Here is a 54,244-nt window from a genome sequence, read left to right as displayed (position 1 = left end):
AGTTTTGCTTGTCTTCTTTTCGCAACACTAAGGTAAGTGAAAATTCTGACATGGCAAAATCCTGGGCAACTTTTTGTTGCTCAGGCACTTATAAATAATGTTAAACTATAGTGTTGCGGAATTAAGGGTAATGAATGCTGGCGAGTACAAGCAGGCTCTTACCTCTTTAGGCTATGATACAAAAGCTTTGGGTACAGCCGACACCGATTGGCAGGACGAGATCTTCCGCACTGCCATCTCTACCAACCACAACATCAGCATACAGGGTGGCTTGAAGGATATGCCTTACCGTGTTGGCTTAGGTTTCGAAGACAACAACGGTATCGTTAAGACCAGCTGGATGAAGCGTTTCAACACTTCTGTCAATTTGGCTCCTTCCTTCCTCGACAAGCACTTGAACTTCAACTTCACAGCGAAGTATATGTTCGAAAAGGACCGCTATGCCAATTTTGGTGATGCCATCGGTAATGCGTTGACCATGGATCCAACACAGCCTGTTCGTGTAAACGATGAGATGTACAATTGTGTAGGCGGATATTTCCAGTATCTGGACAACAAAGGCGACAAGATTACAGATCCTAACTGGACAAAGATAGCCAAGAGTCAAGTTCCTCAGAACCCTGTGGCTCTCCTCAACAACCAAAAAATGATAGCCAATACTCATGACATAACTTCAAACTTAGAGGTAGATTATAAGATTCATGGCTTCGAAGACTTGCATTTGCATGCTGCCATCGGTGCACAGTACACTGATGCCAAGCAGCATGATGATATTAACAAGTATTCGTCATCCAATAACTATTTTGGTTGGTATGGTATTGACCATCAATACAAATACAGCATCGAAGGAAAAGCTTTTGCTGAATATGCCCACAAGTTTGGTGTGCACGACATCGACATCATGGCAGGTGCTGAGCAAAGCCACTATCACAGAACAACCTATAACATAGGAAGCGGTATCGATGAGTATTTGAGAGATAACGATCCACAGTTGGTAAATGGAGAATGGAACTACGTGAATAACCCACAATACATGGCAAACACCATATGGAAGGGGCACAACTCTTTGGTATCTTACTTCGGACGTTTCAACTATAACTTGCTGGACCGCTATTTGCTTACAGCAACCTTCCGTGCCGATGGTTCTTCTCGCTTCAGAAAGGGCAAGAAATGGGGTTACTTCCCAGCAGCAGCCTTTGCCTGGAAGATTAACAACGAGTCTTTCTTGAAGAATGTAAAATGGATTGATGAGTTGAAGCTCCGCTTGGGCTGGGGTATGACTGGTCAGCAGAATGGTATTGACGACTTCTACTATACTCCTAAATATACCATCAGCGACACTTATGCACAGTATCCATTGGGTGACAAGTATTATCAGACCATGCGCCCAACAAAATACAACACTGAGCTGACATGGGAAAAGACCACAACCTACAATGGCGGTATTGACTTCACCGCTCTCAATGGCCGCTTCGGCTTCAATATTGATGGTTACTATCGTAAGACTACTGACTTGTTGTCAGAAATTGAGATCGCTGGTGGTACTAACTTTGGCGATAAACTCTTGAAGAACATCGGTTCTCTTGAAAACTATGGTGTGGAATTGGCATTCAATGTGAAGCCTATCGTCACCAAGGACTTCGTTTGGGATGTAACCTACAACGTGGGATGGAACCACAATGAAATTACAGAGTTAGAGGCTGGCTTGAAAGACTGGGTTTGGACAGGTAGCAAGGTGTCTCGTGGTAACAACACATTGGTACAGGTAAACAAGGTTGGCAAACCTCTCAATTCTTTCTATGTTTTCCAACAGGTTTACGACGAGAACGGCAAGCCTATTGAGGGTGTATATGTTGACCGTGACGGTAACGGCAAGATTGACAATGACGACCGTTATTGCTACAAGAGCCCTGCTCCTGATGTCATCATGGGTCTCACCACCAAGTTCATCTATAAGAACTGGGACTTCAGTGCTGCCTTCCATGCATCTATCGGCAACTATGTGTACTACGATTTCCTGAACTCAAAAGCTGAGTTGGCGAAAATCAACGATACCGATCTCTTCAGAAACACAACTGCAGAGGCCGTCAATCTTGGCTTTAAGGGTACAACAGATCTCACCACCAATACCAGTGACTACTTTGTACGCAATGCTTCTTACCTGAAGTGTAGCAATATGACTTTGGGCTATAGCTTCCCTGCATTGTTCAAGGCAGGTGCTGAGAAGATTTGCAGCGGACGCATCTTCTTCACCGTACAGAACCCATTCATCATTACCAAGTACAAGGGTATCGACCCAGAAGTAAGCAGTGGTATCGACAGCAATCCTTACCCACGTCCAATAAGCTTCCAGCTTGGTTTGAATCTTAACTTCTAAAAATAAAAAAGGAGACAATTATGAAAAAAATATTTATAACGACTGCAATGGCGAGTGTTTTGTGCATGGGCTTTGTCTCTTGCGCAGACGAACTGAATATCAAGTCCATTGACCCACAGTCCACCCCAACATATACAGTAGAGGGTCTCTTGGCAAAGCAGTATGCTACTCTTGGTCTTACTGGACAGAAAGGTCCTGCTGGTTCAGCAGACTTGAGTGGCGACGAGGGTGAGAGTGGATTCATCCGTACCATTTTCAACCTACAAGAGTTGATGACTGACGAGACTGCATGGGCATATCAGGCCGATAATGCCATCGCTCCTATCACCAATTTCAGTTGGAATAGCGGTAATGACCGTGTAAACTGGGCATACCAGCGTCTCATTTTCAACATTACTCTGTACAACCAGTTTATTGCCGAGCAATCAGGCAGCCTGAGCGAAGACCAAATCGCAGAAGTTCGCTTCCTCCGTGCACTGAACTACTATTATTTCCTTGACCTGTATCGCAAGGCTCCATTCAAGCTCACTTTCGACGATAGTCTCCCTACCGAGAAAAAGGGAAAGGATCTCTACGACTGGTTGGATAATGAGTTGACCACCATAGAGCCTCTGATGGCTGAGGTGGGTGCTTATAATAACAAAGAGAATTTCGGACGTGCCGACCGTGGCGCAGCATACGCACTTCATGCCCGCTTGGCTCTTAACTCTGAAGTTTATACCGAGGGTAAGGTGAAGGACTACCAGAAGGCTATTGATTATTGCGACAAGATTCTCAACAACGTAGGTGAAGGCGCAGGTAAATACGATCTTTGTCGTGTAGAAAAGAATGGTTATAGCGGTTATCAGCAGTTGTTTATGGGCGACAATGACTGCAACCCAGATGCTATGAAGGAAATCATCTTCCCTATCCGTCAGGATGGTTTGAAGGCCCGTGCGTATGCAGGTACCACTTACCTCGTATCGGCAGCCACTATCGGCGGTATGCCTTATGCAAGCACAGGTGACCCATGGAAATGTTTTTTTGCGCGCGAAAACATGGTTGAGAAGTTCTTCCCTAACAAGAATGACATCCCTAAGGCTACAGTTGATGATGTCTTGAAGAATCCTTCTAAAGAACAGGTGATTGCAAAAGATAGCGAGAAGAAAATTGGCACTGCCGACGTGATCGCAAAGGCTAAAGATGATCGTGCCCTGTTGTATATGGGTGTAGGTGGCTGCGAAGAAGGCAAAGTTCGTACAATCAATCCTGGTAAGGCTATCACAGGTCCTCTGAATGGTGCGTCTTTTGTAAAGTGGAGCAATCTCCACGCAGATGGTTCCACACAGCACGACCAGAACTATTCTGATACCGACTTTCCTGTGTTCCGTCTGGCAGAAATCTATCTGACCCGCGCAGAGGCTAAGTATCGCCTCAATGGCAGTCAGGATGGTTTGGCTGACATCCAGTTAGTTCAGGACCGTGCCAACCGTGCCTCGAAAGCTACATCAGTAAACGAACAGACCCTTATTGATGAATGGTGTCGTGAGTTCTTTATGGAAGGCCGCCGTCGTTCAGACTTGGTTCGCTTTGGCTTGTACACAGGTTCTAAGTATCTCTGGAGTTTCAAGGGTGGTGCGGAAAAAGGTGCTGGTGTTCCATCATACTACAACATCTATCCTATTCCAGACAATGAAATCAAGAACAATCCTAACATGACCCAAAATCCTAAATACTAATTGTTAGGCAACCAGATTTAATTAAAAGAAATCAATTATGAAAAAGATATTCAAATTCATGTTGCTGCCAGCATTGGTACTCCCTTTGCTCTTTACATCCTGTGATGAAGACAGAGACAGCAACCCTACATTGGACCTGAGTCATCTTGCAGAGGGATTTGTATTGAACACTCCTGCTCTTGCAGAAAACAATACCTACGACCCCTACTATGCAAAAAACTTGGTATTGACATGCTCTCAGCCAAATTATGGTGGAGTACCTTACCCTGTGAAGTATTATGCGCAGGTATCTATCAACCCTGCATTCGTCAGCGATCCTACAGTCACTCATAAAGAGTTGGCGACATATGCAGAGAATCCAAGCAGTTTGGATTTTGATGCATACGAAGTAAACAAAGCTATTGTATCTCTCTTCCGGGCAGCCAATCCTGATGCAAATCTTCCTGACGAGATGCCAGTTTATATCCGCCTTCGTGCAGTCATTGGCGGTACTTTGAATCAAACCTTGGGCGAGACCTATTCAAATGTCATCACCTTGCCTTCTGTGAAGGCTACTATTCCTGACGCTAAGTTCACTGAAAACCTCTTCTTGATTGGAAGTTCTATCCAGACTCCATGGGAGAGTTGGAAACCTATTCCTCAGGTATTTGACAAGAAAGGCGAATACTATGGTATCATCTACGTGCCTGCTGGTGGCGAATTCAATTGGGGTACTGAGATCAATGACAAACTTGGCATCAACCAAATCAAGGAAATCAACGATGTAGCTGGTGCAGGTATCACTGCAGGTGACGACCAAAACCTCAAGGTAGCCAACGCAGGTTGGTACACTCTCCACTTCATGGGTGAGATTTCCAAAGACAAGAAGAACATCAACTGGACACTGACTGTTTACAAGACTCAGGTTTGCCTGATTGGTGCTTGTATTGGTCAAACTAATTGGAAATTTGCTGACGAAAATGCTCTGACAGCTCCAGACGATCCAAGTGGTGATTGGGTTTCTCCTGCATTCACTGCCGGCAGCGAACTTCGTGTTGCTGTCAAGGTCGGTGACAACGACTGGTGGCGCACAGAGTTCACTATTCTCAAGGGCGACGTGTTCTGGCGTAAACAAAGTGTTGATAAAGGCTGGAAGGTGGACGTGGGTTCAGATTACTCTGTATCTACCAACCCTGGCCAGAAGTTGTATGTCAACTTTGATACAAATAAAGCTGAAGTTAAATAATTTAAGATGAAAGCAAAATGAAAAAGATATTTTTATATAGCTTAGCAGTCTTGGCAAGTGTTATACTTGCCAGCTGCAACGGCGACTACGATGATTGGGCTCAACCACAGCACAATCCACAGGAAGAAGCCATCACGATTCCTGGCTTTACTGCAACACCAGTAGTTCAGTCCATCGACTGTTCCAGTGTGACAACAGATAGTGTCAGTATCTTCACATTAAGCGAAGCAGCTCTTCCTGAAGGTTTTACACTTGATAATGCTCGCTTAGAGATTATTCCTCAAGGAGAAGATAATGCAATCAAGAAAAACGTTAATGCAAGCATTGAGGGTAAGTCCGCTGTTGCAGATCTTTCAGAAGTAATAGTATCTTATTATGGCAAGCGTCCTATAGCTCACTCTTTTGTTGCCCATGTTTATTTAAATGCGGTCAAAAATGGTGATGCTGTTCTTATTGATGCTGGTAAATTTAACCTTGAGATGACTCCAAAGTCTCCATTCATTGATTCTGGCTACTACCTCGTAGGCGATATGTTTAAAGCCGAAGACGATAACGGATGGTCGATTAAAGCAGCAAAGGCATTCATGCACAGCGACAAAGATGTATATGACGATCCTGTTTTCACTATCACTTTCGAAACAAAAGAGGCTGACCAGTATTGGAAGATTATTCCTAAGAAGAACATTGACGCCGGTGACCTCTGGGCTGATGGCGTAGTAGGACCTAAGGAAAACGGAAGCATCAGCGAGAAAGGTGATTTGACAAACGTTGGCCCTGGTGCTGGTATGATTAAAGAGCCTGGCAAGTACAAGCTCACTCTCAACATGATGGACTATTCTTATACCATTGAGCCAGCCCCAGAGCTATACATGAAGGGCGATGCTAACGGCTGGGATGGATATGACTATCTCGCAGGTGATGGTGTACACTTCACAGGTTTCATGTACCTCAATCAGAACGGATTTAAGTTCACTACAGCGCCAGACTGGAGTGGTACAGGCTATGGCGCAAACTTCGATACAGCTCCAGATGCAAAGAACATCGTAATAACAGAACCTGCAGGTTACTATCAGGTAGATGTTGACTTATCTAAGAAGACTTACACTCTGACTCCTATTACATCTATTGGAATCATTGGTAGTGCATCACCTAAAGGTTGGGATTCAGACGTAGATATGACTTACGTTCCTTACAATAAGGATACCAAGGAAGTTAATGGCTACTGGGAAGTTAAGAACATCACATTGAGTGCTGGTGAAATCAAGTTCCGTGCCAACGACGATTGGGCCATCAGTTGGGGTGGAGAGTTAGATAACCTCACAACAAAGAATGGTGGAAACATCACTGTAGAAGCAGGTACTTACGACATCAAGCTTTATGCTTGGGCTGAAGGCTATGCAAAGTGTGTGATGACAAAGAAGTAAGCATTTGCTTCATCAAATAAACTTAAAATTAATAGGCGACTCTCAATTCCGAAAGTCGCCTTTTTTTCTTTATCCCCATCCCTACATTTTTCCCTAAAACTTTGGAAGTTACAAGGAAAAGTCGTATCTTTGCCCATAAATAGCTCTAAAAAAGAAATTATGGGACATCAAGAAGATATTGTAAAAACTGAAAGTAAAATCATTGTCATCAGGGATACGCAAGTTATCCTTGACAGAGATGTTGCGGAATTGTATGGAGTAGAAACCAGAGAAATCAACCAAGCACTAAGAAACAACCCTAAAAAGTTTCCTCCAGGTTATGTTATTGAGTTGAATAACAACGAGAAAGAAGAACTCATCAAAAATTTTGATCGGTTCAAAAAACTCAAACATTCCACTGTTGCACCTCACGCATTTACTGAACAAGGACTTTATATGCTTGCCACTATTCTGAAAGGTGATTTAGCCATCAGCACTACCATTGCCATCATTGATACTTTCACTCAACTTCGCAAGTTGGCAAGAAGCATAGACAAGGTGAATGAAGATGCAAAGGAGCATGGTATTTTACCAGACAAAGCAACAGAAGGAAAAATACAAGCTGCAATGAACGAAGTCTTTGCAGATAAGCTGCCACTAAAAATGCGCAAATTGACTTTTGGGGTTAATTTAGGAGTTCTGAAATTTTCTATAGAAGCCACAAGAGAATCAAAAGAATAAAAGAATATAAAAAGGAGAGAAGAATATGTTTGAGCAGATGCCATTCAGCGAGAAGTATCCAGTCTTCCGCAAATTGGCTGAAATAGGCGACCTCCGCAAGCTTACCCGTGAAGAACTTGAGCTTTATGACGAGGACATCAAAAATATGCGTGATATATATGCCACCAGAAAGTTTGACGAAAAGAAAGGAATGGAAAAAGGAATGGCGAAAGGAATGGAAAAAGAAAAGCTATCCTCAGCTCGCCGTCTCCTGTCAATGGGGCTTTCTGATGAACAAGTATCAACGGCCACAGAACTTCCACTGGAGGAAATTCAGAAAATGAGGGAATGAGCAAAATTTGGTTAAGCCGCCTGGTATTTATAGTTTTTTGATTTCTTCGATACTTAATCCTGTAGCCTGTACAATGATTTCTGGAGCTACATTCTGAGCCAACAGGCTGAGAGCAATGGCTTTTTTCTCTTCTGCTCTTCCTTCTGCTCTTCCTTCTTGCTTAGCATTGGTCAAGACATCGTTTTGTATCATGATGGCATTGAGATGCTCATCGTATGCATGACGTTCGGCGTCAGACATCTCGTAATATTTCAGCTTTTTGCGAGCCTCTTGCAGTCCTGGAGCCTTGGTGTCGGCAGCGATAACGCCGTTCTTTAGGTAGTTGACCCACTCCTCCAACGGCGATTTAGCTACACTATTGAATTCGTTGACACGAACAAGGATGTAGGTTGGGAAAATCTCTGAAGGTGATTTCCTTACGATATTGTCCTTCTCCTTTGTGCTAATTATCAACTGGTCTTTCGTGTGCAAACCCACAAAGTTATTTTGTCCTACATAGATATAGTCAGAACCTTTTCCCAGGTCGAAGTAGAGAATGCTGATGGAATACACCTTCTTCACCTCCTTGTAGCTGTTGCCCAGGTTGATGTGTTCCGTGATAGCCTTGGCTACACCGTATAAAACACGCTCCAGATAGTATAGTTCACTGGTGTTTTGTATTTCTACGATGATAATTTCTCCTTTGCTATTCTTTGCTTTGATATCAACACGGTTAAATTTGTCATCGGCAGCACTCTGATTGCCTTCACTTTCCAGAATGTCGATAATCTTTACCTCTTCGTTCAGGAAGACAGTGAGGAACCCCTCTAGTACGCCAAAATTGGTTTTTTGGCGGAGCAATCTTTCGATAGCCCAGTCGAAACGAATGTATCTGTCTTTAAGTTCTGCCATAATATCTTATTTAAAAATGTCACATTTCATCTGCAAATATACGACTTTATTCTGATACTCGCAAGGATTTAGGGTGGAAAAGTTTTTTTTGAGAAGAAAATAGGCGGCTCCCGATATGTTCGAGAACCGCCTAATAATTTATTCTTATTCCTTCATTTTCTGAATTTCCTCCAGTGGAAGCTCTGTGGCCGTTGATACTTTTTCCAAAGCCGTATCTATAGAGTTCTTGACATCACGATAAGCTTTCAAACTATCCATATTCTTTTCCTCCCTTACGAAAGTTCAATATATTATTGTCAAAACAAATCGCTATGGGTTCCATTGTTGAGGAACAGCAACGTTAGTTTTTCGTCGTTTTGTTCCCATAGCATCAACCAATCAGGGGTTATATGGCATTCCCATATACCTTCAAAGTTTCCATGAAGTTTATGTGATTTATATGATGGTGGTAGTTTACCCTCATTGGCTAGTTTTTCTACTGCTTTTTCAATGAGAACTGGATTTAGACCACGTTTTACTCCTTTTCGAAGAGACTTTTTAAATTTGTTTGTAAAGTCAATAGAGTATTTCATTGTAAGCACTGTTTGATCAAGTCGTGAGCATCTTTTGCATGATATACTCTGCCAGCTTTAACATCTTCTATGGCTTCTTCAATTCCACTTTTCTTTTCGGTTTGAATAACCCAGCCAAACTTCTTTGCCAGTTCCTTTAATAAGTTGAAGTCAACTTGCGGAACAGTTATTGTTGTTGTTATTTTATTTATAGCTACATCCATATTGCTTTACTTTATTGTTATTTCTAATTTGCCGCAAAGATACGATTTTTCCTCGTAACTTCCAAGGTTTTAGGTAAAAAATACTTGAAAAGGATGAGGAGAAAGAAAAAAATAGGCGACTCTCGGAATTGAGAGCCGCCTATTAATTTTAAGTTTATTTGATGAAGCAAATGCTTACTTCTTTGTCATCACACACTTTGCAGTTCCTTCTGCCCAATTAACCACAAGCTTGATGTCGTAAGTACCAGCTGCTACAGCGATGTTTGGACCATTCTGTGTAGTGAGGTTATCTAATTCTCCACCCCAACTGAGAGACCAATCGTTTGTGTGACGGAACTTCATTTCTCCATCAGTCAATGTGACGTTCTTAAGTTCCCAGCAGCGCTCTTCCGGATTGTATGTCATATTCGTATCGCCATCCCAACCTTTAGGAGTTGCGTTACCAATGATACCAATAGTAAATGGAGTCAGTGTGTAAGTCTTCTTAGACAAGTCAACATCTACCTGATAGAAACCTGCTTCTTCTGTTATCACGATGTTTCCTGCATCAGGAGCTGTATCAAAGTCAGCACCATAGTTGGTACCATCCCAGTTTGGCTGAGTACTGAACTTGAAGCCATTCTGGTTCAGGTACATATAACCTGTAAAGTTAACACCATCATTACTATTGAGGACGTCAATCTGCTTCCATCCATTAGCATCACCTGCCATATAGAGGATAGGCTTTCCTACAGAGTAAGACAGGTTGTTCATGTCGAGAGTTACAATCCATGTGCCCTTACCTGCGATAACCATTGTCTGTGGAGTACCCCAGCTGTCGCCAGTATAATAGATTGTACCAGAAGCATCTTCGCTACCGTCTTTCTCGCAACCCATGACACCTTTGTTGATAACATTCCAGTTGCCGCTTTCGAACTTGCTGCCTTCGTAGAACTTGAAGTAGTTCTTGTCTTTCACTGTGGTGACTTTAAGCTGGTACACACCATCTGACATTTTGGTCATCCATACAGGATTTGTCGCATCCCAGTCATTGCCATTAACCTCACCGAGCATGTAGTAGCCATTCTCGTCGATAGCAGGAGTTGGGGATGTTGTAATCTTACCTGTAGTTTCACCTACTGTGTTGATGGCAACAGCATCGCCTGATGCCAGATTGACTGTAACCTTTGACTCAACTTTGATGTTACTTGCAACGCTGGCGCGAGTTTTATTCTCGTTGCAAAGAATCTTCTCCAATTCAGTAGCATCTACCTGAATGCTATTGCCACTGATTTCGCCTTTGATAGCTTCACCATTCACTTTCAAGTCTTTCAATGTATAGCCTGTAACATTGGCATCTGTTGAATTGACTGTGACGAGATTGATGACTCCATCTTCGTCAGGCATATTACATTCTGCTTCAGGACCCGCTGTAAAGGTGATACCATATTTGGCAGCTGAGGCTTCCTGTGGATTGTGCTGTGGTTGAGCCCAATCATCGTAGTCGCCGTTGCAGCTGGCAAGTGTTAAACTTGCCAAGACTGCTAAGCTATATAAAAATGTCTTTTTCATTTTGCTTTGATCTTAAATTATCTAACTTCTGCTTTATTTGTATCAAAGTTGACATACAACTTCGTGCCAACGGCAGGCTTAACAGAGTAATCTGCACCCATGGTCTCAGCCCAATTGTTTGGCATATTATATTTACGCCAGAACACTTCGCCATTGTGAACAGTGAACTCTGTGCGATACCAGTCGATGCTACCTACCTTGACAGATACACGAAGCTCTTCGCTGGCAGTGAATCCAGGAGAAACCCATTCACCAGTTGGATCAGCTGGAGGTGTCAGAGCTGTATCGTCAGCAAAGCCCCAAGTGCTTTGACCAATACAAGTACCAATCAGGCATACCTGAGTCTTGTAAACAGTCAGTGTCCAGTCGATGTTCTTCTTGTCTTCGGTAATCTTACCCTTGAAGTGAAGAGTGTACCAACCAGCATTGGCTACCTTGATGTTTTGCTCCTCACCTGCAGAGATACCTGCACCAGCTTCATCGTTGATTTCCTTAAGACGGTTAATACCGCGATAGTCATTGTTCTCGGTACCCCACTTGAATTCGCCACCAGCTGGCACGTAGATGATACCATAGTAATTGCCATCCAAGCCTTCTACCTTAGGAATAGCTTTCCAACTCTGCCATGGAGTCTGGATAGAACTTCCAATCAAGAAGAGGTTATCTGTGAACTTAGCGTCAGGAGCCTCGTAGGTAGCCTTGACAGAAGGCAGGGTAATGACATTTGAATAGGTCTCGCCCAAGGTTTGATTCAAAGTACCGCTAATGACTCCGCGAAGACGGACGTAAATAGGCATTTCCTCAGGAACGCTTGTGTCTGGATTGGCTGCCTGGAACAGTGATACGATAGCATCGTTTGCTTCGGATGCATTAAATTCCAAGTTGCTTGCATTCTCTGCGTATGTCGCCAACTCTGTATGAGTGGTTGTAGGATCATTGACGAATGCAGGGTCGATAGAAACCTGTGCATAGTACTTCACTGCGTAAGGTGCATCACCATAATTTGGCTGAGAGCATGTAAGCACAAGGTTTTTTGCACTCTTGAGATCATAGGTATTGTTTTCTGCAAGAGCAGGAGTGTTCAATACAAATCCCTCAGCAAGATGACTCAGATCCAATGTTGGGTTGCTGTCTCTGTCTTCATCACAGGATGTAAAGAGCAAAGGAAGTACCAATGCTGGCAGCAACATTAATTTGAATATCTTTTTCATAATTGATTTCTTTAAATTAAATCTTGTTTCCTAACAATTTAGTATTTTGGGTTCTGATGCAAGTTAGGGTTGTTCTTGATCTCATTGTCTGGCATTGGATAGATGTCGTAGTATGCTGGAGTACCAGCACCTTTTTCTACACCACCCTTAAAACTCCAGAGGTACTTAGAACCTGTGAACAAGCCAAAGCGAACCAAGTCTGAACGACGGCGGCCTTCCATAAAGAACTCGCGGCACCATTCATCGATAAGGGTCTGCTCATCTACTGATGTAGCTTTTATCTGACGATTGGCACGGCCCTGAACTAACTGGATGTCAGCCAAACCTTCCTGACTGCCGTTGAGACGGTACTTAGCCTCTGCACGGGTCAGATAGATTTCTGCCAAACGGAACATAGGGAAGTCTGTATCTGAATAGTTCTGATCGTGCTGTGTGGAACCATCTGCATGGAGATTGCTCCACTTTACAAAAGATGCACCATTCAGAGGACCTGTGATGTTCTCACCTGGATTGATAGTACGAACTTTGCCTGTTTCGCAGCCACCTACACCCATATATAACAGGGCGCGGTCGTCTCCAGCCTTTGCGATTACGTCTGCTGTACCGATGCCCTTCTCGCTATCCTTAGCTCTCACCTCTTCTTGTGTAGGATTGCTCAAAACATCATCAACTGTAGCCATTGGGATGTCCTTGTTAGGGAAGAACTTCTCAATCAAATTCTCGCGGGCAAACATACATTTCCATGGGTCTTGTGTGCTTGCGTAAGGCATACCACCTATAGTAGCTGCTGATACGAGGTATGTGGTACCTGAATACGCACGAGCCTTCAAACCATCCTGACGGATAGGGAAGATGATTTCCTTCATAGCCTCAGGGTTGCAGTCATTGTCGCCCATGAACAGCTGCTGATAACCGCTCCAGCCATTCTTTTTTGCACGACAAAGATCGTATTTACCGCTATTGATAATCTCGTCGCAATAATGAATAGCCTTCTGGTAGTCCTTAACCTGACCATCTGTATAAACAGCTGAGTTAAGTGCCAAACGAGCATGGAGGGCATAAGCTGCACCACGGTCTGCACGTCCAAAATTCTCACTGTTATTATAAGCGCCCACCTCAGCCATCATAGGTTCGATGGTGGTCAACTCATTATCCAACCACTCATAGAGATCCTTGCCGCTTTTCTCGGTAGGGAGATTGTTGTCGAAAGTGTCCTTGAATGGAGCCTTGCGAAACAGGTCAAGGAAATAATAGTAGTTCAGAGCACGGAGAAAACGAACTTCTGCGATTCTGTCTTCGCTCAAGCTACCTGACTGCTCGAAAATAAACTGGTTGTACAGTGTGATGTCGAAAATGAGGCGCTGATATGCCCAGTTCACACGGTCATTACCACTATTCCAACTGAAGTTGGTGATAGGGGCAATAGCATTATCGTTCTGATATGCCCATGCTGTCTCGTCGGTCATCAACTCTTGCAGGTTGAAAATGGTACGGATGAATCCACTCTCACCCTCGTCGCCACTCAAGTCTGCTGAACCAGCAGGACCTTTCTGTCCAGTAAGACCAAGCGTAGCATACTGCTTGGCCAAGAGACCATCTACTGTATATGATGGGGAAGACTGTGGGTCAATGGACTTGATATTCAGTTCGTCTGCGCAAGAGACAAAGCCCATGCACAATATACTTGCCATTGCAGTCGTTATAAATATTTTTTTCATAATTGTCTCCTTTTTTGTATTTTAGAAGTTAAGATTCAAACCAAGCTGGAAGCTTATTGGACGTGGGTAAGGATTGCTATCGATACCACTGCTTACCTCTGGGTCGATACCCTTATACTTGGTAATGATGAATGGATTCTGAACAGTGAAGTAGATACGTCCACTGCAAATCTTCTCGGCACCAGTCTTGATCAATGCAGGGAAGCTATATCCCAAAGTCATGTTGCTACACTTCAGGTAAGACGCATTGCGTACGAAGTAGTCGCTGGCATTGGTCGTGAGATCAGTTGTACCCTTAAAGCCAAGTTCGACGGCTTCTGCTGTTGTGTTTCTGAAGAGGTTAGTTTCATTGATTTTCATCAACTCAGCTTTGGAGTTCAGGAAATCGTAATACACATAGTTGCCGATAGAAGCATGGAAAGCTGCACTGAAGTCCCAGTTCTTATAGATGAACTTAGTGGTGAGACCCATGATTACATCAGGAGCAGGGTTCTTGTAGCAATAACGGTCGTCATTATCAATCTTTCCATTACCGTCACGGTCAACATACAATCCCTCGATAGGTTTGCCATTCTCGTCGTAAACCTGCTGGAAAACATAGAATGAATTGAGAGGCTCGCCAACCTTGTTTACCTGTACCAAAGTGTTGTTACCACGAGATACCTTGCTGCCTGTCCAAGTCCAGTCTTGTAAACCAGCCTCCAACTTAGTGATTTCGTTGTGGTTCCATCCTACGTTGTAGGTTACATCCCATACGAAGTCCTTGGTAACGATAGGTTTTACATTGAATGCCAATTCTACACCATAGTTTTCTACAGAACCGATGTTCTTCAAGAGTTGGTCGCCAAAGTTGGTACCACCAGCAATGGCAACGGTTGCCAAAAGGTCGGTAGTCTTACGATAGTAACCATCTACATTAAAGCCGAAACGGCCATTGAGAGCGGTGAAGTCGAGACCTCCATTGTAAGTTGTAGTCTTCTCCCATGTCAAGTCTGGATTGTACTTGGATGGGCGCATTGTTGTGTAATATTTGTCACCAAATGGATACTGTGCATATGTATCACTGATGGTATATACAGGAGCATAGTAGAAGTCATCAATACCATTCTGCTGACCAGTCTTACCCCAGCCCAAGCGGAGTTTCAATTCGTCAATCCATTTTACATTCTTGAGGAAAGGCTCGTTGTTGATTTTCCATGCAAAAGCTGCTGCTGGGAAGTAACCCCACTTCTTGCCATCTCTGAAACGAGAAGAACCATCGGCACGGAATGTAGCTGTAAGCAGATAACGATCTAACAGGTTATAGTTGAAACGTCCGAAGTAAGATACCAAAGAGTTGTGACTCTTCCACATGGTGTTCTTCTGATATGTAGGGTTATTTACATAGTTCCATTCACCATCAACCATCTGTGGATTGTTATCTCTCAAGTACTCATCAATACCGCTTCCGAAGTTATAGCTTACTCTGTGGAAGTGGCTCTGCTCAGCACCTGCCATGATGTCGATGTCGTGTACACCAAACTTGTGGGCATATTCGGCAAAAGCTTTTCCTTCGATGCTGTATTTGTATTGATGGTCTGTCTTGTAATAACCAAAATAGTTATTAGAAGAAGAATACTTGTTTATATCATTGTGCTGCTTGGCATCTGTGTACTGTGCACCTATAGCAGCATGTAAATGCAAGTCTTCGAAACCATGAATCTTATAGTCCACCTCAAGATTTGATGTAATGTCATGGGTGTTGGCCATTATCTTTTGGTTGTCGAGGAGAGCCACTGGGTTTTGAGGTACTTGAGCCTTGGCAATCTTTGTCCAGTTAGGATCAGTAATTGTGTTACCCGCATTGTCCAGATACTGGAAATATCCACCTACGCAATTGTACATAGGGTCGCTTACACGAACAGGCTGTGTAGGATCCATGGTCAGTGCAGCACCGATGGCATCACCAAAACTAGCATAGCGATCCTTCTCGAACATATACTTCGTTGTGAAGTTGACGTTCAAGTGCTTATTGAGGAAGGAAGGAGCCAAATTGACAGAAGTATTGAAACGCTTCATCCAAGTAGTCTTGACGATACCATTGTTGTCATCGTAACCTAAACCAATTCGATATGGCATATCCTTCAAACCGCCCTGAATGCTGAGGCTGTGCTTGGTAGAGATGGCTGTACGGAAAATCTCATCCTGCCAATCGGTATCAGCTGTACCCAAACCGCTTGTGTCGATACCTAAAGTGGTAAGAGCCTGCTTATAATCGCTGGCGTTCATTACCTCATATTTCTTCTGGATGGTAGATACTGTAACATCGCCATTATAGGTAACAGTTGGTTTCTGTCCAGAACGTCCCTTCTTGGTTGTAATGATGATGACACCATTAGATGCACGAGAACCATAAATAGCGGTAGCGGAAGCGTCTTTCAATACGGTGAAACTCTCGATATCGTTAGGGTTAATCATAGCCAAGACGTTACTTGTACCAGTAAGGTTGTTGTTGTCAATAGCCAAACCATCGATTACGTAGAGAGGGTCATTAGAAGCACTCAGAGAAGCACCACCACGGATACGAATCTGTGCGCCAGAACCAGGCTGACCACCACCAGTCTGTACGTCCACACCGGCAATCTTACCTACCAACATATCTGAGGCACTGCTTGTGATACCCTTTGACATCTCATCAGGCTTGATAGCTGTAACAGAACCTGTCAAGTCGTTTTTCTTTGCGCGACCATAACCGATAACAACGACTTCGTTCAATGCCTTAGAGTCATCAATCATGGTAATAATCATGCTCTTGCTTGCTTGAACGGTTTTTGGGGTCATACCCAAATAGGTGAAAGTTAGGTTAGTACCAGGAGCTGCATCGATAGAGAAGTTACCATCCATGTCGGTAATACCTACGGTCTTACCGTTAGCAGTAATGGTAGCACCCATGACAGGCTCACCAGAAGCATCTTTCACTTGTCCCTTAATAGCACCAGATTGTGCAAAGGAACTCGCTGTCAGGAGAAGACCACTTGCAAGGGTCAACGCTCTGAGAGGCAATTTAATTTTTACCTGCTTCATCATTTGCTTGATTTTTAAGTTAATGTATAATTAATGTTTATTATTGTTTTTAGTCTCGGCCACACTTTAACTACATTTACCTTTACTTGCGGTTTCGTTAGGAAATCATTGTTTGTTAGGTTCTTTATATTTATAAGGTGGCAGAAAGCGGATTTGCATCCTCTTTGCATGCTTTTTTACGGCATTCTCAGACTTTCTGAGTGCAAAATTAAATTCTTTTTCGATACGTTGTACTATTTTTTAGTTAATTCCGTTATTTCTTTAGTGCAAACGTTTGCACAGCTTTTTCTTGATTTACATCAACGAAATGGTCCGACTTAACGGATATTTGTCTAATTTTGCATTGTAACTAAAAACAATTATGAAAGAAATTGTACCCATAACAATGAAAGATATCGCGCGCGATCTCGGATGTAGCATAGCTACGGTGAGTAGAGCGTTGAAGAACAGCCCTCGTATCAGTGCTGCTCAGAAGGAGCGTATCCAGGCTTATGCCAGGGCGCACAACTTCTATCCGAACGTGATCGGTGAAGCCCTGCGACATAGTAAGGTACAGCCGATGAAGGTAATTGGAGTTATCGTACCGGAGTTCGTACATTATTACTTTATGTCTGTTGTCTCTGGCATAGAGGAAGAGGCGCGTGCCCGCGGCTATCGTGTGATGGTGGCGCAGAGTAACGAACGGTATGATAAGGAAGTGGCTATTTGTGAAGACTTCTATAAGAATAAGGTGTGCGGCATTATCGTCTCTCAGGCCAAGGACACCAAGCAGTATGATCATTTCCAAAAATTGATGGATAATGGTGTACCGCTCGTATTCTATGATAGAATATGTACAGGCGTGAACTGTTCTCGTGTGGTTGTAGATGACTACATGGGAGCTTTCACTGCCGTCACTCATCTGATAGATACCGGATGCAAGAAAATTGCATTCTATGGTTCGCCGATGAATATGGAGATTTCCAAAAACCGCTACAACGGCTATCGGGATGCACTCCTAAAACATGGACTGAAGGAAAATCCAGACTGGGTGAAGATCTGTGACAACCGTGCACAGGCTGAGGCGCTCACACCAGAGATTCTTGAAACAGAAGATCGTCCGGATGCATTCTTTGCCATCAATGATGATACGGCTATCGGTATTCTCTATACTGCCAAGCGTATGGGGTATAAGGTGCCGGAAGAAATTAGTGTCTGCGGATTTACAAACGGTGACCGTGCCAAGGCTTCCGACCCGATGCTCACTACGGTGGAGCAGCGGGGTATTGCCGTGGGAGAGGAGGCCGCCAATATTCTCATTGGACAGGTGGAAGGATCCATTCCTGTGGATGAGGTGGAGAAGAGAGTCGTCAGAACAAGATTGGTGGTGAGAGGTACTACCCGATAATGTGTGGCGAATGGTTGAATACGGAAAAAATTTAAAACAAAAATAATATGACACAAAAACCTGATTTGAGTTTCTGGAAGCTTTGGAATTTAAGCTTCGGATTCTTCGGGGTACAGATTGCCTACGCCCTTCAGAGCGCCAATATATCCCGAATTTTTGCAACGTTGGGTGCAGACCCACACAACTTGAGTTATTTCTGGATCCTCCCTCCGCTGATGGGAATCCTGGTGCAACCTATCGTCGGTACTTTGAGCGATAAAACCTGGTGCCGCTTCGGTCGTCGAATACCTTACTTATTTATTGGTGCTTCGGTGGCTGTATTGGTGATGTGCCTGCTGCCTAATGCCGGTTCGCTCGGATTGACGGTGAGCGGTGCGATGCTTTTCGGTTTGATAGCCCTGATGTTCTTGGATACAAGTATCAATATGGCGATGCAGCCTTTCAAGATGCTGGTGGGTGATATGGTCAATGAGAAGCAGAAGGCGAAAGCTTACTCTATCCAGAGTTTCCTCTGCAATGCCGGTTCTGTGGCTGGTTATATTTTCCCATTCCTCTTTACTTTCTTGGGTATCAAGAATGTGGCTGATAAGGGTGTGGTTCCTGATTCTGTGATCTGGTCATTCTATATCGGTGCTGCTATTCTGATTCTTTGCGTTATCTATACTACGATGAAGGTGAAGGAGTGGAATCCTCAGCAGTATGCAGAATATAATGAAGTGAAGAGTGAAGATGCTTCTGAAGACAAGGCTGATTGGATTACTTTGCTCCGCAAAGCGCCTGCTACTTTCTGGAAGGTGGGTCTTGTGCAGTTCTTCTGCTGGGCTGGTTTCCTTTATCTCTGGAATTATTCTACAGGTGCCATTGCTGAGACGGTTTGGAATACTACCGATCCTACTTCCGAGGCATTCCAGGAGGCTGGCAACTGGGTAGGTATCCTCTTTGCTGTTCAGGCTGTGGGTAGTGTGCTTTGGGCGGTTGTGCTGCCTCAGTTTAAGAATACCAAGATGGCTTATGCGGTCAGTCTGGTCATTGGTGGTATCGGTTTCGCCCTGATTCCTTTCCTGCATGACCCATATCTGCAGTTTATTTCATTCCTGATGATTGGCGCCGGTTGGGCAGCCATGTTGGCAATGCCTTTCACTTTTGTTACCAATGCCCTGCAGGGATATGGACACATGGGTGCTTATCTGGGCCTTTTCAATGGAACGATTTGTATTCCTCAGATTGTAGCTGCCATCTGTGGTGGTGCTGTTTTGAGCCTGGTGGGTTCTCATCAGAGTGACATGATGATAGTGGCTGGTATCTTGCTGATATGCGGCGCTTTATCTGTTTCCTTCATCAAGGAAAAATAAGAAATAAGTAGAAGATAAGTAAATGTATTAAACAGTAAGGTTGTGCAACCGATTGCGCAACCTTTTTTCAATTTTTGTGCAAAAAAGTGTTTGATTTTTCGATAAAAAATATTACCTTCGCAGCGTAAATAATAACCTTTGTATCTTATGGTGTTTCATTTTAATATAGATTATAAAACTGTCTATGGCGAGGAACTCGTTTTGAATATGACAGTTGATGGGAAGGAGGTCCAGTATAAAATGGGGACTGAGGATGGCTCTCGCTGGTCATTCGATTGGGATGGTACCCCAAAGTCTAAGAACAATTCCTACTTTTATAGTGTAAGTAGAGATGGCTTTTGCACCAAGGCTGAATGGCAATTGTTGAGGCATCAGTTGAACTGTACGGCTGAGCGTGCCAGTGATTATACTTTGTATGACCGTTGGCATGATATTCCTGAGGATTCTTACCTCTATAGCAGCGCCTTTACTGACTGCATCAACCATCAGCAACCAGGCAAGGTGAAGGAGCATTCCTTTGCTAAGACGATCCGCCTGATTGTTCGTGCTCCACAACTTCGTGAGGGTGAACGTTTAGCAGTAGTAGGTTCTGATCCTGCACTCGGTGCTTGGGACAAAAACCATGCTCTTCCTATGGTTCAGCAGGCTTACAATGAGTGGACTGTTGATATCAATGTGGAGACTTTAGCTGTCAACTATCTGGAATTCAAGTTCGTAGCGCTCAATGAAAAGAAGGAATGTCTTTGGGAAACAGGTTACAACCGTTCTATTGAAATCCCTGAGATGAAGAGCGGTACGTTGATTTCTTATGAGTTGAGCCAGTCGTTCCTGGAGCGTTGGAACCGTAAGCTGGCGGGTACATTGGTGCCTGTCTTCTCACTCAGAAGTAAGAAGAGTGCCGGTATTGGTGATTTCGGTGATCTCAAGAGCATGATCGATCTGGTGGCTAAAACCGGTCAGAAGGTTCTTCAGCTTTTGCCTATCAATGATACGACTATCACGCATACCTGGACAGACTCTTATCCGTACAGCTGTATCAGTGTCTTCGCTATTCATCCTCAGTATGCAGATCTTCTTGCATTACCAGAGTTGAAGGATGCCAAGAAGCGCGCTGAGGCTGAAAAGACGAGAGCAGAACTCAATGCGCTCCCTCAGATAGATTATGAGAAAGTAAATGATTTCAAGATAAACTATTTGCACCAAATCTTCGAACAGGAAGGAAAACAAATGTTAAAGAGTGCTGATTTTCAGGCATTTTTTCAGGAAACAGAACAGTGGCTTGTGCCTTACGCACAGTATTCTTACTTGCGTGACAAGTATGGCACTGCCGATTTCTCTCAGTGGCCAGACCATAAGGTATGGGATGAAGCTGAGCGTAAATCATTGAGCGATTCTAAGAGCAAAGCATACAAGGAGGTGGAATTCTTCTACTTCGTACAGTATGTATTAAATACACAGATGAAGGCGGCTCACGAGCATGCTATGGCAAAGGGTGTTATTCTGAAGGGTGATATTCCTATCGGTGTAAACCGCTATAGCTGTGATGTGTGGGTGGAGCCTAAGTACTTCAATCTCAATGGACAGGCGGGTGCTCCACCTGATGATTTCTCTGCAAATGGCCAGAACTGGGGATTCCCTACTTACAACTGGCATGAAATGTTGAAGGATGGTTGCCAGTGGTGGGTTCGCCGCTTCCAGAACATGTCTCTGTACTTTGATGCTTACCGTATCGACCATGTACTCGGTTTCTTCCGTATCTGGGAGATTCCTGTAGATTCTGTTCACGGATTGCTGGGTCAGTTTGCTCCTGCGTTGGGAATGACGGCAGATGAGATTCGTTCTTATGGCCTTAATTTCCAGGAGGATAGATTCACCCGTCCTTTCATTACCGACTGGGTTCTGAACCGCATGTTCCATGAGCGTGCTGACGAAGTGAAGGAGAAATATCTCGACCGCTTGGATGACGAGCGTTATCAGATGAAACCGGAGGTGAATAGCCAGCGCAAGGTGGAAGCTTTGTTTGAAGGTGCTACCGCTCAGAAGGATATCTGGCTCCGTGATGGTCTCTATGCTCTGATTAGCGATGTGCTCTTCGTTCGTGATCATCGTAATCCGGGATTGTTCCACCCACGTATCTCGGCTCAGTTTGATTTCATATTTGAGTCACTTTATGATAACGACAAGGCTGCGTTCAATCGTCTTTATAATGATTACTTCTATCGTCGCAACAACCAGTATTGGTATGGTGAGGCGATGAAGAAATTGCCTAAGTTGGTTCAGGCTACTCGTATGTTGGTATGTGCCGAAGACCTCGGAATGGTGCCTGATTGTGTGCCATGGGTAATGAATGAGTTGAAGATCTTGAGCCTGGAGCTGCAGAGCATGCCTAAGGATCCTTCTGTGAAGTTCGGCCATCTGAGCCGTAATCCTTATCGCTCGGTTTGTACCATTTCAAGTCATGATATGCCTACCCTCCGTCAGTGGTGGGATGAGAATATCCAGCGTACTCAAGAGTATTATAATACGATGCTCTATCGTCAGGGTCCTGCTCCTCATCCGCTCCCAGGTTGGCTTGCCAAGGATATTATCTCACGTCATCTGACCTCTCCTTCTATGCTCTGTGTGTTGAGTATTCAGGATTGGCTTGCTATCGACGAGAGTCTCCGCTTGCCTGATGCGAATGCAGAGCGTATCAATATCCCTGCTAATCCTAAGCATTACTGGCGCTATCGTATGCACCTTAATATCGAGGATCTGGCAAAGGATGCTGCTTTCATGAATCAGTTGACAGAAATGATTTCACAGGCTGGAAGAAACTAAGATTTCTTTAAAAGCATTGAAACGTTTCTCGTTAGTTTGAAATAGCTTTTGCTTAGAATTGAATGGTTTTTAGTTAGTTTTTTGGGAAAAGAACGAGGGGTGTGCAAACGTTTGCACACCCCCTTTTTGATTTATTGTAAATTATAATATGGTGTATTTCCAAGATTTTACTAATTTTGCACTGTAGAAAACAATAGCAATAAATATGAAGAAAATCAGTGTTTTACTTATGGGCTTGTTGCTCCCTATGTTTGCAGCAGCTCAGACCGTCAAGTCTCCAGACGGGAATGTGTCTTTGACCTTCTCCCTGACAGGTAATGGACAGCCTACTTATGAGATGAGTTACAAAGGCAAGACTGTCTGTAAGCCTTCTCATCTCGGTTTGGAGTTAGCAAAGGATAAGCATGCCTCTAAGGGGATGGAAGAAACGGATTTGATGGATGGTTTTACCGAGACCGGTAGCAAGACTTCTACTTTTGATGAGACTTGGAAACCTGTCTGGGGTGAAACTTCCACCATTCGCAATCATTACAATGAGTTGGAGGTAAACCTCAATCAGGCTTCTTCCAATCGTAACATTACCATCCGTTTCCGTGTCTATGATTACGGTATGGGCTTGCGCTATGAGTTTCCTCAGCAGGAATCTTTGAATTACTTCGTGATTCAGGAGGAGCACACTCAGTTTGCAATGGCTGGTGATCATACTGCATACTGGATTCCAGGTGATTATGATACACAGGAGTATGAGTACAACATCACTCCGCTGACTGGTATCCGTCCTATCATCGCTGCTAATCGTGAGAAATATAAGAGTAATTCTTCTACTACTGTTTTCTCTGATACGGGCGTGCAGACTTCCCTGCAGTTGAAGACAAAGGATGGTCTTTATATCAATATCCATGAGGCTGCTTGTCTGGATTATCCTACCATGCACCTCAACCTCGACGAGAAGAATCTCGTGCTTGAGTCTTGGTTGACTCCTGATGCTGTAGGTCGCAAGGGCTTTATCCAGACTCCATTCAATACACCTTGGCGTACTGTTCTCGTGAGTGATGATGCGCGTGATATGCTTTCTTGCAAGTTGACATTGAACCTCAATGAACCTTGTAAGATAGAGGATACTTCCTGGATTCACCCTACCAAGTACTGTGGTGTATGGTGGAACATGATTGTAGGTACCAAGACATGGAGTTATACGAATGATCTTCCTTCTGTTCGTCTGGGTGTTACTGATTATAGCAAGTGTAAGCCTAATGGTACTCATGGTGCTACCAATGAGGAAGTGAAGTGCTATATTGACTTTGCTGCAAAGAATGGTTTGCAGGAAGTATTGGTTGAAGGTTGGAACGAAGGATGGGAAGACTGGTTCGGTCATCAGAAACTGGATGTCTTTGATTTCGTGACTCCTTATCCTGACTTCGATATCAAGATGCTCAATGATTATGCGCACTCTAAGGGTGTTAAGTTGATGATGCACCACGAGACCTCTTCTGCAGCACTCAACTATGAGCGTCATTTGGAAAATGCCTTCAATCTGATGAACAAGTATGGTTATGATGCAGTGAAGACTGGTTATGTGGGTGACATCATTCCAAGAGGTGAGTATCACTACAGCCAGTTGATGAATAATCACTATCAGCGTGTCGTCGAGACTGCTGCTAAGCATCATATTATGGTGAACGCTCATGAGGCTACCCGTCCTACTGGTATCTGCCGTACCTGGCCTAACCTGGTGGGTAATGAGAGTGCAAGAGGTACTGAGTATGAGGCATTTGGCGGTTCTGTTCCTTATCATACCGTGATGTTGCCATTCACCCGTTTGCAGGGTGGTCCTATGGATTATACTCCAGGTATCTTCGAGACTAAACTTTCTGAGTGGAGTAACAATCAGAGTTATGTGCATTCTACTCTCTGCGGTCAGCTTTCTCTTTACCTCGTGATGTACAGTCCTTTGCAGATGGCTGCCGACTTACCTGAGCATTATGAGAAGTATGATGATGCCTTCCAGTTCATTCGTGATGTAGCTTGCGATTGGGATGATTCTAAGTATTTGGAGGCTGAACCTGCTAAGTATATTACTGTTGCTCGTAAGGCTAAGGGTACTAACAACTGGTTTGTTGGTGGCAAGACTGATGCTGCCCGTACTTCAGTAGTAAAGCTTGACTTCCTCGATAAGGGCAAGAAGTATGATTGCGCTATTTATCAGGATGGCAAGAATGCTGATTATGAAAAGAACCCTAAGTCTTATCAGATTATTCACAAGACTGTGAAGAAGGGTGATGTTTTGAAGATTAAAGAAGCTCGTGGTGGTGGTTTTGCCATCTCATTGCTTGCAAAATAAACTTTAAAATTTTAACTGGTGTACTTTGGTTGTGAAATTCATGAAAAAACAGTGCTTTTATATTCGCCGTATTTTCTGTATTTCCGACCGAATGGCAAGGTGGAATCAAATACGCTAAAAATGAGCGTGTTTGGTTCTGCCTATTTCTGCATAAAATACGCTTTTATAGGTGTTTTATGCAAGAAAAATGATAGTATAATAGCTATTGCTTAGCTGAAAGTCTATATTTATACATAAAATAGAGAATGATTCTTGTTCGGATTTTCTCTCAATCTAGCAAAAACTTAACCGTATGAGCATTAAAAATCAATTTTTAGTAGCCTTGACTGCTGTTTTAGTTCCCCATTCATTGATGGCACAAGGTGCTTTCAATGAAATGTCCTATTCTAAGGATAAAACTACTTTCTCTTTGAATTCACCTACAGCTTCTGTTGAAGTAGATGGTGTAACGGGTGCGACTCCTCAGGTTTCTTCCAGTAGTGCAAAACCGAGTGTAAAAATCCGTATTTATAAAGACGGTTTTATGGGAAAACCTATCAAAACCGTTAAGATGAAAAGTGTAGGTAAGGACCGATGGGAAGCTACCGTAAAGGGTGACTTGAAAGGAAAGTTCTATACTTTTGATATGGGAAAGGGTGAATGTCCGGGTACATTTGCCAAGGCTGTTGGCGTCAATGGTAATCGTGGTGCCATCATCGATCTGAGTCAGACCAATCCTGAAGGTTGGGAAAATGATGTGCGTCCTGCATTGAAATCACCTGCTGATCTTATCATCTATGAGTTGCATTTCCGTGATTTTTCTATTTCTCCAACCTCAAGTTTGAAGTATAAAGGTAAGTATCTTGCTCTTACCGAACCTAAAGCTATTGAATATCTTAAGAAGTTGGGTATCAATGCAATACACTTCCAGCCTTGTTTTGATTTTGCTTCTGTTGATGAAACAAAACTGGACAAACCACAGTTTAACTGGGGCTATGATCCGAAGAATTATAATGTACCAGAAGGCAGTTATGCTACTGATCCATATAACCCTGCAGTCCGTATCAAGGAATTCAAGCAGATGGTGCAGGCACTTCATAAGGCAGGCATCCGTGTGATTTTTGATGCTGTATATAATCATACTTTCGACATCAACGGCAGCAATTTCCAGCGTACTTATCCAGACTATTATTATCGCAAGACTGTGGATGGTAAGTATTCTGATGGTTCTGGTTGTGGCAATGAGACTGCATCTGAAAGACCATTGATGCGTGAGTTTATGATAGAGAGCGTGAAATATTGGGTGAATGAATATCATATTGATGGTTTCCGTTTCGACCTGATGGGCGTGCATGATATCGAGACGATGAATCAGATTCGTGCGGCTGTTGACGAGATAGATCCTTCTATTTATATATATGGTGAAGGATGGAGCGCAGGAAGCTGTGCTTATCCTACAGAGAAGTTGGCAGTGAAGGCTAATACGCCACAACTTCATGGCATCGGTGCTTTTAGCGATGATATGCGTGATGCTCTTCGTGGTCCTTTCTCTGATGATACCAAGGGCGCCTTGTTGGCTGGTATTCCTGGAGAGGAGGAGAGCCTGAAGTTTGGTATCGTTGGTGGTATTGCCCATCCACAGGTGGATATGAATAAGGTAAATTACGACAAGAAACCTTGGACTAACAATCCTACTCAGCAGATTAGCTATGTTAGTTGCCATGATGATATGTGTCTGGTAGATCGTTTGAAGGCAAGTATTCCTGGCTTGAAGGATCCGTCTGTTTCTGAAAGTGATCGTTTGGCTGAATTAATCCGCTTGGATTTGCTGGGTCAGACTGCAGTTTTCACTTCTCAGGGTGTACCGTTTATCTTGGCAGGAGAGGAAATGTTGCGCGACAAGAAGGGTGTTCACAACAGTTTTAATTCTCCTGATAGCATCAATCAGTTCAACTGGGATCATCTCAAGAAATATCCACAGGTTTTTGAGTATTATCGCAATTTAATCCAATTGCGTAAGAATCATCCTGCATTCCGTTTGGCTACTGCAGAAAAGGTTCGTGAGCACCTGGAGTTCTTGCCAACTGTCAGTCCTGATGCTGTTAATCAGGTGAAGAATGAGGGCTGCCTTGTGGCTTTCATGCTCAAGAACTTAGCAGGCATAGACGCTTGGAAGAATATTATTGTCATCTTGAATGCAAACCGTGAGGCAAAGTCTGTCGCTATTCCTGAGGGTGAATATCATGTGGCTTGTTGCAATGGTGTCATCAATGAGGAGGGTATCGGTATGCCTGTTAGTGGTAAGGAGGTCTTGGTAGATGCACAGTCTGCTTTGATTCTTTATGCTAAATAAGCATGAAAGTTGGCAATGATTCAAGATATCATCAGGAAAAATTCATTATAAAATATAATTTTACTATTGACTTAATCTATAAGAAAATGAGAAAAATATTTGTATCGTTAATGTTGCTTATGGGTACAATGAGCATGAATGCAGCGGTCTCTGTTGATCGCATTGAACCAACAGACTGGTATGTAGGTATGAAGGATGCTTCTCTCCAGTTGATGGTGTATGGTAAAGACGTGCGAAATGCGGATGTTGAGATTGATTATCCTGGCGTTCGCGTCGATTCTGTCGCAAAACTCGAATCTCCTAACTATCTCTTGGTTTATCTCAACTTAGAGGGTGCAAAGGCGGGAGAAATGACCTTGAAATTCAAGCAGGGTAAGTCTGTCAAGAAGGTGAAGTACCAACTGAAAAACCGTGAAATGGCTGGTGATAAGCGCATAGGCTTTAGCAATGAGGATGTGCTCTATATGTTGATGCCAGACCGCTTTGCGAATGGTAATCCTAAGAATGATGCTTTCAAGACTATGAGAGACAAGACTTGCGACCGTAAGGCACCAAGTCTTCGTCATGGTGGTGACCTGGAAGGTATCCGCCAGCATTTGGATTATTTCAACCAACTGGGTGTTACCGCATTATGGTTTACTCCAGTATTGGAGAATGATAGCCCTAATGATGGCAAGAACAGTACTTATCATGGTTATGCTACTACCAATTACTATCGTGTAGATCCTCGTTTTGGTACCAATGCTGAATACAAAAAGTTGATTGATGAGGCTCACCAGAAGGGATTGAAGGTGGTGATGGATATGATTTTCAACCATTGCGGTTTTGAGCATCCTTGGGTAGCTGATATGCCATCCAAAGACTGGTTTAATGCTCCAGAGTGGTTGCTTCCTGAATACCAGACTCCTGAACATCTGAAAAAGATAGGTACTGTAGATGGTGCACGCACTGTGAATGATATGTATAAGCAGACCAGCTATAAGTTGACTCCGGTTTTGGATCCGTATGCCAGCAAAGTTGACTTTAAGGAGACTGTAGATGGCTGGTTTGTGCCTTCTATGCCAGATTTGAATCAGCGCAACCCACATGTCATCAAATACCTTATACAAAACAGCGAGTGGTGGATTGAAACAGTGGGTATAGATGGTATTCGCATGGATACTTATCCATACGCAGACCGTGATGCCATGGCTTTGTGGATGAAGACGCTGGATCAGGAATATCCTAACTTTAATACCGTAGGTGAAACTTGGGTAACAGAGCCTGCTTATACGGCTGCTTGGCAGAAAGACAGCAAACTGTCAGAGAAAAACAGTTATCTGAAGACTGTCATGGACTTTGCCTTCTACGACCGTATCAATAGTGCCAAGAAGGAAGAGACGGATGATTGGTGGAATGGAATGAATCGTATCTACAATGTATTCTGCTACGATTATCTCTATCCTAATCCAAAGAGTGTGATGGCATTTGTGGAAAATCATGATACCGACCGATTCTTGGGTGAAGGAAAAGACTCATTAGCTTTGAAGCAGGCGTTGGCACTTCTTCTGACAGTCAACCGTACTCCTCAACTCTATTATGGTACTGAGGTTCTGATGAATGGTACTAAGAGTGTTACCGATGGTAATGTTCGTAAGGACTTCCCTGGTGGATGGACTGGTGATCAGCATAATGCTTTCACAGCAGAAGGAAGAACGAATGCTGAAAACCAGATGTTCAACTGGTTGAGCAATCTCTTGCATTGGCGTCAGGGGAATGAGGTAATTACTAAGGGAAAGCAGACCCAGTTCTGTCCTCAGAATGGTGTTTATGTTATTGCCCGTCAATACAAGGGTAAGAATGTGATGACCATCATCAATGGTAAGAATGAAGCCAACGAACTCAATGTGAGCCGTTATGCAGAGATTATCGGCAATGCGGCAAAGGCTACAGATGTAACCAATGGTCGTACTGTCCTTATCGATAAGAACGTGAAGCTTCGTCCACGCCAGACAATGGTGCTCGAGTTCTAAATATCTGATTTGAATTTTATTATTTCTGATTTGAATATCAAACATATATATTCATTACTTTGATTGATGTCCCAGTAAGCCGTGATTGGCTTATTGGGACGTTTTTTTTCTAAAAATTCTTTCTTTTCAAATATTCTTTGTATTTTTGCATTGAATATAATGAATATGGTGAGATACTTGTTTATATTGATAATGGTTCTGATAGTTAACTTGGGCATCTTTGCTCAGGGTAGCCTTCCTAATCGTTATCATGCCAGTTATCTCAACATGGCATCAGGAATGCCCAACAATTTTGCCGATGATATTTTTCAGGATTCTTATGGTTATATGTGGATTAGCACACATGGAGGCGGTCTGGTGCGCTATGACGGATATGATTTTCTGAATTTTGGATTAGGGGCTATCGGTGTGCAGTTGAGAAGCAATAATTGCAGGAATGTATATGAAGACTCGTTTCGGCGCTTGTGGATAGCCTTCGAGGAAGGTCCGCAAGTTTTAGACCTCAAGACCATGCAGGCTATAGTTCCACCTTGTGAGAATGAGGCACTTGCTCAAAAGCTCTCTAAGGCACTCAAGCAATTCTGTACCCGTATGTATTGCGATTCAAAAGGTAATATGTGGATGCTTTCTCAGGTAGGAATTTATCGTTTTGCCTTCAATGAGAAGGGGGAGATCAACAGCATCCTGTTTGCTTCTTGTCCTTTCAATGCACCAGATTTAGGGCTATGTGATGTGTATGGCAAGGGAACTGTCGTTATCTGCAATGAGGGTAAAGTTAGTGAGTTTTATGTGAAGAATAACCGCCTGTTAGCCAGAGATTTAACTTCTCAATTTGCTCCGTTGGGTAATAACTTTGCCGGTGCTGTGATTTATTATCATCAAAAAATCTGGCTGGCTACCAATAAGGGTTTGTTCAATAGTAATAAGCAAGTGTATCATTGTTCTGCTGATACCCGCCATTCCCTGCAGCATGAGGTTGTAACAAGTCTGGCGATTTCTCCGGAAGGCAAACTTTTAGTGGGCTCTCTCTGCGGTGTAGATATTCTTGATGATAAGACGCAGGAAATAGAGCATTGGAATATCAGCAGTCCTGTCAATCCCTTGAGCAGTAACTTTGTTAATTCTCTTTTTTCCCGAGACGGACAGATTTGGGTCGGCACGGAGGCGGGTGGTATTACCAAATTGATGCCACGCCAGCTTCAGTTGGAATTCTATCGTCATGACCCTGATCATCCAGGCAGTCTTTCCCCCAATGCTGTCAATGCCATGTATTCGGCGCCTGATGGTACGCTCTATGCAGGAACGGTCGAGGGCGGTCTCAATTGTCTGATGCCCCATTCCGACCATTTTATCCATTATACGACAGCCAATTCCGGTTTGCCGCACAACAGTGTATCTGCTCTCACTGCCGACTCCAAGGGAAATCTCTGGATTGGTACATGGGGATCAGGTTTGGCTGTCATGAATCTTCAGCATCCAGGACAGATTTCCCGTATCCTGACAGAAGGAAAATACCACGATTTGCTTTATTTCGTGGGTGCTTTGGCTTACGATGGGCGGAATGATGGTATGTGGATTGGAACCAATGTCGGTCTGTTCTTTTATGATTTGAAACGTAAGCAATTGGAAATTCCATTCCCAGAGGCTTTGTCGGTGCCTGGATGTATCGGCAGTCTGATTACCCAGGATGGACGTCTTTTGATGGGAGAAATTAGAGGATATCTGGAGGTGGATTTGAAATCCCGCCATTCAGGTAAGCGCTTTTTTGCAGTTAAGCGACACCCTTATAAGTTGGATAATCCAGAGAGTGGGGTTATTGATAAAATACTCTCTTTCTGCCAGACTCATGATGGCAAGATTTGGATGGGTAGTAATGGATATGGAATGTACAGTCTTTCCACAAATCAGTCTGGAAAACAGGAAATCAGGTCTTTTACGATGTCCAATGGTTTGGCGAATAATACTGTAAAGGGAATCGTGGAAGATCAGCAGGGGATGCTCTGGATAGCTACTGATCATGGACTTTCTGTGTTTAATCCAAAGACCGAGACATTCAGTAGTTTCTATAAGAATGATGGTTTGCTGAGTGCGCAGTTCTATTTTAATGGTGCCATCCGTTCACGTTCTGGAGTCATCTATTTAGGAACGGACTGTGGAATGATGGCAGTCAAGGGGTTCAATCATAATTCCTATACTCAGAAGAATCTGCGCTTTACTGAACTTTTCGTAGATAACCAACCTGTTCTTGCTGGCAGCAAATATCTGGATGAGGATATTTCCTTAGCCAAGAAAATCCGCTTGCATGAGAGTGATAAGTCATTTACCATTCATTTCTCTGCGCTCAATTATGGTAGTGAGACACAGGGAGTCTATCTCTGTAGGATGAAAGGATATGAGAATGACTGGGTACAACTTCAGCCAGGGCAGCACAGTGTACGCTATTCCACCTTGCCAGCTGGCGACTATGAGTTTGAGGTGAAGTATGCTCCTTCCATTGCTTCCTCCCAGGAACAGGTGGCGAGCATCGAGGTGAGTGTAACCCCTTATTTCTGGAAGAGTTGGTGGTTTGTATCTATCATCCTGATAGGTATCATTGCCGCCGTACAGTATCTCTATATGCGCCGCCTGGAAAAGATGCGTGAACAGGAAGTAGAGGCACTTTACCGTCCGATAGAGGCGGCTCTGAAGGAAAGTGATGAGCCGGGTAAGTTGCAGAACCGTATTCAGGCGATTCTGGAAAATCAGCGACGCTATCAGGAAAGTCAGGACAAGACGGTTTTAGCAGACAAGGAGGCGGTAGAGAAAAATTCCATACCTTTCATGGATGAAGTGATGAGTATCATGGAGAAGAATTTCCATGATTCTGAGTTTGGTGTCCAGGAGTTGGCTGATGCCTTGGGAATGAATCGCAGTGTGCTCAGCAAGAAACTGAATGCTGAGACAGGACTCCCTACCTCTCAGTTTATCCGCAATTACCGCTTGGATATTGCCAGAAAAATGATTACCGACAATGTGGCAAACCGTAATATCACAGAGATTGCTTATCGTGTGGGTTTCAATGATCCAAAGTATTTTACCCGTTGCTTTACCAAGCAGTATGGAATGGCTCCTTCGAGTTTCAAGGAGGAGATTTCGTAAAGTATAAAGTATTGGCTTTTCGCTTCTTGAAGGAGATTCCGTAAGGCTAAGGCTGTTTATTGAAGAAGAATTCTTTTGTCTAAGGCTGTTTTTAGGGAGAAAAACGGAAGTAGGGTGTCAGTTGTCCACCTATTATTCTCTTTTGTCCACCTTCGGTTGCTTTGTAATTAGTAACTTTGCGTCTGTAAAAACAAATCGTAAATAATTAAACTTAAGAAACAGATATGAAGAAACTTTTCCTATCAACGCTCTGTCTTTTGTCTTTCTCGGCAATGGCACAGACTCAACTTACAGATTCTGAACTTCAGAATCTGTATAAGAACCGTACCTATAGCGGTCGTATTTCTGTTCACGATCCTTCTATTGTTGTAGATACTTTTACCTCTAAAACTTCCCCAGTGTATTATGTCTATGGTTCGCATCTGGGTCGTGGAAAAACCTATTCGTCTCGCAACTATCGCAGTTGGACTACATTCAGGGTTGGTGAGGAGAGTACGGATGCCAACAATAGTCTCTTTGCCGGTCCTTCTGGTGGAACTGTCAATTACAAGAATGCTTATTCGCTTCATGTCATCAAGAAGGTAAAAAACTATCAGGGCAAGGAAGTAGATTTCGGTAACTTTGATGCGCACCAATGGCAATATAAAGATTATACTGTGCAAGGCAATCAGTGGGCACCAGATGTCATCTACAATAAAAAGATGAGGAAATGGTGTATGTATATGAGTTTGAATGGCGACCACTGGGGATCTTCCATTGTTTGTCTTACTGCCAAAAGTCCAGAAGGTCCATGGACTTATCAGGGTCCTGTCGTTTTCTCAGGTTTTCAGGGAACTTTTGAGCATAATGGTTTTGCTGCTGCAGAAGACTGGAAGCATACTGACTTGGAGATTGCAACAGGAGAAACGACTCTGCCGCAGCGTTATAATGTGGGGGGCAGTTGGGGAAGTTACTGGCCTAACTGTATAGACCCTTGTGTGTTCTATGATGATGAGGGTAATCTGTGGATGGGATATGGTTCCTGGTCGGGTGGTATCTTCATGCTGAAACTGAATGAGGAAAATGGTCTTCGTGACTATGAATATACCTATGATTATGAGGTAAATGGTGTGAAGACTCAACCGGGAGCTGCTGCAGCCAACTGTACCAGTGACCCATATTTCGGCAAGAAGATTGCTGGTGGACACTATGTATCAGGCGAAGCAAGCTATATAGAGAAGATTGGCAAGTATTGGTTTCTCTTTATGAGCTATGGTGGTTTTGCACCAGATGGCGGTTATCAGATGCGTATTTTCCGTGCAGACAAACCTACAGGTCCTTATAAGGATTGTTGGGGAACAACTGCCATATATGACAGAGCTGTGAAGAACTATGATTCCAACGCTGGCGACAATCGCGGTGTGCTGCTCATGGGTGGTTATCAGTGGGATACAATGCCTGTTGCAGAGATTGCACAGGGACATAATTCCGCCTTTACCGATAAGGAAGGTCGTTCTTTTGTGGTTTATCATACCAAGTTCAACGATGGAAGTATAGGTCATCAGGTACGAGTACACCAGTTGTTCCTGAATGATGAAGGCTGGTTGATGGCTGCTCCATTCGAGTTTAATGGTGAGAAAGTTACCAATCAGGATATTGCAACCAAGGCGTCTGTTGCCGACGATGATATTCCGGGTGTATATCAGTTCATTCGCCACAAATATAATCAGAGTGCAGCTTCCAAGGCTTATCAAAAGCCAGTGAATATCCAGTTGACTGCTGATGGAAAGATTACCGGTAGTTTATCCGGTACCTGGAGCCGTACCGCAGGAACTGACTATATCCATTTGGAAATCGGTGGCGTAACTTATCGGGGTGTCTTAGTAGAGCAAAGCGTTGATTATACGAATGTCAAGACGCTGAGTATAGCTGCGCTTTCTTCTTCCAGTGGTAGTCTTGCTATAGGACAGAATAATTTTACATACCAGCAGGAAATCTGGGCAGTCAAGGCAAAACCGGAAGTTTCCATCGCTTATACTAAAGATCATATAGTTGTACCTTTCGCAGATGGAGCTACTATCAATTGCAGTCAGACGATGCCTACCAAGGGACTGATGGGAGCAAAGATTTCCTGGAAGTCCAGCGATATAAGCGTTATGTCCCCTGGTGGAGTTGTCTATAAGAATGGTCATGTTGTGATGACATTGACCATCAGCTGCGGCGATTACAGTTATACGAAGGAGTACAATCTCACGGTGAATAAGGCTGCAGAGGAAACAACTCCTATCTATTATCCGGTATCTGCACAAAAGAATACAACGAATGCTTATAATACCAACTATAGTCAGGAATATACGCTAAAAGCTGGTAAGAAAGCACAATTCAAGTTCTATAACTATACTGCAGGTACAGCTAATTTTAAGAGTTGGGTATTGGGTGTTTCCAATGTGGCTCATAATACAGCTGGTTATAAGGAGTATGTGATGTTGCGCAATGACAATTGGGAGAATATTGCAGCTAATAATACTGGCTGCACCAATAATTACGCTTGGTCAACATTTGTGCAGGATATGAATGGTTCTTTGGTTGATATGACCGTGGAATATGAAGCTACAGGCGCTTTCAAGATGACTGCAGTTATCACCACGAAAACCAAGAAGGTTTATAATTATTCCTATACCAAGACCATCAACGAGAAACCAGCCAAGCTCAATCTCTTCTTTACAGGTGAGAATTCCTATATTGATGGTTCCAGCATTGCTACAGGCATAGAGGCTCCTATCATCATTCAGAAGAAGCAGACTGATGGCAAATGGTACAACCTGGCTGGTCAGCAGGTAGATAAGAACTACAAGGGTGTAGTGATTGTGAATGGCAAGAAATTTATAAATAGGTAATTCGCCTATATATCATTTCGCTTATATATAATAAGGTATAATCATATGAATATATCTGATATACTATTGGGAGCAGCAATCATCATTGCTGCTCCTGCTGTAAATAGAGTAGGAGAAGCCAAGGCGCAGCAAATCCATCCGGATCAGGTTGTCGTAGATTCTCCTTTCGTTCACGACCCAGTGCTGGCGTATGAAAATGGGAAATACTATCTTTACAGTACTGGTCACGGTATTTCGCAGATGACTTCTGCCGACCGTAAGCATTGGACATTGTGCAGGGAGGGAGTGTTGAAGAACCATGAGATACCAGCCTGGACTCATGATAGTGTGCCCGGTTTTCATACTCATATCTGGGCACCGGATGTTATCCACTATAGGAATAAATGGTATCTTGCCTATTCTTGTTCTACTTTTGGAAAGAATACTTCAGCTATAGGCTTGCTCAGTAATACTTCGCTTGCGAATATGAATGGTTGGAAGGACGAAGGCTGTATTCTCGCATCGGAAGGCAAACGGGATAACTGGAATGCTATTGATCCAAATTTTGTGATAGACGATAAGGGAAATCCTTGGATGGCTTGGGGGTCTTTTTGGGATGGAATCCAGTTGGTTAAGCTCGATAAGAAGACGATGCATGTGAAGAAGGGCGCTAAGCCTCAGACCATCGCCCGCCGTCATGCTTTTGGCGATGCTTCTGCAGAACTAAACCCTACCTCTAAGTTTGCCGGCACCAATGCCATAGAGGCTCCTTTCATCATGAAGCATGGTGATTATTACTATCTCTTCGTGAGTTGGGATTACTGCTGTCGTGGCATCAAGAGCAACTATCGTGTGGCAGTAGGAAGAAGCAAGAATGTTGCTGGTCCTTATCTTGATAAGAATGGTAAGGATATGCGCAATGGTGGTGGCACGTTGATTCTTGAAGGCGATAAGAAGGAATTTGAGGCGATGGGCCATTGTTCTGCCTACTCCTTTCCCGATGGCGACTTCTTCTTCTGTCATGGTTACAGTATTGCAAAAAATGGCGCCAGCATCCTGGTTCAGAAGAAGATTAACTGGACGGAAAATGGCTGGCTGACTTTAGAGTAATAAGGAATCATAAACTAAACATAATAAAACCAAAGCCAACAGTAAACTGAAACCAAAACCTAAAAAGGGCGACAATCTGCATCACGCAGGTTGCCGCCCAAACTGTTTTTAACTAACTAATTTTAAATTTATCAACTATTTTCTACATGTAAATTTAAACTTAAACTCAATATCTTTCTTTTATTTCAATCTGATGATATTCAGCGAGTTGGCTGGAATCTCTACCGTAGCACCATTCTTCTCTGTAGTCACGTAGTTCTCTACAGGATAGATGTTGGTAGGATTGTCGATGGTATTCTCCTCCAGACCATTCTTGGCAGAAAGGCGGATGAGTTTGCCATTCTTGATCTCCTTGCCCTGAAGATTGATCTTCGCTGTTGTATGCTCGGAGCTTGTGTTGGCAATCTTCAGGATTACCTCACCCGTCTGCTCATCAAGCGTTGCTGTAGAGAAAATGCCAGGAAGGGTGTTTGCCTTCAACTTGGTAGCGAATACCTCCTTGCCATCCAACTTGGCGAAGATGCTGTCGCCTACTACTTTCAGCTCGATATCGTACCACTTGCCGGTTTCAATCTTGCCTGGGCAGGTAGCAATCTGACTCTTGGCGCCATTCACGATAGACTCCACACCGTGCTGGGTATTGTTCCAGCCACCGAGGTTCAACCAGCAGTAGTTGTTCTTATCCACGTAGTTGAAGACGATGAGGAAACCTTCGTTGCCGGCATCCTTCTTCGCGCGTACCTTATATATATAACCATTGCTGGTAATTTCGCCTGGGTTCAGACGGATGCAGCTCTCTCCGTTGCTGGTCTGCTTGATGATGTTGCCTTCTGTCTTCCATTGACCGTGAACATCTGTAGGCAATTCCTGCAGTGTCATCGGCAGTGCCTTTCCGTTCTCATCGCTATAGCCCTTGTCTTCAAATGACACCTGAGTAGCCCATGTTCCCATACCTACACGGCAGATGGCTGGCTTTACACGAGCCTGATCATACTTGTATGGATTCTCCTGGTTCACCTTCAATACACGGGTACCGATGTTGTTCGCCATTACGTTCTGAACGTAGTAGGATGGAGTTCCGAATACCTTATCAGAGGTATATTGAATCATATCCGGTGCCCACATACGGTTGTTGAGATTGGCGAAGATAGGAGCGTAGGATGCCATGGTCACGATGTCGGAATTGTTCTCGATGCCCATCATATAGACAGCCTCACCGAGTGCTGCATCGAGTGAACCCATATTGCCGAAGCCCTGGGTTACGGCATATTCGCCTACATAAATCTCGCTGCCCTTGCGGTCGTAGTTATCATACTTGTTGAAGTTTTCTGCAAACCAGGCTGGATTTCTGTAGTAATGCTCATCAAGGAGTTCAACGCTCTCATCGCTGTGCCACTTAGGATTGTCATCGCCCCAGGCTACCACGTTACCGATGAGGTGCATCTTAGGATATTTTGCCAATACGGCATCCTTGAATTTCTTGAAGCGCTCGTAGTAATGATCGCTCTGCTGGCGAGGGTTTGGCTGGTTATTCTCATTACCAATCTCCAGGTACTCGATATTGTATGGCTCTGGATGCCCATTCTTGGCACGGAGCGCACCATATTTAGAGGTAACAGGACCATTGGCATACTCCAGGGCATTCATGCACTCGTCAATCCAAGGCTGGATGCTATCTACCGGAGTCATACCGCCGTGCCACAAACCAACATTCACCACATAGAGTGGCTTGGCATTCAAATCCTCAGCCAACTGCAGATACTCATCAAATCCCATACCGTCGCTGGTACGGTAACGCCAGTTCACGTTCTTATGTCCAGGACGTTCCTCGATAGGACCGATGGTCTTCTCCCAGTGGAAAGCATTCTCCGGAGATTCCTGTCCCTCTACGTAGCAACCGCCAGGGAAGCGGACGAACTTAGGATGGATATTATAGAGAAGCTGCGCCAAGTCAGGACGCAAGCCATTCTCGCGATTCTTGAAAGTAGGAGGGAAGAGGCTTACTACATCCAGAACGATGGTTCCCTTGCCATTAGCAACAAGTTCAAACTGAGCCTTTGCATCGTTTCCGTTGGCGGTCAACTCAGCCGTATATTTAGTCCACTTCTTGCCCACTTTGGCATTGAGAGCGGTTTCTGCATACACCTTATCGCCCTTGGCGTTGGTGAGGCGAGCCTTCAATCCGCCCTTGTAGCTACCTTTCGCCCAGAAAGAGAGTTTGTAGGTTCTGCCTTGAACAGCATTGATGCCCCAGAAACCCTCGTTGATGATAGAAGCTGTAGCAGCAGGTTTGGCAGCGATGGTCAATTGGAGTGCCTTACCCTGAGCTTTGTTGAGCAAGTCCTTGTTGATAAGTTGCGCATTGATTTTAGCACCTTCCTGAGCGGCAGTTTTCCAAGTAGGAATATCCTTTTCCGAATCCTCGAATGATCGGTTGCTGATGAGTTCGGCATAGAGACCGCCGTCAGCAGCATGGTTGATGTCCTCGAAGAAGATACCATATAAATTAGGTGAAACCTTGATGCCTGGATTAGAGGCATCCACATTGATGGTAACTTGGGCATTGGCAGCCATGGTTGAGGCGAGCAATGCAGAAAGTAAAATCTGTTTCTTGTTCATTGTTTATTCTTAGGTTTTTTATTTCCGTTTTATTTAATTACAGTTGCAAAATTACAAAGAAATGGCAAAAATGGGGTGGACAAAAAGCGAAATATAGTGTAAAAGGTGGATTTTCTGCTGAAAATCCACCTTTTTATGGTATAATTAAAGACTAAAATTACAAATAATCTTGTAAAAAACAAAAGAAAATAGTGTTTATTCTTCAAATCTTTTACCCGTAGAATTTTGTGGGATTTTTGCTTGCAAAGCGAAAAAAATCTTATTTCCTAAGTACAAAAGACTTGTTTGCGACTCGTATCTCTGAAAGATCGGAATCTGTGTTTCGGGTTTACGGGTGGTGTCTTACTTGCGTCCCCCTTGTGCTTATCGGGGGCACAAATGTGCTCTTACCCGAGCACAATGTTGCCTTTACCTTGGCACAATAGTGCCCTTCCTTAGGCACTTTACAAAATAGAAAGGTAGCCACCTTCAATTTTATAAAACTGAAATAGTAGCCACTTCTTATTTGTCGTTCTGTTCGCTTGCGATTTTACTCTTCACCCTTCACCTTTTCGTCTGGAATGCCGATAAACACAGGGGTTTTGAGGGTGAAGGGTAAAGTTCAACCCTTCACCACCCTTCATCTTTTTCTTGATTTAGCCCCTCTTATGACTCCATCCAGTCGTCTATTAAGACTATAACTTGCCTTCATAGACGACAGCCTTAGGCTTCATAGACGATTCATCTTGAGGTGAAGGCCGATGAAGGGTGGTGAAGGGTGATTTTTAGTTATTTTGTTTGTAATCACTTGTATATCAGATGATTATGTTGGTATGATGAAGGGTGATGGGTTTTCTCCGTTTCGCTTTTCAAATTTTCGACTTTTATTTATTACTGTCAAATAACATAGTAAGATTTTGTTTAATATAGTAATACCAGTCCGGCGAAAGCTGAGTAGAGTATCATTCTTATCGGATTGATCTTCATTACCTTCACGCCGATAAAGGTGGCAAAGAAGAGGGCGATGGAGATGTAGAAATGCCAGGGATTCTCTGGAGTAGAGAAATTTTCTGGAGTCATCAGGAGCAGGGCTGCGGCGCCTACCAGGCCCACGATGCATGGGCGCAAACCGATGAAGATGCTCTGCACCATCGATGTGTTCATATATTTATACAGCATTTTGCTGATAAGAATCATCAAAATCAAAGAGGGGAGAACCAGGGCAAAGGTTGCCACGGCACTTCCGAGTATGGCCATCATGCCGCCCATGCCTGCATTGTGCACAGCGGTATAGCCGCAATAGGTAGCAGAGTTGATGCCGATAGGTCCCGGTGTCATCTGCGAGATGGCCACCACATCGGTAAACTCTTGCATCGTCATCCAATGATACTGCGTAACCACCTGTCCCTGAATCAGGGAAATCATGGAGTAGCCACCTCCGAATCCGAAGATGCCTATCTGAAAGAATACGATGAAAAGTTGAAGAAATATCATAGTTTATTCTTTTTTTAATTGCAAATGTACTGATTTTCTTGATTACCGCCAAATTATTTTAAAAAACTTTACGCTCTTTTTGATAAATAAGTGTAATTTCCTTGCTGTTATTGGAAAAAAGTTGTAAATTTGCACGTGAAAAGCTGGAAAAAAGTTGCAACTTAAAGCCTGAAAAGCTGGAAAAAAGTTGCAAATAAGTATCCGAAAACCTGGAAAAAAGTTGTAAGAATGTTTTTTAAATTTAGCAGTATCTTTAATAGTCCAATTCAGAGCATTGATTTCTTCATCATTATGTTTGTCAATGTAGTTCTTGTACCATAGAATTACATCACAAAGCTGGAGAGCATAGCTCTTTCCTTGTTTATTGGCATGGTATCTGTTAGTATATTTTTTACTTTCTTTTATTTTCGAATAGTTGAAGCTGGCGACTTAAATCCTCTTCTGAAGGGAGAGCTTCACGTATTTTCTTGATACGTACCTTGTCATAAGAGGCAACTCCCATTTTTGGGGAATGTTCGGTTTCTTGAATTTCTGCACCAAGTTGTTGCAGCTTCGTATTTAGTTTATTATCAGAGTTTTGTAATTCTCCACCAAGTTGGTGGAGTTTTTCGTTCGCTTTGTTTGTGGAATAAAAAAGATACCATTTTTTAATTACTCCGTCGGTTGGATAAACTGTCCATAGACGTATCCACCTAAGGCAGCTACGATAATTACCCAGATAGGGTTGACGCCCATCAGCCATATCAGGAGGGCAGATAAGATAGGAACCCAGCAGTTGACGAACGAGATGTGGGCACTCTTGGCCAATGAAAAGGTAGGAACAGCTATCAGAGCCACGACGGCAGGACGGATACCTGCAAACATCGCCGCAACCACCTTGTTGTCCTCAAACTGATGGAAAAACATAGCAATCGCTAATATAATAAGGAAGGAAGGCAACGAAGCGCCGAGGGTGCAGACAATGGCTCCCGGTGTCTTTGCCAACTTATATCCGAGCAGGGAACTCATGTTGATGGCCAAGGCGCCCGGACAAACCTGGGTAGTAGCGATGGCATCTAAAAATTCCTCCTTCGTCATCCAATGATGCTTATCGACGACTTCGGATTCTATAATAGGAATCATGGCATAGCCACCCCCAAAGGTGACTATGCCAATCTTCATAAATGTTTTGAATAATGTAAGATAACTTACGCTATTATTCATTGTTTACCTTTTTACTTTTTTACTTTTTAAAAGCTCTTTCTTCAATCCACTGACGTGCATTGACAAATGCCTCAATCCAAGGAGTTACCTCGTCGTTGCGGCGATCAGCTGGATACCAAGCGTTCTGCCATGGGAAGATAGCACGCTCCAAGTGTGGCATCATAGCCAAGTGGCGGCCATCTGCAGAGCAGATACCTGCTACGTTGTAGTCACTGCCGTTTGGATTGCCTGGATACTCAGCATAGTTGTACTTCGCAATCACATTGTAGTGATCCTCTGGCTCTGGCAAGTAGAAACGACCCTCACCGTGAGCTACCCAGATACCAAGCTTGTCACCGCTGAGGCTACCAAACATCACACTTTCGTTCTGAGGAATAGTCAGACCGAGGAAGGTGCTCTCAAACTTCTTGGAAGTATTGTGGCAGAGGTGTGAACGATGCTTGTGCTCAGGATTGATGAGGTTCAACTCAACCATCAACTGACATCCGTTGCAGATACCGAGTGAAAGGGTATCCTCACGAGCATAGAACTTGTCGAGTGCCTCCTTAGCCTTAGGATTGTAGAGGAATGCACCAGCCCAACCCTTGGCAGAACCGAGAACGTCGGAGTTAGAGAAACCACCGCAGAATACGATGAAGTTCACATCCTCCAAAGTTTCACGACCAGAAATCAAGTCGGTCATCATTACGTCCTTCACGTCGAAGCCAGCGAGATACATAGAGTAAGCCATTTCACGCTCACCATTAGTACCCTTCTCACGGATGATAGCTGCCTTGATGCCTGATGGAGTGCGACGGTTAGCGTCGAGGCCATAGCTTGCGAGAGTGCCCTTGAAGCCGTAGCCGAAGTTCATCTCGATAGGCTGCTTCTTATAGTTGGTGTAGCGCTTCTTAGCCATACCATTCATGCTCTGCTTGCGGTCGAGGAGGTAAGATGTCTTATACCAGTCGTCGCGCAAAGCGTCGATATCAAACTCGTGCTCGAAGCCTTCCTTCTTGATGATGATCTTGCGGAGCTCAGGAGCAGGATAACCAATCTTAGCATAGCCGATACCGTTCTCATCGAAGAATGCCTTCAACTCGTCCTTGTGAGCATCGCTTACCTGAATAACAACACCTGGGTTCTCAGCGAAGAGAGTCTTGATGATGTCAGCATCAGCGATGTCGTGGAGGTTGATCTTCATACCACCCTCTACGTTGGCAAATGTCATCTCGAGGAGAGTAGTAATCAAACCACCGGCACTGATATCGTGACCAGCCATTACCCAACCGCGGTTGATGAGTTCCTGTACAGCGTTGAAGCAGTCAACGAAGTACTCTGGGTTCTTTACGGTAGGAACATCGCTGCCCACCTTGCCCAAGCTCTGAGCGAAGGCAGAACCACCGAGACGCTGCTCGTCGAAGCTGAAGTCGATATGATAGAGGCTTGAGTTCTTGTCGTTGACGAGAACAGGACTAACCACCTTCTTGACATCAGAAACCTCACCACCAGCACTTACGATGACGGTACCTGGAGCGATGATCTTCTCACCGTTAGGATACTGCTGGGTCAATGAGAGAGAGTCCTTACCTGTTGGTACGTTCACGTGGATGGCACAGCAGAAGTCTGACAAAGCCTTCACGCCCTCGTACAAACGAGCATCCTCACCCTTCTGGCTGCGGCAAGGCCACATCCAGTTAGCAGAGAGGCTGATGCTGTCCATACCATCTGCCAAAGGAGCCCAAACGATATTGGTCAATGACTCTGCTACAGAGAGTACAGAACCAGCCTTAGGATCAGCCAAACCAGCCTGAGGAGCATGACCCATAGCAGTTACGATACCCTTCTCGCCACGATAGTCGAGTGCTACAACACCACAGTCGGAGAGTGGCAACTGAATCTGACCCTGGCACTGCTGACGGGCAATCTTACCAGTTACGGAACGGTCCACCTTGTTGGTCAACCAGTCCTTACAAGCTACAGCCTCCATCTGGAGAACACGCTGCAAGTACTCGTCGAGGTTGTCGGCAGAGTAAGTTACATCTTCATATTTACGCTCTACGGTCTCATCCACCATGACAGTCTTAGGAGTATGACCGAACATCTGAGCCACGTCGAGGTCGAATGGCTTCACACCGTCAGCCTGCTTGAAGCTGAAGTGAGCATCGCCAGTAGTCTCACCTACCACGTACATTGGAGCACGCTCACGGTCGGCAATCTTCTGTACCTCTTCAATATATTTTTCGTCGATGAGCAAGCCCATACGCTCCTGACTCTCGTTGGCGATGATTTCCTTAGCGCTCAAGGTCTTGTCACCGATAGGCAACTTAGCCATGTCGATTTCGCCACCGCACTCTTCTACCAACTCAGAGAGACAGTTCAAGTGACCAGCAGAACCGTGGTCGTGGATGCTGACTACAGGGTTCTCGTCGTTCTCAACGAGTGCACGAACCAGGTTGTAAGCGCGCTTCTGCATCTCAGGGTTGGCACGCTGAACAGCGTTCAACTCGATACCGTTGCTGTAACGACCTGTATCTACAGAAGAAACAGAACCGCCACCGAGACCGATGCGATAGTTATCACCACCTACTACGACCACCTTGTTGCCCTTCTGTGGCTCGCCCTTCTTATAGTCACGCTTCTTGCCGTAGCCTACACCACCAGCGAGCATGATCACCTTGTCGTAAGCATACTTCTCACCGTTCTCCTGGTGCTCGAAAGTAAGCACAGAACCGGTGATGAGAGGCTGACCGAACTTATTACCGAAGTCAGAAGCACCGTTAGATGCCTTGATGAGAATCTGCTCAGGAGTCTGATAGAGCCATTTGCGCACAGGCAGGATATCTTCCCAGTCGCGCTCCACATCGCTCTTACCGTTGTCATCCTTCAAACGAGGATAAGCAGTCATGTAGCAGGCGGTACCTGCGATAGGCCATGAACCTACACCACCACCCATACGGTCGCGGATTTCACCACCAGTACCCGTAGCAGCACCATTGAAAGGCTCTACAGTAGTAGGGAAGTTGTGGGTTTCAGCCTTCAGGGAGATGACACTCTCGATGTCCTTCACCTGGAAGAAATCGCTGGTAGTCTGGTCAGCAGGAGCAAACTGCTCGATGACAGGACCCTGAGAGAAAGCCACATTGTCCTTGTAGGCAGAGAGAATCTTGTTAGGGTTCTCATTGGTGGTCTTCTTGATCATGCTGAAAAGAGAAGACTCCATCTCCTTGCCGTCGATGATAAACTGTCCGCCGAAAATCTTGTGACGGCAGTGCTCAGAGTTGATCTGTGCAAAACCGAAGATTTCACTGTCGGTGAGCGGGCGTCCATTCTCCTTCTCCAGCTTGTGGAGATAAGCCATTTCGTCTTCGCTGAGAGCAAGACCTTCTTCCTCGTTGTACTTTTCGAGGTCATCTACATACTTGATAGGTTCAGGCTCGTGGTTGACGGTGAACACATCCTGTCCGATACCGTTGTACATGCGCTGGAGCATAGGATCGTGCTCCGCATCCTCGCTATCAACAGGGAAATACTCCTCAATACGCGAAATGCCGTTAAGACTCATGTTCTGAGTAATCTCAACGGCATTCGTACTCCAAGGAGTAATCATTTCACGGCGTGGGCCGACATAGAAGCCCTGCAATTGCTGGGCGTCCTCTAAAGTCGCATCACCATAAAGCCAACAAAGTTCATTGATTTCGTCCTGAGAAGGCTTGTGGTCAATCTCGGTCGCAATCACACTCTTAGATGGAGTTCTGAAAAAAAGAATCATACTTATTTCTCTTTTTATATTGTTAATGTATTTATTCTTTCGGTAAGGATACATGGCCTATGTATCGCTTTTCGAGTGCAAAGATAATACAAATTAAAATAAGGACAAAATAAAACGCTTGTTTTTTTATATTTTTAGGTATGTTGCCCAAACTGTGTGCTTTCACAGAGCAGGAAAATCTGCTGAATGAAGACGCTAATTTGTTAAAAATGAGTGAGAAAGATGAGAAAAACAGAAAAAGTGGTTAAAATTATCTAAATGGGTTTGACAAAAGTGGTTTATTCAAGTCTTATTCGTAACTTTGCAAACGAAAAGCAGCGTGTGAATTTTTATTCATCGTGTATGGATTCATTATATTTAGTAATTCAGTAAAATATCGACTATCGGAAAAATTAAAAACCAGAAAATATGAAGCAGAACAAATTTTTAGTAATGGCTTTGATGGCTGGCGCATTGTTGGCCACAAGTTGTGCAAGTAAGAAGGAACTTCAGAATTGCCAGAACGAGAACAAGGAGTTGTCAAGCAACTATCAGAATACAAAGGAGCAGTTGGCTGCTTCTCAGGCTCGTGTAACAACTCTCGAAGATCAGCTTGCTCAGATGAAGAAGGACTATAAGTCTATGCAGAATGCGCTCGACAAGAGTTTGAACAACGCAAGTCAGAACAACATCAGCATCGACAAGCTCGTTGACCAGATCAATGAGTCTAACCAGTACATCCGCCACTTGGTAGAGGTGAAGAGCAAGAGCGATTCTCTCAACATGGTGCTTACCAACAACTTGACCCGCTCTCTCAGCAAGGACGAGTTGAAGGAGGTTGACGTACAGGTAATGAAGGGTGTGGTTTACATCTCTTTGGCTGACAACATGCTCTACCAGAGCGGTAGCTATGAGGTAAACAGCCGTGCTCAGGAAACTTTGAGCAAGATTGCCAAGATCATCATGGACTACAAGGACTACGATGTTCTCGTAGAGGGTAATACAGATAACGTACCAGTTAGCACTACAAGTGCCAAGATGAAGAACATCCGCAACAACTGGGACCTCTCTGCTCTCCGTGCATCTTCTGTAGTACAGTACTTGCAGGATCACTTCGGCGTAGATCCTAAGCGTTTGACCGCTGGTGGCCGTGGTGAGTACAACCCTGTAACTACCAACGATTCTGAGGTTGGCAAGCAGCGCAACCGCCGCACTCAGATTATCATCACTCCTAAGCTCGACCAGTTCATGGACTTGATCGACAAGGCTCCAGAGAGCGATAAGTAAATCGGAGACTTTTTAGAGTATCATAAGTAAAATTTAGGAAGCACCAGTGGGCTTAGGCTCATTGGTGCTTTTTTAGTATTACAGGTGCTTTTCTGTATAAATATACTTAAAATAAGAAAGAAAGACTCAAAGTTTGTGTCGCTTTGAAAGAAAAATGGCGGTTTTCTTTCTCTTTTGAGATTTATTTATTAATTTTGCAATCAAATTATTAAGCGCCCGTCGCTAAGTGGTTATAAATTGTAATTTATTAATAATACATATATAGGTATTTCGCTTATGGAAAAGATTCAGATGACAACTCCTTTGGTGGAGATGGATGGTGACGAGATGACAAGAATCCTCTGGAAGATGATCAAGGATGAACTGATCCTTCCTTTCGTAGATTTGAAGTCAGAGTATTATGACCTTGGTTTGCCTTACCGTGACAAGACCAATGATCAGGTGACTATCGATTCTGCTGAGGCTGCCAAGAAATATGGTGTAGCCGTGAAGTGTGCTACGATTACTCCTAATGCCCAGCGTATGGACGAATATCATCTCCACAAGATGTGGAAGAGCCCTAATGGCACTATCCGTAGCATCATGGATGGTACTGTGTTCCGTGCTCCTATCACGATTCCAAGCATTCACCCTTGCGTGAAGAACTGGGAGAAGCCGATTACCATCGCCCGTCATGCTTACGGTGATGTATATAAGAGTGTGGAAATCCGTGCTGATGAGCCGGGAGTTGCCAAACTCATATTCGAGGGTAAGAGCGGAAAGAAGCAGGAGGTGGAGATTCACAACTTCGAAGGTGCTGGCGTTATTCAGGGTATGCATAATACCGACAAGAGTATCCGCAGCTTTGCTCATAGCTGTTTCAAGTTTGCCATCGATACCAAGCAGGATTTGTGGTTTGCTACCAAGGATACCATTTCCAAGACTTACGATGCACAGTTCCGCAAGATTTTCGAGGAAGTGTATGAGAGCGATTACAAGGAGAAGTTTGCAGAGCTCGGCATTGAGTACTTCTATACATTGATTGATGATGCCGTGGCTCGTGTTATCCGCAGCAAGGGTGGATTCATCTGGGCATGCAAGAACTATGATGGTGATGTGATGAGCGATATGCTCAGTACAGCCTTCGGTTCTTTGGCGATGATGACCTCCGTATTGGTTTCTCCAGACGGCAAGTATGAGTACGAGGCAGCTCATGGCACAGTAACCCGCCACTACTACCGTTATCTGAAGGGCGAAGATACATCTACCAACCCTATGGCAACAATCTTTGCATGGAGCGGTGCGTTGAGAAAGCGTGGCGAGTTAGATGGCATTCAGGCATTGCAGAATTTCGGCGACCAGTTGGAGGCAGCTTGCTTCGATACGCTGAATGATGGTATCGCCACCAAGGACCTCGTCAACCTTATGGAAGGTGTAGAGGCAAAGGCAGTCAACTCAGCCGGCTTCATTGCAGCCATCCGTGAGAGATTGGAGAAGAGATTAGCATAGTATGATTTGTATATATATATAATAAAGGTGACAAAGGCATAGAAACCTTTGTCACCTTTATTTTTTAGTGAAAACTAATTAACCGTTTACCTGCTTCTTGTATTCCTCAGACAACAAGTCGAAGAAATTATAGCCGATTACCTTGCAGATATGCATGAGCATACCTGTGTCGATAGTAGATTTGCTATAAATCTTATAAATGTTGGTTCTGTGGCAACCAAGTTGCTTTGCGAGCCATACTGTTGTTTTTCCTTGTCTTTTGAGTTCCTGTTTTATGCGTTCCCCAATGACCAAGGAGCAATTGTTAGTTTGATCTGTCATTTTCTTATTCTCTTTAAATACTAATAAATTCAATATGGATGCAAAATTACGAAATAAGATTGTAATCAAACGAATTTTTTGGTAGCTAATGTGACGACACGCTATTAAAAAAGTATAAATGCGGAAAACAAATGAAAACCCTTCGTTCCATTTGTTTTGCTTACTGACACATTTTTCCTCAATTTTCTATCTTTTTTATGTCTATTTTGTTTCGGTTTACATTTTATACACAAGAAAAGTACAAATCATCTGTTGTACGTAATTGTAATTTCCTAATTTTGCACCCAGTTAAGGCACACAGCCTAAAAACTATGCGATGCGGCTACAGAAAGCTACACATTATTATATATAAGATATAAGGCTTTTCTAAAAACGCGTAAGCAAACAAGATCTCTAAGAATGATTCCCCGTCACATCTTTTACTTGTTTTTGAAATGAAATTGTAATAGAATGTAATGCGTGTTACAGATTTTTTGTCGTATCTTTGCACCCGAGGAAAGCCCTCAGACTATATATACATTATTATATATTATAAAGATGGACGAAAAGAACTATAAAATCCTTGTGGTGGATGATGAGCAGGACCTCTGTGAGATTCTGAAATTTAACTTGGAAACCGAGGGGTATCTGGTAGAAACTGCCAACTCGGCTGAGGAAGCTCTGGAGAAAGACATTGCTTCCTACGACCTCTTGCTGCTTGATGTGATGATGGGAGGTATGAGCGGATTCCAGCTGGCGAAGAAACTCAAGGAGAATGTGGCTACGGCTCAGATTCCTATTATATTCCTGACGGCTCGCGATACAGAGAACGATACCGTTACCGGTTTCAATCTCGGGGCTGACGACTATATCTCCAAACCTTTCTCTATCCGTGAGGTGATGGTGCGTGTGAGGGCTGTCATCCGCCGTACTGCTGATAAGCAGGGCAAGGATGCTGAACCTACCATCATCAGCTATCAGGGATTGGTGCTCAATATCGACAAGAAGACGGTGAGCATTGATGGAGAGGATGTGCCTTTTACCAAAACAGAATTTGAATTGCTCCGACTTCTCCTGGAAGAGAAGGGTAGAGTGTTCTCCCGTCAGGAACTCATCGACCGCGTATGGCCTAAGGATGTGCTCGTGCTCGACCGAACAGTGGATGTCAACATCACCCGTATGAGAAAGAAAATCGGAAAGTTTGCGAAGTGCATCGTCACCCGACTCGGCTTCGGATATTATTTTGATGCGTGATAAGAAAGGATTTTATCTATGCTGAAAATACAAAAAACGAAATCTAAAGTTGGGCGAAAACTGTATCTCATGGTGCTGACGGTGTTCCTTGTGTTCGCTGTCAGTTTTATCATGTTCCAGCAGACTCGTGAGAAACAGTATAAGATCAGTACGCTCACGATGAAACTGGAAAACTACAACGCCCTTTTGGAGGAGGATCTTTCGCTGGCTCATGATAGAGGAATCATCTTGAGCAACGGCGATAGTCTGGAGACTCTGCCCAGCGTGAGTCGCTCGAAACTCGTCGTGGCGGAAACCAAACTGAATGCTTTCATCCGTGAACATGAAAGCAAGGATCTGCGTGTTACCCTGATAAGGCCCGACGGCAAGGTGGTGTACGACAATATGAGCAAGCACTATGACCATTTTGCCAATCACTTGAACCGCAAGGAGATACAAGAGGCGCTGAAGAATGGACAGGGATCGAGCGTGGAACGAGAGTCGAAGACCCTGAAGCAGGATTACTTCTATGTGGCTTCCTATTTCCCTGTCGACTCTATCATCATCAGAAGTGCCTTGCCTTATAATGATGATCTCTCTAAATCGCTGCAGGCTGACCAGCATTACATCTGGTTTGCCGTTTTCGCCATCATCATCCTGACCATCGTACTCTACCGATTCACCCATCGGTTGGGCAAGAATATTGCTAAGCTCCGCATCTTCGCCTACAAGGCTGATCACAACGAGAGTTTAGAGATAGAGGATCTGGCTAAATTCCCGGATGATGAACTGGGTGAAATTGCTGAACGCATCATCAAGATGTATAAGCGTATCCAGACCACCCGAAGGGAACAGGATATCCTGAAACGGCAACTGACGCAGAATATCGCTCATGAACTGAAGACTCCGGTGGCGAGCATTCAGGGCTATCTGGAGACGATACTCGACAATCCGCATATCAGCGAGGAGATGAAGGAGCAGTTCCTGCAGAGATGTCATGCGCAGAGCGAACGGCTTACCTCTCTGCTGAGAGACATCTCGACGCTGAACAGACTGGATGACGGTTCGGACATGATAGACTTCGAGGCGGTGGATATCACGAAGATGGTGAGAGACATCATGAGGGAAACGGCGCTGGAAAGGGAGGAGCACAAGATGGGGTTCCACAACCTGCTACCTGAGCGCATCGTGGTGAAGGGAAACCGCAGTCTGCTCTATAGTGTGTTCCGCAATCTTACTGATAATGCTATTGCCTATGCTGGTGATGGAACGACCATCACGTTGGAGGGTAAGGAAATGGGCAACAAGTGGCACTTTGTCTTCAGAGATAATGGTCAGGGTGTGCCGCAGGAGCATATCGCCCGCCTCTTCGAACGCTTCTACCGTGTGGATAAGGGAAGGAGCCGAAAAATGGGCGGAACGGGACTGGGGCTTGCCATCGTGAAGAATGCCGTGCTGCTGCATGGGGGAACCATCCGGGTGAATAACTTGCCAGAGGGTGGTTTGAAATTTGAGTTTACTATCAAGAAATAAATCTTAAAAGTCGCAAGGAGTTTCGTCTTTGCGACTTTTTTTATGTACCTTTGCATCTCTATAAATTGCTTTATTTTTCAATTGAAGCTCAAAAATCTGTTTGAAATATTTGGAGAATTCAATTATTCGTTGTACTTTTGCGAATGTAATTTAAATATGTGTGAAAATGGAACTGAATAAAGAATTGGGCAAATGGCTTTTATTTCATAAAAATAAAAAAATATGATGACTATTGTTGTGTGCATATTCGTATGCGTTTTGGCAATTACGGCTTATACTTTAGGTATATACCAGGACAAAAAAAGTTGAGAAAGCAATTCTTAAATAAAAGTAAGGAGCGAAGGGTGCCTGATGACACTCTCCGCTTTTTATTTCCAGAATAAATCGTATTATTTGGAAAAATATAATATAATGATGAATCAATTTACTAAGATTATCGCAGCGCAGCTCAAACTGAGAGAGCAGGCTGTCGAAAATACATTGGAACTGCTCGAAGAGGGCTGTACTATCCCTTTCATCTCCCGATACCGTAAGGAGAAGACGGGTAATATGGACGAGGTGAACATTGAAGCCATCGCCCAGGCTAACGATAAACTCAAGGAGATGGCAAAACGTAAGGAAACCATTCTCAAGACGATCGATGAACAGGGAAAACTGACGGATGCACTCAAGAAGCGTATCGAGGAATGCTGGGACGCTACGGAACTGGAAGACATTTATCTGCCTTTCAAACCGAAGCGCAGAACCCGTGCACAGATTGCTCGTGAGGCGGGATTGGAACCTTTGGCACAAACTCTGCTCTTCCAGCGTGAACGTAATATCATGCAGGTGGCTAAGAAATATGTGGGTGACAAGGTGGCTGATGTTGATGCTGCCATTCAGGGTGCCAAGGATATCATCGCAGAAATGGTGAACGAGAGCGAGGAGAGCCGCAATGCCATCCGTGGGGAGTTCAGACGTGGCGCCATCATCACTTCCAAGGTGGTGGCTAAGAAGAAGGATGAGGAAGAGGCTCAGCGATTCTCTGATTATTTCGACTTCTCGGAACCTCTGAAGCGCTGTTCTTCTCATCGCCTGCTGGCTATGCGTCGTGGAGAGGCTGCCGGTATTCTGCGTGTCAGCATCTCTGCTGATGACGAACAGTGTACGGATAAGTTGAAGCGCCATTACGTACATGGTTATGGGGAATGCCAGACCTTGGTAGGCGAGGCTGTGGATGATGCTTTCAAGCGTCTGCTGAAACCAAGTATCGAAACGGAGTTTGCTGCATCAAGCAAGTTGAAGGCTGACGAGGAGGCTATTCTGGTATTCGCTGAAAACCTGCGTCAGTTGCTCTTGGCAGCTCCGCTCGGACAGAAGAGAGTAATGGCAGTGGATCCAGGTTTCGCCAATGGTTGCAAGACGGCCTGTCTGGATGCACAGGGCAATCTCATCCATCATGAAATCGTATTTCCTCATCCTCCTCGCAGCAAGCGCAGCGAGGCTACTGCAGCTCTGCAGCGCATGGTGAAGATGTATCATGTGGAGGCTATGGCTGTGGGCAATGGTACGGCGAGCCGTGAGACGAGCGACTGGCTGCACGAAATCGCTTTCGATCATCCTGTGGATATCTATGTGGTAAGCGAGGATGGTGCTTCCATCTATTCGGCTTCCAAGATAGCCCGTGATGAATTCCCGGATGAGGATGTGACGGTGCGTGGTGCGGTTTCTATCGGCCGTCGCCTGATGGACCCTCTGGCGGAGCTGGTGAAGATTGATCCTAAGAGCATCGGTGTGGGACAGTATCAGCACGATGTGGATCAGAGTCAGTTGAAGAAAAGTCTGGATACGGTGGTGATGAGCTGCGTGAACTCTGTGGGTGTCAATCTGAATACGGCTTCGCAGCATCTGTTGACCTATGTGAGTGGCCTGGGTCCTACGCTTGCCAAGAATATCGTGGAGTATCGCAGGGAGAATGGTGCTTTCGCTTCCCGTGCCCAGTTGAAGAAGGTGCCTCGTCTGGGTCCTTCGGCTTACGAGCAGTGTGCTGGTTTCTTGCGTATTCCTGGTGCCAAGAATCCGCTTGATAACAGTGCCGTGCATCCAGAACGCTATGCGCTGGTAGAGACGATGGCGAAAGATCAGGGCGTGACGGTGAAGCAACTCGTAGAGGACAAGGCTCTGCAGAAGAAAATAGATATCAAGAAATATGTGAGCAAGGAGGTGGGTATGCCTACCTTGACTGATATCATGGCTGAGTTGGACAAGCCAGGACTGGACCCTCGTGGCGAGGTGGAGAAATTTGAGTTTGATGCTTCCATCAAGACGATTGAGGATTTGCAGGAGGGCATGGTTGTGCCGGGCATCGTGACCAACATCACCAAGTTTGGTGCCTTTGTGGATATAGGTGTTCACAATGATGGTCTGGTTCATGTTTCTCAGATGGCAAACCGCTACATCAGCGATCCTTCAGAGGTTGTGAAACTCCATGAGCATGTGATGGTTCGTGTGGCTGAGGTGGATTTGAAGCGCAAGCGCATCGGACTTTCGATGAAAAATGTCAAGTAAATATAATATGGATAAAACTCTTATAGATGATAAGCAGAAAATGGCTGAGATCGGACGTGACTGTATCGAGTCGGCTTATTGCTTTATTCACCAGAAACTTCGTGTATATGAATTTTCCAACAACCCTACGCAGCGGGATGATATCGAATACGCAATTGCTCAGTATGTGGAGGGTATGAATCCGGCGCTATATCAGTTGCTTGCTGGCGGTAGGAAAGAGTTCTTGCTCGATCATACCAGATTTGAGGAGGATATGCGCGAGGCACAGGAAAAACTTGAGGGAATGATGTAATGTCATTCCCTTTTTCTATTCTTTTTCTCTTAGCCCACATTGCAGCAGCCTTTAGTAACTACTCTTTTACCTTTGCACCCAGAATCAAGTAACATGGATTTGGTTAATTGGTGTTAAGGTGTACTATTAACTACTCTAGCAAATAGCTATGTGCTGATTTAGTCCTTCACCATCCAAATCCTTTTTCT

The 54,244-nt window shown here is 44.2% G+C and carries 33 protein-coding genes; 21 read left to right on the top strand and 12 right to left on the bottom strand.

The genetic code is table 11. The annotated features are described in order from the left end of the window. The first annotated feature begins 97 nt into the window (after positions 1 to 97). The 6 genes from EXN75_RS10125 to EXN75_RS10100 all read left to right on the top strand — a co-directional run bounded on the left by EXN75_RS10125 (position 98) and on the right by EXN75_RS10100 (position 7,795). Entirely contained in the window at positions 98 to 2,377 is a 2,280-nt protein-coding gene (locus EXN75_RS10125) for a SusC/RagA family TonB-linked outer membrane protein (protein ID WP_134843710.1), read from the top strand. Positions 2,378 to 2,397: 20 nt separating this feature from the next. After that, positions 2,398 to 4,095, top strand: coding sequence for a starch-binding outer membrane lipoprotein SusD (susD, locus tag EXN75_RS10120; RefSeq protein WP_134843709.1), 1,698 nt, complete (start codon positions 2,398 to 2,400; stop codon positions 4,093 to 4,095). Positions 4,096 to 4,132: 37 nt separating this feature from the next. After that, positions 4,133 to 5,320, top strand: coding sequence for a SusF/SusE family outer membrane protein (locus EXN75_RS10115; protein WP_134843708.1), 1,188 nt, complete (start codon positions 4,133 to 4,135; stop codon positions 5,318 to 5,320). 17 nt (positions 5,321 to 5,337) lie between these two features. Continuing rightward, complete coding sequence (locus EXN75_RS10110) at positions 5,338 to 6,744, top strand: Outer membrane protein SusF domain-containing protein (protein WP_134843707.1); 1,407 nt, start codon at positions 5,338 to 5,340, stop codon at positions 6,742 to 6,744. A gap of 159 nt (positions 6,745 to 6,903) precedes the next feature. Next, complete coding sequence (locus tag EXN75_RS10105; protein WP_134843706.1) at positions 6,904 to 7,464, top strand: ORF6N domain-containing protein; 561 nt, start codon at positions 6,904 to 6,906, stop codon at positions 7,462 to 7,464. Positions 7,465 to 7,489: 25 nt separating this feature from the next. Further along, positions 7,490 to 7,795: a transposase gene (locus tag EXN75_RS10100; protein ID WP_134843705.1), complete on the top strand. Its 306-nt coding sequence runs from the start codon at positions 7,490 to 7,492 to the stop codon at positions 7,793 to 7,795. A gap of 27 nt (positions 7,796 to 7,822) precedes the next feature. Here the strand turns inward: EXN75_RS10100 and EXN75_RS10095 are convergent, their stop codons facing one another. The 7 genes from EXN75_RS10095 to EXN75_RS10065 all read right to left on the bottom strand — a co-directional run bounded on the left by EXN75_RS10095 (position 7,823) and on the right by EXN75_RS10065 (position 17,004). Further along, positions 7,823 to 8,686: an Rpn family recombination-promoting nuclease/putative transposase gene (locus tag EXN75_RS10095; protein WP_134843704.1), complete on the bottom strand. Its 864-nt coding sequence runs from the start codon at positions 8,684 to 8,686 to the stop codon at positions 7,823 to 7,825. 296 nt (positions 8,687 to 8,982) lie between these two features. Continuing rightward, positions 8,983 to 9,258 (bottom strand): type II toxin-antitoxin system RelE/ParE family toxin, encoded by a 276-nt coding sequence (locus EXN75_RS10090; protein WP_134843703.1) that lies wholly within the window; start codon positions 9,256 to 9,258, stop codon positions 8,983 to 8,985. Beyond that, on the bottom strand, positions 9,255 to 9,461 hold the full coding sequence (locus EXN75_RS10085; RefSeq protein WP_134843702.1) for a hypothetical protein: 207 nt from the start codon (positions 9,459 to 9,461) through the stop codon (positions 9,255 to 9,257). Before EXN75_RS10085 ends, EXN75_RS10090 begins: the two co-directional genes overlap by 4 nt. 174 nt (positions 9,462 to 9,635) lie before the next feature. Next, positions 9,636 to 11,012: an Outer membrane protein SusF domain-containing protein gene (locus EXN75_RS18245; RefSeq protein WP_134843701.1), complete on the bottom strand. Its 1,377-nt coding sequence runs from the start codon at positions 11,010 to 11,012 to the stop codon at positions 9,636 to 9,638. 17 nt (positions 11,013 to 11,029) lie between these two features. Next, complete coding sequence (locus EXN75_RS10075) at positions 11,030 to 12,223, bottom strand: SusF/SusE family outer membrane protein (RefSeq protein ID WP_134843700.1); 1,194 nt, start codon at positions 12,221 to 12,223, stop codon at positions 11,030 to 11,032. A 38-nt stretch (positions 12,224 to 12,261) separates the two neighbouring features. Beyond that, positions 12,262 to 13,941: a starch-binding outer membrane lipoprotein SusD gene (gene susD, locus EXN75_RS10070; RefSeq protein ID WP_134843699.1), complete on the bottom strand. Its 1,680-nt coding sequence runs from the start codon at positions 13,939 to 13,941 to the stop codon at positions 12,262 to 12,264. A 21-nt stretch (positions 13,942 to 13,962) separates the two neighbouring features. After that, entirely contained in the window at positions 13,963 to 17,004 is a 3,042-nt protein-coding gene (locus tag EXN75_RS10065; RefSeq protein WP_134843713.1) for a SusC/RagA family TonB-linked outer membrane protein, read from the bottom strand. A gap of 361 nt (positions 17,005 to 17,365) precedes the next feature. On the opposite strand from EXN75_RS10065, the gene EXN75_RS10060 reads away from it, so the two are divergent. The 9 genes from EXN75_RS10060 (at position 17,366) to EXN75_RS10020 (ending at position 36,351) form a co-directional block, all read left to right on the top strand. Continuing rightward, entirely contained in the window at positions 17,366 to 18,391 is a 1,026-nt protein-coding gene (locus EXN75_RS10060) for a LacI family DNA-binding transcriptional regulator (RefSeq protein WP_134843698.1), read from the top strand. 47 nt (positions 18,392 to 18,438) lie between these two features. Continuing rightward, positions 18,439 to 19,743 carry an MFS transporter gene (locus tag EXN75_RS10055; RefSeq protein WP_134843697.1) on the top strand — a complete coding sequence of 435 codons (1,305 nt, stop codon included), beginning with the start codon at positions 18,439 to 18,441 and terminating at the stop codon, positions 19,741 to 19,743. Between the two features lie 147 nt (positions 19,744 to 19,890). Beyond that, complete coding sequence (locus EXN75_RS10050; RefSeq protein WP_134843696.1) at positions 19,891 to 22,563, top strand: 4-alpha-glucanotransferase; 2,673 nt, start codon at positions 19,891 to 19,893, stop codon at positions 22,561 to 22,563. Between the two features lie 205 nt (positions 22,564 to 22,768). Continuing rightward, complete coding sequence (locus tag EXN75_RS10045) at positions 22,769 to 24,904, top strand: glycoside hydrolase family 97 protein (protein WP_134843695.1); 2,136 nt, start codon at positions 22,769 to 22,771, stop codon at positions 24,902 to 24,904. 292 nt (positions 24,905 to 25,196) lie between these two features. Continuing rightward, positions 25,197 to 27,236 (top strand): type I pullulanase, encoded by a 2,040-nt coding sequence (gene pulA / locus EXN75_RS10040; protein WP_134843694.1) that lies wholly within the window; start codon positions 25,197 to 25,199, stop codon positions 27,234 to 27,236. Positions 27,237 to 27,322: 86 nt separating this feature from the next. After that, on the top strand, positions 27,323 to 29,248 hold the full coding sequence (locus EXN75_RS10035; protein WP_134843693.1) for a glycoside hydrolase family 13 protein: 1,926 nt from the start codon (positions 27,323 to 27,325) through the stop codon (positions 29,246 to 29,248). A 192-nt stretch (positions 29,249 to 29,440) separates the two neighbouring features. Beyond that, on the top strand, positions 29,441 to 32,386 hold the full coding sequence (locus EXN75_RS10030; protein WP_246031362.1) for a two-component regulator propeller domain-containing protein: 2,946 nt from the start codon (positions 29,441 to 29,443) through the stop codon (positions 32,384 to 32,386). A gap of 224 nt (positions 32,387 to 32,610) precedes the next feature. Then, positions 32,611 to 35,262, top strand: coding sequence for a glycoside hydrolase family 43 protein (locus tag EXN75_RS10025; protein ID WP_134843691.1), 2,652 nt, complete (start codon positions 32,611 to 32,613; stop codon positions 35,260 to 35,262). Between the two features lie 45 nt (positions 35,263 to 35,307). Beyond that, entirely contained in the window at positions 35,308 to 36,351 is a 1,044-nt protein-coding gene (locus tag EXN75_RS10020) for a family 43 glycosylhydrolase (RefSeq protein WP_134843690.1), read from the top strand. Positions 36,352 to 36,531: 180 nt separating this feature from the next. Here EXN75_RS10020 and EXN75_RS10015 read toward each other — a convergent pair whose 3' ends face one another. From EXN75_RS10015 to purL, 4 genes are all read right to left on the bottom strand, one after another. Further along, complete coding sequence (locus EXN75_RS10015) at positions 36,532 to 38,970, bottom strand: alpha-L-arabinofuranosidase C-terminal domain-containing protein (RefSeq protein WP_134843689.1); 2,439 nt, start codon at positions 38,968 to 38,970, stop codon at positions 36,532 to 36,534. Between the two features lie 900 nt (positions 38,971 to 39,870). Then, positions 39,871 to 40,443: a chromate transporter gene (locus EXN75_RS10010; RefSeq protein WP_134843688.1), complete on the bottom strand. Its 573-nt coding sequence runs from the start codon at positions 40,441 to 40,443 to the stop codon at positions 39,871 to 39,873. A 651-nt stretch (positions 40,444 to 41,094) separates the two neighbouring features. Continuing rightward, on the bottom strand, positions 41,095 to 41,646 hold the full coding sequence (locus tag EXN75_RS10005; RefSeq protein WP_134843687.1) for a chromate transporter: 552 nt from the start codon (positions 41,644 to 41,646) through the stop codon (positions 41,095 to 41,097). 19 nt (positions 41,647 to 41,665) lie between these two features. Continuing rightward, positions 41,666 to 45,451, bottom strand: a complete 3,786-nt coding sequence (gene purL / locus EXN75_RS10000) for a phosphoribosylformylglycinamidine synthase (RefSeq protein WP_118119272.1) — start codon at positions 45,449 to 45,451, stop codon at positions 41,666 to 41,668. Positions 45,452 to 45,805: 354 nt separating this feature from the next. Here purL and EXN75_RS09995 point away from each other — a divergent pair, with 354 nt between their 5' ends. Both EXN75_RS09995 and EXN75_RS09990 read left to right on the top strand, forming a co-directional pair. Continuing rightward, positions 45,806 to 46,663, top strand: a complete 858-nt coding sequence (locus EXN75_RS09995) for an OmpA/MotB family protein (RefSeq protein WP_118119270.1) — start codon at positions 45,806 to 45,808, stop codon at positions 46,661 to 46,663. 276 nt (positions 46,664 to 46,939) lie between these two features. Beyond that, positions 46,940 to 48,151, top strand: a complete 1,212-nt coding sequence (locus tag EXN75_RS09990; RefSeq protein WP_134843686.1) for an NADP-dependent isocitrate dehydrogenase — start codon at positions 46,940 to 46,942, stop codon at positions 48,149 to 48,151. Between the two features lie 78 nt (positions 48,152 to 48,229). Here the strand turns inward: EXN75_RS09990 and EXN75_RS09985 are convergent, their stop codons facing one another. Continuing rightward, complete coding sequence (locus tag EXN75_RS09985; RefSeq protein WP_022111086.1) at positions 48,230 to 48,472, bottom strand: helix-turn-helix domain-containing protein; 243 nt, start codon at positions 48,470 to 48,472, stop codon at positions 48,230 to 48,232. 537 nt (positions 48,473 to 49,009) lie between these two features. On the opposite strand from EXN75_RS09985, the gene EXN75_RS09980 reads away from it, so the two are divergent. From EXN75_RS09980 to EXN75_RS09965, 4 genes are all read left to right on the top strand, one after another. Next, entirely contained in the window at positions 49,010 to 49,705 is a 696-nt protein-coding gene (locus EXN75_RS09980) for a response regulator transcription factor (protein ID WP_022111090.1), read from the top strand. Between the two features lie 18 nt (positions 49,706 to 49,723). After that, a complete protein-coding gene (locus EXN75_RS09975; RefSeq protein WP_134843685.1) occupies positions 49,724 to 51,217 on the top strand; it encodes a sensor histidine kinase in 1,494 nt (497 codons plus the stop codon). 414 nt (positions 51,218 to 51,631) lie between these two features. After that, positions 51,632 to 53,764: a Tex family protein gene (locus EXN75_RS09970; protein ID WP_134843712.1), complete on the top strand. Its 2,133-nt coding sequence runs from the start codon at positions 51,632 to 51,634 to the stop codon at positions 53,762 to 53,764. Positions 53,765 to 53,771: 7 nt separating this feature from the next. After that, positions 53,772 to 54,056 (top strand): hypothetical protein, encoded by a 285-nt coding sequence (locus tag EXN75_RS09965; RefSeq protein WP_246031361.1) that lies wholly within the window; start codon positions 53,772 to 53,774, stop codon positions 54,054 to 54,056. Positions 54,057 to 54,244: the final 188 nt, after the last annotated feature.

The sequence above is a fragment of the Segatella hominis genome, from assembly GCF_004535825.1.
GTDB lineage: Bacteria > Bacteroidota > Bacteroidia > Bacteroidales > Bacteroidaceae > Prevotella > Prevotella hominis.
Note: the sequence above shows the minus strand (reverse complement) of the source record. Positions and strands in the feature narration are given on the sequence as shown.

What these genes read in the sequence shown, in the direction of transcription:
- EXN75_RS09995 (WP_118119270.1), top strand. Translation starts at nt 45,806, where the DNA reads ATGAAGCAGAACAAATTTTTAGTAATGGCTTTGATGGCTGGCGCATTG.
- EXN75_RS10095 (WP_134843704.1), bottom strand. Translation starts at nt 8,686, where the DNA reads ATGGCAGAACTTAAAGACAGATACATTCGTTTCGACTGGGCTATCGAA.
- EXN75_RS10020 (WP_134843690.1), top strand. Translation starts at nt 35,308, where the DNA reads ATGAATATATCTGATATACTATTGGGAGCAGCAATCATCATTGCTGCT.
- EXN75_RS10125 (WP_134843710.1), top strand. Translation starts at nt 98, where the DNA reads ATGTTAAACTATAGTGTTGCGGAATTAAGGGTAATGAATGCTGGCGAG.
- EXN75_RS09965 (WP_246031361.1), top strand. Translation starts at nt 53,772, where the DNA reads ATGGATAAAACTCTTATAGATGATAAGCAGAAAATGGCTGAGATCGGA.
- EXN75_RS10035 (WP_134843693.1), top strand. Translation starts at nt 27,323, where the DNA reads ATGAGAAAAATATTTGTATCGTTAATGTTGCTTATGGGTACAATGAGC.
- pulA (WP_134843694.1), top strand. Translation starts at nt 25,197, where the DNA reads ATGAGCATTAAAAATCAATTTTTAGTAGCCTTGACTGCTGTTTTAGTT.
- EXN75_RS09990 (WP_134843686.1), top strand. Translation starts at nt 46,940, where the DNA reads ATGGAAAAGATTCAGATGACAACTCCTTTGGTGGAGATGGATGGTGAC.
- EXN75_RS10025 (WP_134843691.1), top strand. Translation starts at nt 32,611, where the DNA reads ATGAAGAAACTTTTCCTATCAACGCTCTGTCTTTTGTCTTTCTCGGCA.
- EXN75_RS10055 (WP_134843697.1), top strand. Translation starts at nt 18,439, where the DNA reads ATGACACAAAAACCTGATTTGAGTTTCTGGAAGCTTTGGAATTTAAGC.
- EXN75_RS10060 (WP_134843698.1), top strand. Translation starts at nt 17,366, where the DNA reads ATGAAAGAAATTGTACCCATAACAATGAAAGATATCGCGCGCGATCTC.
- EXN75_RS10030 (WP_246031362.1), top strand. Translation starts at nt 29,441, where the DNA reads ATGGTTCTGATAGTTAACTTGGGCATCTTTGCTCAGGGTAGCCTTCCT.
- EXN75_RS10045 (WP_134843695.1), top strand. Translation starts at nt 22,769, where the DNA reads ATGAAGAAAATCAGTGTTTTACTTATGGGCTTGTTGCTCCCTATGTTT.
- EXN75_RS10010 (WP_134843688.1), bottom strand. Translation starts at nt 40,443, where the DNA reads ATGATATTTCTTCAACTTTTCATCGTATTCTTTCAGATAGGCATCTTC.
- EXN75_RS10050 (WP_134843696.1), top strand. Translation starts at nt 19,891, where the DNA reads ATGGTGTTTCATTTTAATATAGATTATAAAACTGTCTATGGCGAGGAA.
- EXN75_RS10075 (WP_134843700.1), bottom strand. Translation starts at nt 12,223, where the DNA reads ATGAAAAAGATATTCAAATTAATGTTGCTGCCAGCATTGGTACTTCCT.
- EXN75_RS18245 (WP_134843701.1), bottom strand. Translation starts at nt 11,012, where the DNA reads ATGAAAAAGACATTTTTATATAGCTTAGCAGTCTTGGCAAGTTTAACA.
- EXN75_RS09985 (WP_022111086.1), bottom strand. Translation starts at nt 48,472, where the DNA reads ATGACAGATCAAACTAACAATTGCTCCTTGGTCATTGGGGAACGCATA.
- EXN75_RS10105 (WP_134843706.1), top strand. Translation starts at nt 6,904, where the DNA reads ATGGGACATCAAGAAGATATTGTAAAAACTGAAAGTAAAATCATTGTC.
- EXN75_RS10110 (WP_134843707.1), top strand. Translation starts at nt 5,338, where the DNA reads ATGAAAAAGATATTTTTATATAGCTTAGCAGTCTTGGCAAGTGTTATA.
- EXN75_RS10090 (WP_134843703.1), bottom strand. Translation starts at nt 9,258, where the DNA reads ATGAAATACTCTATTGACTTTACAAACAAATTTAAAAAGTCTCTTCGA.
- EXN75_RS10005 (WP_134843687.1), bottom strand. Translation starts at nt 41,646, where the DNA reads ATGAATAATAGCGTAAGTTATCTTACATTATTCAAAACATTTATGAAG.
- EXN75_RS09970 (WP_134843712.1), top strand. Translation starts at nt 51,632, where the DNA reads ATGAATCAATTTACTAAGATTATCGCAGCGCAGCTCAAACTGAGAGAG.
- EXN75_RS09980 (WP_022111090.1), top strand. Translation starts at nt 49,010, where the DNA reads ATGGACGAAAAGAACTATAAAATCCTTGTGGTGGATGATGAGCAGGAC.
- purL (WP_118119272.1), bottom strand. Translation starts at nt 45,451, where the DNA reads ATGTATCCTTACCGAAAGAATAAATACATTAACAATATAAAAAGAGAA.
- EXN75_RS10015 (WP_134843689.1), bottom strand. Translation starts at nt 38,970, where the DNA reads ATGAACAAGAAACAGATTTTACTTTCTGCATTGCTCGCCTCAACCATG.
- EXN75_RS09975 (WP_134843685.1), top strand. Translation starts at nt 49,724, where the DNA reads ATGCTGAAAATACAAAAAACGAAATCTAAAGTTGGGCGAAAACTGTAT.
- susD (WP_134843699.1), bottom strand. Translation starts at nt 13,941, where the DNA reads ATGAAAAAAATATTTATAACGACTGCAATGGCAAGTATATTGTGCATG.
- EXN75_RS10115 (WP_134843708.1), top strand. Translation starts at nt 4,133, where the DNA reads ATGAAAAAGATATTCAAATTCATGTTGCTGCCAGCATTGGTACTCCCT.
- susD (WP_134843709.1), top strand. Translation starts at nt 2,398, where the DNA reads ATGAAAAAAATATTTATAACGACTGCAATGGCGAGTGTTTTGTGCATG.
- EXN75_RS10100 (WP_134843705.1), top strand. Translation starts at nt 7,490, where the DNA reads ATGTTTGAGCAGATGCCATTCAGCGAGAAGTATCCAGTCTTCCGCAAA.
- EXN75_RS10085 (WP_134843702.1), bottom strand. Translation starts at nt 9,461, where the DNA reads ATGGATGTAGCTATAAATAAAATAACAACAACAATAACTGTTCCGCAA.
- EXN75_RS10065 (WP_134843713.1), bottom strand. Translation starts at nt 17,004, where the DNA reads ATGAAGCAGGTAAAAATTAAATTGCCTCTCAGAGCGTTGACCCTTGCA.